Here is a 55,901-nt window from a genome sequence, read left to right on the forward strand (position 1 = left end):
CATCCTTGGGGAAATGACAGCCCTTTAACGAGATCATGCTCAAATAACCTGTTCGGAATTTTTCGACCTGTACAAACCTCAGATCACGCAGGCTCGTCAACTAGACCCCAGAGTTTGCGACACATCCTGCACGTTTCCATCCACATCAACAGAGATCTGACCGGAGATATAGAGATAGTCTCCGTCGATCAGATAGGGGGCAAAATTTCCGAGCGGACTTGGGGTGTCCGGAATGACAATGTCAAGTTCGCTTAGTTTTTCTTCAATGCTGCTCACGGCTTCATCTTCTCTTGGTTTTTACTTGTTCTCTAAACACTTAGCACCAGCTTAGTAAATCGTTGAATGTCTGCTGATCTGACAGGTCGATGCTGAACAATGACGTGCCAGTAGAGCGGTGCGATAAACATATCCAGGATCATTTGCCGGTCCGTGTCTTCTGTCAGTTCACCACGCTCAATAGCTCTGTCCAACATAACCATTGCCTGGGCTCGGCGATCCCGCGTCACACTCTCCAGCAATTCTGCTAATTCATCAGAGCGAGCGTGCTCAGCATATAGGTCCGGCAGGATCCGCCTCACAAGCGGATGACGCAGGGTTGCAGCCATTCTGCGCATAAGCCTGGCAACGTCCTTCTCAAAAGATCCTGTATCCGGAATGGGGGTAAGACCAGTGGCTGCTGACTTCACCGCTTCTGTCACCAGTTCAAACTTGGACTTGCTTCGACGATAAAGCGCAGCCTTACCAACACCAGCTCGCGCCGCAATCCGCTCCATGCGAAGCGCTGAATACCCGGTTTCCGCCCATTCTTCGAACAAGGCGCGTTGAATTGCATCCGTCACGGTGTCTTGCAATACGGCAGCCCCGGCAGGCTTCCGACGCGGCCGTTCAGATTTTTTTTCGCCGGAACCCTTGCGTTCCATCGTGATTCTCCTTTATATAGGACGAAACGGTATCGTTCCAATGCAGTTTGAAGCAAACTTATCGATACTGCAACCTGTTTTTGGCGACTTATGAAAGGGCGCGAAGATGGATCCGAAAATCGCACTTCTGTGGTTTGCACCTCTGCTTTGCGGAGCCTTGATACCCATCCACGCCGGAATGAACGCAGAGCTCAGCCGTGCGGCTGGGCACCCCCTCTGGGCAACCCTGTTGTCGTTTGGAATTTCATTTGTTTGCCTGGTGGGCGGGATCACTTGGCTCCGTCCAACATTGCCAACCTTGTCATCACTTTATGCGGCTCCTTCCTGGGCGTGGGTAGGAGGTGTGATCGGTGTCATTTACGTGATGGCGACCATGGTTCTGATCCCACGCTTTGGGGCCGCTGCTTTTATTGCAGCTGTTGTCGCAGGACAAATGACGATGGCACTCATCCTGGACCAGAACGGGCTTCTTGGGAACGCTCCTCGACCAGCAGACTTCTATCGCATCACTGGTGCTGTGCTGTCGATTGCAGGTGTTCTGATCATGCAGTTTGGAAAAGCATCATGACCCAAGCTGCAACTCATATCGAAACCCTCCCAACAAGGGATAAACACGAAGTTAGGAGATATCATGTCTGACACTAACACCATACCAAGCTTTGGCGCGATGCTACGCGGCGCCCTCGGGGATGCAATCATCGCAGATGCGGGTGAGAACTTCCTGGATATGTGTGACGAGGACATTGTGTTCGAGTTTCCATTTAAGCCGGAAGGTTCTGTGCGAGAGTTACGCGGTCGCGCCGCGATGGAAGCCTATCTACCGAAAGTGGGAGCACTCATTACCTTTGAATCGATGAGCCCCGCAATCACACACCCGTCCAAAGACGGCGAGACCTTTGTTTTGGAATTCTCCTGTAAGGGCAAAGGCGAAGCCGGGCGCTATGACCAAAACTACATCTCGGTTGTCCAAGTCAGGAACGGACGCATCGTGCAGTACCGCGACTACTGGAACCCTCTGGTTCTGCTGAATGCGGTCGGAGGCGTCGAAGTTCTGAAATCTAAACTGGGAGACTTTATCGATGACTAATACCATTCTTGTTACCGGCGGTACCGGAAAAACCGGCAGCCGCGTTGTCGAGCAGTTGAAAGCAAAAGGCGTCTCTCCGCACGTAGGCACACGTAGCCCAAAGGGTGAAAACGATGCACGCTTTGACTGGAAGGACCCATCGACATTTGATGCCGCGTTCGAAGGCGTCAGAGCTGTTTACCTCGTAGCACCCACAGACACCGTGGATTCACTGGGAGCAATGCAGTCCGGCCTTGAGGCGGCGCTTGCCGCAGGCGTCCAGCGTTTCGTTCTGCTCAGTGGTTCTTCACTGGAAGAAGGCGGTCCAATGATGGGCGCAGTTCATGCCTGGCTGCGCTCCAACGCTCCGGAATGGTCGGTGCTGCGCCCGGCATGGTTCATGCAGAACTTCTCGGAACTACATCATCGTAATCCGATCCGCGATGAGGCTGCAATCTACACGGCGACTGATGACGGCCGGATTGGCTTTATCGATGCTGGCGACATCGCTGCCTGTGCCGCCGCTTTGCTGGTTGCAGGTACGGTCGAAAATACCGACTACATCCTCACCGGTCCCGAAGCTATTTCCTATGATGTGGTTGCTGAGACACTGACCTACCAACTCGGGCGCCAGATCAGCCACGACAGATTGACCGTCGATGAACTGGCAGAGCGTCATCAAAGCCTCGGATTGCCGGAAGAGTATGCAAGGGCACTGGCCGCAATGGACGGTGCTATTGCAGCAGGCGCAGAAGACCGTGTCACTGATAACGTCCAGAAGCTGACCGGAAAGGTTCCGGCTTCAATCGTCGAGTTCGTTCAACAGAACATTGAAGCCTGGAAATAACAATCGAGCAGGTAAGTAGCCACCTACTAGCCAAAAGTCCTCAGGCCTGAAAATAGGCCGGCTTGCGTGGCCAAAACGACATCCAAAATTGTCACAGAATATTGCTCCGTTTGTCGGGTTGGTGATCTGGAATAAAGTCGTCGCATTTGCACTTCGCTTATTCTTCGAACGGTTCTGTCAGAGCAAAGTCGCTTGAGCCGGGCAGGGCGTTTTCGTAGCCTCACCGGATGACCAAACCTAACCCATTTCGCTATTTCAAAACGAGCCGAGAGATAATCCGTCTGGCGGTTATGCTGTATGTTCGTTTCCCGCTGTCGCTTCGCAATGTCGAAGGCTTGCTGCACGAACGCGGCATCGATGTCAGCCATGAAGCGGTGAGATACCGGTGGCACCGGTTCGGCCCGATGTTTGCGTCCGAGATCCCAAAGCGACGGATTGAAGGGATGAAATCCAGCCGGTGGCGGTGGCATCTGGACGAGATGTTCGTGAAGATCAACGGTGAGCAACGTTACCTTTGGCGGGCCGTCGATCATGAAGGCGAAGTCTTGGAAAGCTTCGTCACGAAGACCCGTGATAAGAAGGCCGCATTGAAATTCTTAAAGAAGGCAATGCGTAAGCATTGTTGCGCGGAGGTGTTCGTCACGGATCTGCTGCGGTCCTATGGCGCCGCGCTGAAGGAGATCGGCACCGCGCGAAGGCAAGAATCAGGCCGCTGGTTGAACAATAGAGCGGAGAACTCACACCTGCCGTTTCGACGACGAGAACGGGAGATGCTTCGCTTCCGGCGAATGCGAAGTTTGCAGAAATTCGCCGCCGTCCACGCATCCGTTTACAACCACTTTAATCAGGAACGCAGGCTTTCAACTCGAACGAATTTCAAACTCAACCGCGCCGCCGCTCTCGCTGAGTGGCGCGGTTTCGGTGCGGCATAAAGGGCAGTCATATTGTCCTTGCAGAGACGAGTTCGAATTGGTCTGACAGCACCAAAGGCCAGGCTGCCCAGACTTCGGCACTTATGCGCCCTGCTGATCAACGCAATCTGGCATTTGTGGTATGTCCGTTTCGTCAATTCACCGAGCTTGCTATCTGAGCCGGGCAGCGATCGAAATACACAGGCCTGACCCAAATCTTTGCAACGGAACCACTGGCAAAACCACAATGCCACCTTGACACCGCAGGTCTTTCATCACTAAATTTGTCAATAGTTACCGCGCGACATGTTAAAACTTGGTGTGAGGAAAGTTTGCAACGTAAAATCCGAAATATGGAAGAATTTGCGGCTATCAGTGGGATTTCTCGCCCCACCGTCTCGAAGTACTTCAACGACCCCGAGAGCGTGCGCGTTTCCACGAGAAAAAAGATTGAAGCAGCGCTGGAAGAATACGACTACCATCCGAACGTTTTTGCGATGAACCAGAACCGGCGCACCACAAAGAATATCGGCGTTGTGGTACCCAATTTGGCTGACCCTTTCTTTTCCGAGATCGGCAGGCGCGTGGAGCTTGCGTGTATTAAGGCCGGTTACAGTCCGATTTTGCTCAGTTCTCACGGTAATCCGGACATGGAGCGAGACAACCTTAATTCGCTGAAGTCCCTGAAACCTGCCGGTGTCTTGCTGGCACCGTTTGGCAGGCTGTCTGACAAAGACGCCGTTAAGGCATTTGACGCGGATATTCCGGTCGTCTTGTTTGATGCCAACATGCACGATGTTGGAAGGGCATTTGTTGGCACCGATCATTTTCAGAGCGTGGATCTGATGGTTGAGTACCTCTGCCGTAGCGGCGAGCCGCCTTGTTTCTTCGAAATGAAAAATCCTCTGAATCCGAACGCCAACAAGCACAGACAAGCTTACATCGAAAGCATGGAGCGGCACGGCCAAACGCCGAACATTTATCAGGTCAGCGGAAACGGCTGGGATTTCGAAGAAATTGGAAAAGCCGAAGGTGACCGGCTTTTGTCTGAAGGAGCATTCAAAACCAACACGATCCTGTGTAGCAATGATCGTTTTGCCATTGGTCTTCTGTCAGCCGCCTACGGCCTTGGCTTCAACGTAGGTCATGGTCCGGAGTGCAATCTCCGGATTGCGGGTCACGACGATCACCCGTTTTCCCGTTTCACATGCCCTCCTCTGACAACAATCGCGCAGGATTATGAAGCAATCGCGAATCGGTCAGTCTCTACGTTGTTTGCATTGTTCGAAAAGAGAGAAAGCCCTCCAGAAAGGCAAGAAACGCTGTTTGAAGGCCGTCTGATCATGCGGGAATCAGCCTAAGCTCCTAATAATATAACAGAATGACCTTAACTTTACGCGCGTAAATTTATAATTGACTTCGCGTTGAGAATACGACTAGGATCAATGTCACTATCCAACGAGGAGGAGAATTCGGATGTCTTTCAAAAAGGCTCTATGTGCAGCGACGGCAATGACTCTCGTCACTGCGAGTGGTGCATTAGCAGAGAATCTTGTCATTGCCACAGTGAACAATGGCGACATGATCCGCATGCAAGGTCTGACCCAAGACTTTACTGACAAGACGGGTCATACGGTCGAATGGGTCACGCTCGAAGAAAACGTTCTGCGTCAGCGCGTTACCACGGATATCGCCGCGAAGGGCGGTTCTTTCGACATTATGACCATCGGCATGTATGAAACTCCGATCTGGGGCGCCAATGGCTGGCTTGTCCCGCTGGACGATCTGTCTGCCGAATACAACGCAGATGACATCTTGCCAGCCATGCGTGCTGGTCTGAGTCACGACGGCACAATGTATGCAGCACCGTTCTACGGTGAAAGCTCTATGATCATGTATCGCACCGACCTGATGGAAAAGGCCGGTCTGGAAATGCCCGACGCGCCTACTTGGCAGTTCATCCGTGAAGCCGCTGCAGCCATGACCGACCGCGACAACGACATCAACGGAATTTGCCTACGCGGCAAGGCAGGTTGGGGTGAAGGTGGTGCATTTATCACGGTTACTGCAAACTCCTTCGGTGCACGCTGGTTCGATGAAGACTGGAATGCTCAATTCGATCAGCCTGAATGGGCTGACGCGCTAAACTTCTTCGTCGGCATGATGGAAGAATCCGGCCCGACAGGTTATGCGACCAACGGTTTCAACGAGAACCTGAACCTGTTTCAGCAGGGCAAATGCGGCATGTGGATCGATGCGACTGTAGCTGCGTCCTTCGTGACCAATCCAGACGACTCGACTGTTGCTGACAAGGTAGGTTTCGCGCTTGCCCCAAATAGCGAGGGTGTCGATAGGAAAGCAAACTGGCTCTGGGCCTGGGCACTGGCGGTACCAGCCGGTACGCAAAAAGAAGATGCCGCGAAGCAATTCATCGAGTGGGCCACATCGACCGACTATATCGAACTGGTTGCAGAAAACGAAGGTTGGGCCAACGTGCCTCCGGGTGCGCGTACATCGCTGTACGAAAACCCCAACTATCAGGCGGTTCCCTTCGCACAGAAGACGCTGGACTCGATCCTTGCAGCAGATCCAACGAACCCGACCGTCAAGCCCGTACCTTATGTTGGTGTTCAGTTCGTCGCAATCCCGGAATTCGCAGGTATTGCAACCGAAGTGAGCCAGGAATTCTCGGCCGTATATGCGGGTCAGCAGACTGTGGATGAAGCGCTTGCCAAAGCCCAGGCGCTGACAAACGACGCTATGGAAGCAGCTGGCTACCGCTAAGTTTCCATCTTTCTCGGGGAGTGCACCTCTCCCATGTGCTTCCCGAGACTCTGACATTCTTCTACGATCGTAGCACTGTTCCAGATGGCCTTATGGCGATCAACAGAGGAGGTATGCCCGATGGCAACCAAACATTCCCGATCAGCGGCACGGCTTATGATGGCCCCAGCGGTCATCTTGCTCCTCGGCTGGATGCTCGTCCCCCTGATCATGACACTAATGTTTTCATTCAAGAAATACCTGCCATTGCGTGGTGGCGATCTTGGATGGGTCGGCTTCGAAAACTACGTACGCTTCGTGAGTTCAAGCGCTTTTTGGCCTTCGGTTGGAGCTACTCTAACTATCGTCGGCGGCGTCCTGTTGATCACAATTTTCTTTGGTGTTCTCTTGGCAATTCTGTTGAACCAGCCTATGTGGGGACAAGGCGTCGTACGCATTCTGGTCATCGCTCCCTTCTTTGTCATGCCAACCGTGTCAGCGCTGGTATGGAAGAACATGTTCATGGATCCGGTGAATGGCCTGTTCGCCCATCTTTGGCGCTTTTTCGGGGCCGAGCCGATCTCATGGCTGTCTCAGGCATCTTTGCCTTCGATTGTCATGATCGTATCCTGGCAGTGGCTTCCCTTCGCCACACTGATCCTACTAACAGCAATCCAGTCCCTGGATGGAGAACAGCTTGAGGCCGCTGAAATGGATGGGGCGCCCCCGCTGAAGCGGTTCGGATACATCACACTGCCGCACCTCAGCCGGGCGATTACGATCGTGCTTCTTATTCAGACGATTTTCCTTCTTGCAATCTTTGCCGAGATTTTCGTCACCACCGGAGGCGCCTTTGGAACTCGCACACTTACCTACCTGATCTTCCAACGTGTTCTTGAAAGTCAGAACGTCGGCCTCGGCTCCGCCGGTGGTGTCTATGCAATCATTCTCGCCAATATCGTTGCGATCTTCCTGATGCGCATCGTTGGCAAGAATCTGGACGCGTGAGGAGGAAAAAATGGCCCGCGCAGTTACTCAACAACGCAAGATCATCAATACCACCGCAGCATGGGGTATTGGGTTGCTGATCTTTTTTCCAATCCTTTGGACCATCCTTACCAGCTTCAAGACCGAAGCGACGGCAATTGCTGACCCTCCGGTTTTCCTCGCATTCGACTGGACGTTGGAGAACTATTCTGCGGTGATGGAACGGTCGAACTATGCCCGGTTCCTCTGGAACTCGATTATCATCGCGGGCGGCTCGACTATACTGGGTATCATCGTAGCAGTACCCGCAGCATGGTCGATGGCATTCGTGCCCTCCAAGCGCACTAAGGACATTCTACTTTGGATGCTGTCCACCAAGATGCTTCCGGCAGTGGGTGTTCTGTACCCCATCTATCTGATCTGTATCAAACTCGGAGTTTTGGACAGCCGTGGCGCATTGGTCATTATCCTCATGCTGATGAACCTGCCGATTATCGTCTGGATGTTGTACACATACTTCAAGGAAATCCCCGGCGAGATCCTGGAAGCAGCACGTATGGACGGGGCAACACTGAAAGAAGAAATTCTTTACATTCTGACTCCGATGGCCATCCCCGGAATTGCTTCAACTTTGCTACTTAACTTCATCCTGGCGTGGAACGAGGCGTTCTGGACACTGAACCTGACGGCGGCAAAAGCAGCTCCGCTGACAGCTTTCATTGCCAGTTATTCAAGCCCGGAGGGCCTGTTCTTTGCCAAACTCAGTGCGGCATCCACCATGGCCATCGCGCCAATCCTCATTCTTGGCTGGTTCAGCCAGAAACAACTTGTCAGCGGCCTGACCTTCGGCGCAGTCAAATAAGGAACTTGACCAATGGGACAAATCAAACTCAACCAGGTGACCAAAAGCTTCGGCGACGTTCAAGTCATTCCACCACTGGACCTCACGATTGAAGACGGCGAGTTTACGGTATTTGTCGGGCCGTCGGGCTGCGGCAAGTCCACACTGTTGCGCCTGATAGCCGGACTTGAGGACATCACGTCCGGTCACATCGAAATCGACGGAGCCGATGCAACCTATGTGCCTCCAGCCAAGCGTGGTCTGGCGATGGTCTTCCAGTCCTACGCGCTTTATCCACATATGTCGGTACGCAAGAACATCGCGTTTCCGATGAAGATGGCCGGGATCGACGAGGCCGAGCAAAACCGCCGTATCGAAGGGGCGGCCAAGGCGCTCAACCTTACGGACTATCTGGATCGGAAGCCGGGTCAGCTGTCGGGTGGTCAGCGCCAGCGGGTCGCCATCGGACGATCAATCGTGCGAGAGCCGGCAGCATTCCTGTTCGACGAACCACTTTCGAACCTTGACGCCGCCCTGCGTGTCGGCATGCGCTTGGAAATCAGCGAGCTTCACGAGCGTCTCAAAACGACCATGATCTATGTAACCCACGATCAGGTCGAAGCCATGACAATGGCCGACAAAATCGTCGTCCTTCGCGCTGGCTTCATTGAACAGGTCGGCTCGCCGCTCGAGCTGTATCACAAACCGCGCAATGAGTTCGTGGCTGGCTTTATAGGCTCGCCCAAGATGAACCTGATCAAAGGTGCTGAGGCGGAAAAGCACGACGCAGCAACAATCGGCATCCGCCCGGAGCATACAGCTGTCAGCAAGACCGAAGGCATGTGGAAGGGTGTGGTTGGCGTGGCCGAGCATTTGGGCTCCGACACCTTCATCCATGTACATGACACCGGTCTTGCCGACATGGTCACAGTACGGATCACCGGCGACATCCAGGCCAAGCACGGCGACACCATCTACCTGACGCCACAGCTGGATCAGCTGCATAAATTCGACGCCCAGGGTCTGAGGGTCGACTAATGCGTCTGGCTGGAAAAACAGCCCTGATTACTGGTGCTGCCCGAGGGATCGGGCGGGTCTTTGCCGAGGCCTATGTTAACGAGGGCGCGCGGGTTGCAATCGCCGATATCAATGGCGAGGGCGCCCGCGAATGCGCTGCTGCATTGAGCCGCCATGCGATCGGAGTGTCTATGGACGTGACCGACCAGGTCAGTATCGACCGCGCCGTTGCACATACTGCGAAAGAACTCGGTCAGATTGACATTCTCGTTAACAACGCCGCTCTTTTCACCGCCGCTCCAATTGTTGAAATCGAGCGCGACGACTACGAGCGCGCCTTTGACGTCAATGTTGCGGGTACGCTTTTTACGTTGCAGGCCGTGGCCCGGCACATGATTGAGCACGGAAAAGGTGGCAAGATCATCAACATGGCTAGTCAGGCCGGGCGGCGCGGCGAACCGCTCGTCGCGGTCTATTGCGCAACGAAGGCGGCCATTATCAGCCTAACGCAGTCAGCCGGATTGAACCTGATCAAACAAGGTATCAACGTTAACGCCATCTCACCTGGTGTCGTAGACGGTGAACACTGGGACGGCGTAGATGCGTTTTTTGCCAAATACGAAGGCAAAGCACCAGGCCAAAAAAAAGCAGAAGTCGGCACGGCTGTTCCCTTTGGGCGCATGGGCAGAGCAGAGGATTTGACCGGTATGGCAGTGTTTCTGGCGAGCGATGAGGCCAACTACGTCGTTTCACAATGCTTCAATGTGGATGGCGGACAATGGATGAGCTAATTCCACTCTCTAATGCAACGCTGGATCAGCTTCCGATCGAGCATCCGCAGTATGACAGAACCCGTCTGACACCGGGCATTGTGCACATCGGTGTTGGAAACTTTCACCGCGCGCATCAAGCCTGGTACCTTCATCGGCTTATGCAGGCCGGTGAAGCACATGACTGGGCCATTATCGGCGCGGGCGTACGCGCCTATGACGCGGTCATGCGCGAAAAGCTTCTCGCTCAGGACTGCCTGACAACTTTGGTTCAAATTGAGCGGGACAGCACGTTTGCAGAAGTCATTGGTCCGATGATCGACTATCTCCCTATCGAAGAAAGCAATGGCCCATTGATTGCCGCTATGGCGGACCCTGCCATTCGGATCGTGGCCATGACCGTGACAGAAGGTGGGTATTTTATTGACCCTGCAACCAAACAGTTCAGCTCCAACCACCCAGATATCGTGCATGACGTCGAGTATCCTGCCAAGCCACGTACCGCGTTTGGTGCCATGGTTGCGGCATTGCGACTGCGCCGGGAAGCGGGCCATACACCCTTTACGGGGTTAAGCTGCGACAACCTCCAAGGTAACGGAACGGTTCTGAAGCAGACGGTTGTTTCACTTGCGCGACTGACAGACCCAGATCTGGCGGATTGGATACAGAACTACGTTTCCTTTCCAAATTCGATGGTCGATTGCATTGCACCGGCTGTAGGACCAAATGAGCTAAATCTCGTCCACGAGCTGGGAGTGAGCGACGCCGCACCGGTTACGCATGAAGCCTTCCGTCAATGGGTTATCGAAGACGATTTTTGCAATGGCCGTCCTGATTGGGACCATGCCGGGGCGACATTTTCAAACAACGTTCATGCGTACGAGAACATGAAAATCCGAATGCTCAATGCAGGCCATCAGGTCATTGCCAATGCCGGTGAACTGCTGGGCATTTCAACCATCGCGGAATGCATGGCCCAACCCTTGATTGCGGGTTTTTTCAGAAACATTCAGATTACTGAAATCGCACCGACAGTTGCTCCGGTTCCGGAATTGACGGCGCTGGAATACTATGAACTGATCGAGAAACGGTTTTCCAACCCGCGGATTGTCGACACCACACGTCGTGTCGCCTTTGACGGGTCTTCGCGTCATAGCGGTTTTGTGTTGCCAATTGTTTGGGACCAACTGGCTGAGGGCAGATCCGTAAGGGGTCTGGCACTGGTCGAAGCACTATGGGCCAGAATGTGCCTGGGTACCCGGGAAGACGGCTCGGAAATCCTGCCCAACGATCCCTTCTGGGACAAACTGAACGCAACCGCACACAAAGCAACGACACGTCCTGCCGCGTGGCTAGAACAGACAACGTTTTATGGCGGGCTTTGCAGCGAACGAAAATTCGTTGAAGAGTTTGAGTTTTGGATGAACTTCATCCGCGAACAAGGGTGCATTGCAGCACTGACAGAATACCAGAATAATTAGCTCGGTGTCGGCGACCCGCAATTGACCCCCAGTGCGACCGGATGTGAATGCTCGAATAAGGAGGAGTTGGTGAAACCTGAACAGTTAAGAATGGCGCGCCACGTTTTAGGTCATGTTGACAAATGGCGGACCCAGAGGCGGATCGAAGTAATATCTACGAAGCCGAGGAAGCTTTCGGCTGTCTTATCATAGCGGGTAGCCACCCGCCGAGCATTCTTAAGTTTGTTGAAACATCTCTCGACCAGGTTTCTTAGCCGGTAGAGAGGCCAATCCAACCCAACGCGCCTCTTTCGGGACTTTCGCATTGGGATCACCGGTCGAATGCTTCGGCTGTGCAGTTCGGTGCGAATACGGTCGGCATCGTAACCTTTGTCGGCCAGCAGCACGACTGGCTCCGGCAGGTTGTCGTCCATAACCCGATCAAAGCCGAGATAGTCCGATGTCTGGCCGGGTGTGATGTTAGTTCTCATCGGCAGCCCAGCGGCATTTACCCGGAGGTGGATCTTGGTCGTGAAGCCGCCTTTTGAGCGGCCAAAACCCTGTTGCGGTGTCCCCCTTTTGCGCCCGCTGCCTGATGATGGGCACGAACCACGGTACTGTCGACCATTTGAAGAGCGTCAGGAACGATCCTGCTCTCGGTCAAGACTTCCAGAATCTGTTCCCAGAGCCCCGCGAGTGTCCAGCGCCGGAACTGTCGGTAAACACTCGACCACTTCCCAAACTCCTCAGGCAAGTCTCGCCACGGGGCACCTGTACGCGCAATCCAGAAAACACCATCAAGAACAAGGCGATGGTTGGTAGGTTTGCGCCCGTTCGGGGCACGGACCGAAAGGATGAACCGCTCAAAGAACGCCCACTCCTCGTCCGACATTAGGTTTCGTGCCAAGCTGGTCTCCATCGCAGATACCGGCTTGAATCACGATCAGAGGTCGCTGTGAATCCCTTTTGTCAACACGACCTAAGACGAGAGTGCGGCATCACAAAAGCTATTGTTGCCTTCCTTCTTACCTTCCAGATACGCTTTAGTTTCTTGCTTTGTGCTACCATTATGCTCGTCCGTAACATCCAAACAGAGCGCTATTCCGACGCTGATCTCCGCAATATCTTCGAAAAATGCAGCCAATTCATCCACAGGCGGCGGATGGTAAATTCGGGTCAGAATTATGATTCTTGGATCAAGGGGATAGCGAGCTGTTAACCCACAATATTCGAAGGTTTTAGAGTCCCTTTCTGCACTACAACCCAAAGCAAACTGCTTATTGGAAGTTTTAGGGGTCAAGTATAGAAGCCTGAGGCTGTTTTCACTAGACGAGTTCACAGTGTAGCCTGGTAACCTGAGATGCTCAGGTACGGGCTCTGGATGGATATAGGCATCACTTGGGCCTGTCGGTGACCACAGAAATTCCGAGGTTCGATTAAGAAGATCGATATGAATAACAGTGTTTTTAAGTGTGGGCTTGGTGCCCAGAATCTCATTTAGCCAGTCAATCCTATTTAACGGAATAAAATTTGGCTCAACTCCAACCGATGGTATTTCCTCCCCCGTATAAAATACCCTTGACCCAAGTCGGATGACATGCTGCTCATTATCCGCTTGCGACGCACTCGACGCAAACAAGCAAAAAATAAAACACAGTAGAAGCATTGATTTAGAGGTCAAGCTATGATCCTTCTGATTGTATAGAAGTAAGGTTAATCAATCCAAGGGATATTTTCAATGTATTACCTGTCTGAACAGCAAGTCGAACAACTCCGTGCTGCAATCAGCAACGAAGATGCCGCAAATCCTTATGCGGACATGTATGATTTGATATCAGGATTTCTGCAATCTCCCGACGATTTTGAGACAGCGGCAGAGGGTAACGTACAGGCATGGTTCGGCGCGGCAGGGCAAGCAAACAGGGGCACGGGTGGTGCGTCAGATCTCATAAGAACTTACACTCAAACCCAGCTTGAGATACGGACAGGTCAAAGCATCAGTAACGTTGAAGGTGTTCTTCAACAGGCTTCCGACGAAATTGCGCAAGCAGTTCTTCGAGATATTGAACTTTCGGAAACTCCGATCAACGGAAAAAACTACTATGCAATCCCCAGTGTCCAGCGCATAGGCGAACAGGATGCCCTCGCATCGCTGGATGCGCTCTCCTCTTATTCTAACGATCTTGCGGTTTGGTCTGGCAATATCCTGTTTCTAGGATTGGGCGTAGGTGAGTTTTGGTACGATAATATCCTCGAGACTAAAGGCGATACCTACGATCTTTTGGCTGCCATCAAGTCATCGGTAGCGGGTGGACTTGACTCTTTGCTTAGCGGCACAGCAGGCAACTTAATCAGCTTGCAGTGGAAGCAAGGTGTAGATGGAATAGTGGAAGCTGCGCAAGTTACGAATGCGGGTATCTCTGCGGCCAATGATTTTTGGCGCGAGGCGTACGGTGGGCTCGCGGGATCGAGCCTTACAACTCTGGGGAGGCTCACTGCTGAGCTTTTGGTTGGATCCACAGTGGCTGATCTTGACCTAATAGAAAGCACCGAGGGAGACACCATTGTACATGCAGGGGCTGGTAACGATCTAATTTACGGATGGACTGGAAACGATCTCATAGATGGTGGTGTCGGTGACGACGAAGTCTCCTTTGTCCCGCTCACCCACACTGATATTGAGCTCGTCGCAACGATCCAACATGTTAACTCCGAAGCAGATTTCTCTGCGGTTGTTGATACCGGGGACGGTGATCAGACCATCGTATTCAACGTCGAGAGCCTGACGCTTGGACAAAACGACGATACACTGGTCATATCTGATTTAAGTGATGTCGCAACCTCTCTGGACTCAGTTCACGGGTCAGAAGAAGACACACTTGGGGATACCATTGACTTGTCGCCGGCCATAGCAACCGGTGCAGATGTATCCTTAGCGGATGAAACGGTTTCGCTGAAGAATGACGCAAAAGTTCTTGAAGTCATTGATTTCGAGAATGTCATTGGAACCAACCAAGACGATACGATAACCGGTGACGGTCAAAACAACATTCTGAAAGGCAATGGCGGCGCTGACGAGCTTCGCGGAGGCGGGGGCAACGATACCCTGCACATAGACGCCGAAGATACTGTTGTCGATGGCGGTGAAGGTCGGGATATCGCTATCGTTGAGGGAGAAGACGGTGTCACTCTGAACCTCGATGATACTGACATTGAAATCGCGGTCGGTGGTGACGGCGATGACACGTTCTACCTTTCGGATGGTCAAATGGCTGCCGGTGGCAAAGGTATTGATACATTTTATGTTCAAGAGGGCGGTACAGGACCTGCCATTATTTTTGGTGGTGACGAGAAGGATATCATTACTGGCGCCAGCCGTATCGCAACGGTCGAAGTAGAAGGGCTCACTGAAGAGAACTTCTCGACGTTCAATCTTGACCTGATTGACGCTGATATTGATTGGTCACAATTTGATGCAGTCATACTGAACCCCGGCTCAGAAGACAGGTATTTCTGGGGTCAAGGAGATACCGATCCGATAAAAATTCGCGATGAGCAACTTGAGATCGAGGCACGTCAGTACTTCCTGCAGGATGCCTACGATGAAGCCTTATATTTCCTGATTCCGGATAAAATCTTTGATTATTACGACTACAATAGCATAACGCAGACGAACACATCCAACGTGCCGACGAGGCCAGCCAAGGAAGTGTCAACTGTGTCAGCCACATTCTTGGGGACTTCGGTTGAAGAAATCCAGACGTCCCATTCGGTGAATTACAGCTATAGACATTTTGCTCTCGACGACAATGGAGATCCCATAATTCCAGACTTTATTGATCCAAGCGACTTGAATGACGCCGACCTTGTTGCGTCATATGAGTATCGGTTTGGGGATGCAACGCCGGACGAAAGCGTCCCTGCAATAATCTATTTTTGGCTTCCCGGCTCAAGTGCGCGTGAGATCTTCAGCAGCTCGCAAGTGGATTGGTTTGTTGCTGGAGGCGAGTTCATAGGCGAGACTCTCGAATCCAATGGGTCAATCACTGCAATTATGCCAGATGTAGTCCCCCCCGAGCCACCCGAGCAGATCGCCGAGAATACCGAACTTAACATCGAGCCTGGAAGCGGCAGCAAATCCTTTACAGGATTTCAGCCCACATCAAGTGTAATCGTAGTCTCTGGTGTTGTAGTCGATCCAGGCTCTCCGCCTTCAGGGGTGACCATATCACAGCAAAACAGCAGCGTTGTCATCGCCTATGGCAATAACGAGACGATCACCCTTCAGGACGTATCACTTGCCGATTGGCAGACCGCGGCATCAACTCAGGTTTTGGGCACGGATGCAGCCGACACACTCTCTGGAACCGTCGAGGGTGAGATTCTTGCGGGTGGGTCCGGAGACGATGAGATTGAGGCTGGTGGCGGTAACGACACAGTTCTAGGTGGTTCTGGCAACGACGTGATCAGGGCCGAAAGTGGTAACGACACGATTGTCTATAATTCGGGCGACGATGTTGTGCATGGGCATCAGTCCAACCGTGGTCAAGACACGCTAGATCTGAGCAAGTATTCGTCTGATCAGGTCAGCTTGTCTAGCAGCGGCGACTCTGTAATCATCGAGACCCCTGACGGGACGATCACCCTGACGTACCAACACTATCATGACATCGGTTCGGACAAGACGAACGTTGAAACCATCGTGTTCTCAGACGGTACGTTGGATGAAGTCGGCATCCGGGATCGCGCATTGTCGGATCAGTCGACAGATGGTGATGACACGATTGTCGGAACAAAGTACGGCGAGACGATCATCGACGGCTCAGGAAGCGACACGTTCTATGCCAGCCATGGCGATGACACGATCATCTACCATTCAGGTGATGACCGGATCACAAACCGAAATGACGGTTTCGACACTCTGGATCTAAGCAAGTACCAAGCTGATGAAATCCAGTTTGCGTCAGATGGCAGCAACTTGATCATCACCACGCCTGATGGCCAGATCAAAGTGGACAGCCAGTTCTCACGCGAACTGGGCAGTGTGCACCTCAACATTGACAAGGTCGTATTCTCCGACGGGGAGCTGGACGAAGCCGCCATTCTGAACAAGGCGATGACTGACCAATCCACTTCTGGTGATGATACTATCAATGGCACCCGCTTCGATGATGTTTTGACTGACGGAGCGGGCAATGATACCTTTATTCTTAGCTACGGCGATGACACAATTATCTACCATTCGGGCGATGATTTGATCGCAGGCCAGCACAACAGAGGAAACGACACACTCGATCTTTCCAAATACAGCGCGGATCAGGTGACCTTTTCCAAGGACAGCAGATATACACTGATTGATACGCCAGATGGCCAGATTAAGCTGGACTATCAAAACCTCTATGATGTTGGCGACATCAAAACGAACATCGAGAACATTCTGTTTTCAGATGGTTTTCTAGACGAGTTGGGTATCCGCTACCGCGCGATTAATGATACCGCCAGCAGCGGAGGCGAAGTGCTTGTCGGGACGAAATTCGCTGACACGCTTGTTGGTGGGTTTGGTGATGATGTATTGACCGGTGGACACGGGCACGATCAATTTGTGTTCAAAACAGGCGAGGGCGATGACCGAGTTACCGATTTTGAAGACGGCGTTGATTTGCTGAGGCTGGAAGGCACCGGCCTGACCTATGAAGATCTTGTGATAACCGACAGCGCGGACGGAGCGGTCGTGGACATGGCAGGTCAGGGCACAATTACTCTGACAGGTCTAAATCCCGCGCTGCTGTCGGAAAACGATTTCCAATTCGTTTGAAGCGAACACCAAGGCAGCCCGCAATACTTTGCGGGCTGCTCTTTATTATGGAATATTCAACTTCCCACCAATCCGGACATAGAAACCTGTGCAGCGAAAGCCCGTTTTGTCCGCCTCGCCGCCATCTGCGTGCCACTCAGAGAATGTCTGGTTTACGTGCTTCGCGACCTGCTGCATGAGCGAAAGACCGAGGTGTGATCAAGGTCTGGTAAGGGCTCTAAGTTCCGCTTCGGCCCCAAAGGAAAATCCTGCTGCCAAAAAGGAAGAACTATGCGTGGCGGATCACTGTTAGGTTTTGGTGGAGCCTAGGGGAGTCGAACCCCTGACCTCTTGCATGCCATGCAAGCGCTCTCCCAACTGAGCTAAGGCCCCATACAGGTACTGCCGCAGCAGTGGGCGGACGTTTATGAGACGGTGGCTGCAAGTGCAAGTCCAAATAAATGGAAATCGCCAAAAAATCTTCCGCCCCGCGCCCGGGGTGGGCATGAGGCGACGCGAGGGTCGCCTCTGACCGGTCTTAGGTTTCTTCTTCCGACGGCATGTCGGCGATTTCCTCCAGCGAGACGTTGTCTTCACTGTCATCATCATCGTCCAGAAGATCGTCGTCCAGTTCAACGTCAACAGTGTCGTCGTCATCCAGAACGGCTTCGCTATCCGACGCGTTTTCACGCGCTTTGGCCGATGCGGCGTCTTCGGCGTCCGCAGCGATCATCCGGCTTTTGCCGGTTTCAAGCTCCACGATCTCGCCGGTATAGGGGCTAACGATCGGGTTCTTATTCAGGTCATAAAACCGTTTGCCAGTCGTCGGGCAAACGCGCTTTACACCCCATTCTTCCTTGGGCATCTCAAATCCCCTTGATATCAGGTGAGTCGTATCAACGATTCAGGTCACGTGCCACAAGCAGCGGGCACTGTCAAAGCCTTTGCGCAGGAGAAACAGGTATATGGGAGATCATGCACTGCCCGGGAGGCCGCCGGTGCCGTTGACGCTGCGCAGATCGGCGCGGGCACGGCGTATCAGTCTGCGAATATCTCAGCTGGACGGCCGGGTTACGCTGACCTATCCGCATGGTTTGCCCGAGGTCGATGCGTTGAATTTCGCCCGCACCAAGGAAGAGTGGATTCGCAAGCACCTTCAGGACCGCCCCGAGCCTGCAACCGTTCAATTTGGTCAGATCATTCCGGTTGAAGGCGTCGACCGGCGAATCGTCCGCGCGCAGGGCCGTCGCATCCAGTTGCAAGACGATGAGGTCGCGGTTCCCCAAGGGGCCGAAGCGCGACGTCTGGCTCGGTTCCTGAAAGAGCTGGCGCGGGATCGCCTGACCGGGGCCTGCGATGATTATGCGGCGATGCTGGGCCGCCCCTATTCCAGTCTGACGATCCGGGACACTCGGTCGCGCTGGGGATCGTGCAGTTCGGCGGGGGGGCTGATGTTTTCCTGGCGGTTGATCCTGGCCCCCTCCGAGATCCTGCATTACGTGGCCGCGCATGAGGTGGCGCACCTGGCCGAGATGAACCACTCTGCTGCGTTCTGGGCCCAGGTCGAGAGGATATTCGGCGACTACAAAACCCAGCGGCGCTGGTTGCGCGACAACGGGGCGCAGCTGCATCAGTATCGATTTGACGCACCGGTGAGTTGACCCTCGGGCAGTTTGTGATCACATGGGCGGTATGTTAAACGCACGCCCCTCCGACTCTCAGACCGCAACACATGATCGGGTCTATCGCGCCCTGCGATCCCGGATCATGCACGGAGAAATCGCGCCGGGTCAGGCGCTGACCCTGCGCGGGATCGGCAAGGAGTTTGGCGTCTCGATGACACCAGCGCGTGAGGCCGTGCGGCGGCTGGTGGCTGAAGGGGCATTGTTCCTGTCGACTTCAGGGCGGGTATCAACGCCGGAACTGACCAATGACCGGATCGAGGAATTGGCCGCCTTGCGGGCCTTGCTTGAGGTAGAGCTGGCCAGTCGAGCCTTGCCGCGTGCACATATCGCGCTGATTGACCGGTTGCAAAGCATCAACATGACCGTGGCCGAGATGGTCACCAAGCGTGACGCCGTAGGATACATCCGCACTAACCTGGAATTTCACCGCACGCTGTATCTGCGGGCGCAAGCCCCGGCGATGCTGGCGATTGCGGAAACCGTCTGGTTGCAGATGGGGCCGACGATGCGGGCACTTTATGGGCGGCTGCGACGCACTGAGCCGCCCCATTACCACAAGCTGATCATCGCGGCGCTGCAGGCCGGGGATGAACCGGGGTTGCGTCTGGCTGTTCGTTCAGATGTCACGCAGGGTCTGCGGATGCTTGTCAGTTAAGCGGCTTGTTGCCGAACATGCTGGTATGTTCCGGTAGGCTATGGTGGTTCTGGTCTGCGCATTGGGTCTGTTGTATTCTGCACCAAATCACAACAAGAGCAGATTTCAGACATGATCAATCGACGGAATTTTTCACTCGGGCTCGGGTCAACTTTGCTGGCCGCCTGTTCAGGTGGCGCGCCAACGCGTGCGCCTGCGTCGCGGATGCAGGCGGTACCAAATGCGGGCTGGGACGCCTGGGTTTCTGGCTTTAAGGCGCGCGCGGCGGGACAAGGGATATCCCAGACTACGATCAACCGCGCCTTTCAAGGGGCCGGGTATTTGCCCGGAGTGATTGAGCGTGATCGTAATCAGGTGGAATTCAAACGCTCACTCGAGGATTATCTGGCCATTGCGGCCTCGGACGAGCGGATCAGCACCGGAAAACAGATGCTGGTGCGCCACGCCGGAACGCTGTCGCAGATCGAGGCGCAATATGGCGTCGACAAAGAGGTTGTCGTCGCCGTCTGGGGCCTGGAAAGCCGCTATGGGGCCCGCCGGGGTGATGTGCCGGTGGTGTCCGCGCTGTCGACGCTGGCCTATGACGGGCGGCGCGGGCAGTTTTTTGAAAGCCAGCTGATCGCAGCGATGAAAATCCTTCAGAACGGCGACACCACGCCTGCCAATATGACCGGCAGCTGGGCCGGGGCGATGGGGCATACGCAGTTCATTCCGACCTCTTACCTTGCCTATGCGGTAGATTTCACCGGGGACGGGCGGCGTGATATCTGGTCCGAGGACCCGACGGATTCGCTGGCCTCAACTGCGGCCTACCTGTCGCGCGCGGGTTGGGTCCGGGGGCAGACCTGGGGCGGTGAAGTCGGCACCGTATCCGGCACACCCACGGCTGTGTTGCAACCTCAGGTGCCAGGCCCGCGTATTGCCGTGTTCCGCAATTTTCAGGTGATCAAGCGCTATAACAACTCGGACAGCTACGCGATTGGTGTCGGGCACCTGTCTGACCGGATTGCAGGTGGGGCACCGTTTCAGGCCTCGTTCGGGCCAGACGAAACTGGCCTAACACTGGAGGATCGCACAGAGCTACAGCGTCGCCTGACCTCGGCGGGCTATGACACACAAGGTGCGGATGGGGTGATTGGCAACAACTCCAAATCCGCCATCAGCGCCTATCAACGCGCCAACGGGCTGTCTGTGACTGGAGAGCCCTCGGTTGCGTTGTTGCGCCAGTTGGGCGGCTGACGGATTAAGCCGCCAGACCTTTTTGACCGATATCCAGGAATTTCTGACGGCGGTCCTTGATCAGGGCCGCCGCATCTTTGCCGTCCATCTCTGTCAGCATGGCAGCAATTGCGGCACGCACGGAATCGACCGTGGCCCCGCGATCCCGGTGGGCACCACCCTTGGGTTCGGTAATGATCCGGTCGCAGACACCCAGCTTGTACAGGTCTTGCGCAGTCAGACGCAGCGCTTCGGCGGCCTCGCGCATCTTTTCCGCATCCTTCCACAGGATCGAGGCACAGCCTTCGGGTGAGATCACCGAATAGACAGAATGCTCCAGCATCGCGACGCGGTTGGCCGTCGCAAAAGCCACCGCTCCGCCGGATCCGCCTTCGCCGATAATGACCGAGACCAACGGCACGCCGATCTTCAGGCACATCTCAGTTGAGCGTGCGATTGCCTCGGACTGGCCGCGTTCCTCGGCCCCTTTGCCGGGATAGGCGCCTGCGGTGTCGATCAAGGTAATCACCGGCAAGCCGAACCGGCTGGCCATTTCCATCAGGCGCACGGCTTTGCGGTAGCCTTCGGGACGCGCCATGCCAAAGTTCCGTTCAATCCGGGATTTGGTATCCGACCCTTTTTCGTGCCCGATCACCATCACCGGCCGGTCGTCGAACCGCGCCAGACCACCAATCACGGCCAGATCGTCAGCAAAGTTCCGATCCCCGGCAAGTGGGGTGAATTCGGTGAACAGCGCCTCGACATAATCCTTGCAATGGGGGCGTTCGGGATGCCGTGCGACCTGGCATTTGCGCCAGGGGGTCAGATCGGCATAAAGCTCGTCAAGCATCTTGGCGGCTTTGGCGTCCAACGCGGCGGCCTCTTGGGCGATATCCATTTCCTCGTTCGCGCGGGCCAGCGCGCGCAATTCCTCGGCCTTGCCTTCAATCTCGGCCAGTGGTTTTTCGAAATCCAGATACTGGGTCATGACGCCTCTCAACGCAGATGTTCCCCGCTATATGACCTGACGTCGCTCCGGATGCAACTCAGCAAGATTTGCGGATCAGGAATATGCAACCACAGATGGGCAGAGAGAAGGAAGGATGCCGATGGCCAACAGCTATGAAGATCGCGTTTTGCGCGTGCTGGCCTATATCCACGACCATCCCGCAGGGGACCTGTCATTGGATGCATTGGCTGACGTGGCGGCGATGTCGCGGTTCCACTGGCACCGCGTGTTTCGTGCCATTACCGGCGAGACCTGCGCACAGGCCGTGCGCCGGATCAGATTGCACCGCGCCGCCTGTTGGCTGGTGCAAACCGACCGCCCGGTTGCTGGGATCGCTACGGCTGTCGGCTACCCAAATCTGAATTCCTTTGCGCGGGCCTTTTCGCAGGCCTATGGCATCAGCCCCGGCACTTATCGCAGGTCCGGGCGCTGGTTGCTGGTCAATCCACACCTCAAAATCGGAGACTATCCCATGCATCCCGTTACAACCCGCACCGAACCCGCCCGCCGCATTGTGGCCCTGCCACACAAGGGCAACTATGCCGAGATCGGCAAGAGCTTTGAAACCTTTACCGCGATATGCGAATCCCGTGATCTGTGGCCACAACTTGGTCCGGTTGTCGGTGTGTATCTGGACAGTCCGGATGATGTGGCCGTGGACAAGCTGCGCAGCTTTGCCGGCGCGCAATTCCGGGGTGACAACACGCCCGAGGGGATGGAAGACCTGAACATCACGGGCGGCAAAACGGCCGTCCTGACTTACAAGGGGCCATACTCGGGCATCCATGCGGCCTATCACAGCCTGTTTGGCAATTGGTTGCCTGAATCCGGTGAGGAACCAGCGGATCAGCCCTGCTATGAGATCTACCTCAATGATCCGCGCGACACCGCGCCAGATGAGTTGCTGACCGAAATCTGCCTGCCGCTGAAATAGCTCAGCTCGGCCACAAAACCGGGTAAAGCGAGGCCACCAGCAACGCAGCCATGGTCCAGTTAAAGAAGAACAATCGGCGCGGGTTCGTCAGAATCCGTGCCATCTGTTGTCCTAGAATGGTCCAGACGCTGACCGAGGGCAGATTAACCGCCCCAAAGATCAGAGCGACGATCATTATGGCCGTCAGCGTATGGTCCGGCGTATAGGCGGTAGTGGCCGTCAGGGCCATAGCCCAGGCCTTTGGGTTGACCCATTGAAACGCAGCGGCCTGCAAGAAGGTCATGGGGGTGCCAGTCGTCGCATCTTCTTTTGCCGGGGCGGCGTGGGCAATCTTCCAGGCGAGATACAGCAAATAGACGACCGATGCGATTTTCAGCCCTAAATAGCTGACCGGGTAAGTCTCAAAAACCTGTACCAATCCCGCACCCACCAGCAGCACCATGAATGTAAACCCCAGGCCGATCCCCAGCATGTGCGGGATCGTGCGGCGAAATCCGAAATTCGCCCCGGATGCCATCAGCATCAGATTATTCGGCCCCGGCGTGATCGACGAGACGAAAGCAAAAGTGATCAAGGCCAGCAGGATATCGTAGGTCATGGCACGTATAATTGCATTGCAAAGGCCAAATGAAATTGCGTTTTGATGCAAGACTTTCTAGTAACCACAATTAATGACGAAAATTGATCAAATAAACAGCCTAATATTGCGTGAGCTGTCGCGCGATGGCCGTATCAGCAATCTGGATCTGGCGGACCGCGTCGGTCTTTCGCCGTCCGCCTGTCTGCGCCGGGTGCAGGAGTTGGAGCGTACGGGCGTGATCTCGGGCTACCGGGCGGTGCTGAACCCGACCGCGCTGGGCGTCGGGTTTGTCGCCTATGTCGGCGTTGGGCTGGGTGAGCACACAAAAGCTGCGCAGGAAGGGTTCGAACGCGCCCTGCAACACGCGCCAGAGGTGGTCGAGTGTCACAACATCACCGGCACTCTGGAATACCTGCTGCGTGTGGAATGCACCGACCTGCCGTCCTACAAGACCTTTCACACCGAGGTGCTGGGAACGCTGCGACATGTGACGTCGATCACGTCGTATGTGGTGATGGGCTCGCCCAAGGATATGCGGGCCTGAAGGTGGAAATGTGATCTTTAACTGTCTTGCAGGGTGAAAATTCACGTCCTACTGTCACCTGAATGGCCTGACCAAAATGGAGAATAACTCCAAAGGGGCCAAACTCAGGGAGAAGACCATGACATTTGTTCGGACCGGAGCGCTTGCCGCAGCCATGGCGTTGATCGCCGGGGTGGCTATGTCCGCACCGCTAAAACTGCAACCCGCCAGCCCGCAACCTAGCCCCAAGGCGGGTCTGGATGTGAAATATGTTGGAAACGGAACGCAGCGCAAGATCCGGGACCTCGGCCAAGCCAAACAGATGCTGTCCAAGGCAAAGCCCGGGCAACCCTTGCGTGGATTGGACTACAGGGACACGAACAAAGGTGAAAAAGTGCTGACGTTCAGCGACCCCTATAATGTAGCGGCTGAGATTACAGGCTACATGCGGTTCGATTCGCCGGGTGTCTACGAGCTTGAGACTTGGTCGAATGACGGCATCGAAGCATGGGTCGGCGGACAGCAAATCGGCTATGTAAGGGGTATTCAGGGGTGCGAAGCTAATCAACTGACCGAAGTCGAAGTGCCGAAGGCCGGATGGTATCCGCTAAAGATCATCTATTTCCAGAAACTCGGAACGTCCTGCCTGATGATGAAGTCGGGCAAGCAGGGTGAAAGGATCACCTGGACACCAAACGAAGTGTTCGGCCGGTAGCAAAAGGCGCTCTATCGAGCGCCTTTTTCAATGTTCACCCGCGGGCAATCAGCTCGGCTTGCGCCACAATCACTTCGGCCTGTTTGATCGACGCGATATCGACTAGGCGGCCTTTGTAGACAGTTGCGCCTTCGCCATTGGCTTTTGCCTGTTCCATCGCGGCAAGTATCTCGCGCGCTTCGGTCACGGCCTCATCCGATGGCGTAAAGACCTGATTGGCCAGCGCGATCTGCTTGGGGTGGATTGCCCATTTGCCGACCATGCCCAGCGTCGCCGAGCGTTTGGCCTGTGCGATGTACCCGTCATCATCCGAGAAATCGCCAAATGGTCCGTCCACTGGCAATACGCCATGGGTGCGGCAGGCGGCAACGATGGCGGCTTGCGCCCAGTGCCACGGATCGGACCAGTGCTTTTCGCCTTCGCGCAGCATGTAATAGTTTTCCTGCGTACCGCCGATCCCGGTCGTCTGCATCCCCATCGAGGCGGCGAAATCCGCAGCCCCCAGGCTCATGGCCTGCATACGGGGCGACGAGGCCGCGATCGCTTCGACATGGGCGATGCCGGCTGCGGATTCGATGATGACCTCAAACGAAACCGGTTTGGTACGGCCCTTGGCGCGTTCGATAGCGGTGACCAGCGCATCCACGGCATAAACATCCTCGGCGCAGCCCACCTTGGGGATCATGATCTGATCCAGGCGGTCGCCCGCCTGTTCCAGCAGGTCAACAACGTCGCGGTACCAATAGGGCGTATCCAGCCCGTTGATGCGGACCGACATGTATTTGCTGCCCCAATCGACGGTGTTCAGGGCTTCGATCACGTTGGCGCGGGCGGCGTCCTTGTCCGACGGCGCCACCGAATCCTCAAGATCAAGATTGATCACATCGGCGGCGGATGCGGCCATTTTGGGGAACAGCTTGGTGTTTGATCCTGGCCCGAACAGCTGACAACGGTTGGGGCGCGCGGGGGCGGCGGGTTGAATGCGAAAGCTCATCTGGACCTCGTGCGAGAAAGGAAATTGCGATTTTCTTGCCTCATGGGGTATTAAATTGCGCGGGGCTTCGCAAGCACCTTTGTGCAGTCGCGGCAATGCAATCGCAGCATTTGCGACGGCACCCTGTGTGCCCGGTGATTAAAGTTTGGACGGTTTAAAAACTTGGAAGATAATTGCGCCCATCTGCAGGTTGACGCGAAATTTTCCCACAGGTCAGTTTGCCGCCGGGTGAAAACGCGAAACACTCGTCAGGCACGTCCCATAGCCTGCATCAGAATCAAAGGAGTGCACCGCAATGATCGAGACACCATATCTGCTGTTTTTGGGTGATGCGCCCGACCAATTGGCGGCCAAGGTTGCCATCGGTATCCGCGACTGGCGTCCGGAGAATGCCGTGGGTCAATACCGGATGGATGGCTGCAAGGCCGATCTCGGCCTGAAGGACCTGTCGCTTGCCGAGGCAAAAGCTGCCGGGGCAAAGACGCTGGTCATTGGTGTTGCCAACCGTGGCGGCGTCATCAGCGCTGCGTGGAAAGAGGTTCTGATCGAGGCGCTTGAGATGGGCTATGATCTGGCCTCGGGTTTGCACAATCTGCTGCGGGACGAAGGCGATCTGGTCGCTGCCGCGCAAACCCATGGTGGCACCTTGCATGACGTTCGGGTGCCAACCGATGGCTACCCCATCGCCAACGGCAAAAAACGCAGCGGCAAGCGGTGCCTGGCGGTTGGGACCGATTGCTCGGCCGGCAAAATGTATACCGCGATGTCAATGGATGCCGAAATGCGCAAGCGCGGGATGAAATCAACCTTCCGCGCCACAGGCCAGACCGGCATTCTGATCACCGGGCAGGGCGTGCCGCTGGATGCGGTTGTGGCGGATTTCATGGCCGGTTCGGTTGAGTATCTGACACCCGATAACGACGCAGATCACTGGGATCACATCGAAGGGCAGGGCTCGCTGTTTCACATCTCGTATTCCGGTGTGACCATGGCACTGGTCCATGGCGGCCAGCCCGATGCCCTGATCTTGTGTCACGAACCCACCCGCACCCATATGCGCGGCCTGCCAGAATACGCGCTGCCCACGTTGGAACGGTTGCGGGATACGGCGCTGCCGCTGGCGCGGGTTGCGAACCCCGATTGTCAGGTTGCCGGTGTGTCGATCAACACACAGCACCTAAGCGAGGACGAGGCGCGTGCCTATATCGCCAAGGTCGAGGCGGATATGGGCATTCCGGCAACCGACCCCTACCGTTTTGGAGCGGGCAAACTGGTGGAAGGGCTGGCTGCTCTGTGATCTAAGCGGGCTGCTGTTGGCAAACCGAATGTGGCAAATGAAAGGGTGTGCGCGTGCAGATTGAGGTCTCTCGTGATGTGTTCCGGCTGGCTCAGGTCTTTACGATCTCGCGCGGGTCAAGAACCGAGGCAAAGGTTCTGACTGTTCGGATTTCGGACGGGGCGCATCAGGGCTGGGGTGAATGCGTGCCTTACGCCAGATATGATGAAACGCTGGAATCGGTTGAGGCTGAGATTGCCGGTTTGCCCGCCAGTTTTGGCCGCGCTGAGTTGATGACCCTGTTGCCTGCCGGGGCCGCGCGGAACGCAGTCGATTGTGCGTTGTGGGATCTGGAGTGCAAGCGCACTGGCAAGCGGGCCTGGGAGCTGGCCGGGCTACCGACGCCGGGGCCGGAAATCACCGCCTACACCCTGTCATTGGACACGCCTGAGGCGATGCAGACACAGGCAGCTACAAACGCGCACCGCCCGTTGTTGAAGATCAAATTGGGCACACCAGATGATATGCCCCGGCTTGAGGCCGTGCGTGCAGGCGCGCCCAATGCCACGATCATCGTGGACGCAAATGAGGGCTGGTCAGCCGACGTATACGCCGATCTGGCCCCGCATCTGGTGCGGCTGGGTGTGGCGCTGGTCGAACAGCCTTTGCCTGCCGGGGACGATGACGCGCTGATCGGAATGGACCGTCCGGTGCCGGTTTGCGCGGACGAATCCTGCCACGACCGCACCAGCCTGCCCGCGATAAAGGACAAGTATGATGTGGTCAACATCAAGCTCGACAAGACCGGCGGTTTGACCGAAGCGCTGGCGCTGCGCGAACAGGCGCTGACTGACGGCTACAGGGTGATGGTCGGTTGCATGCTCGGCAGCTCTCTGGCAATGGCGCCTGCGACACTGCTGGCGCAGGGTGTAATGGTAACGGACCTTGACGGCCCGCTTCTGTTGGCCGAAGACCGCGACACCCCGCTGATATTTGATGACGCCGGAGTGCACCCGCCTGTGGCGGCACTTTGGGGCTGAGGAGACAAGACATGACCCGCACCGTTTATGTGAATGGCGATTACCTGCCTGAAACCGAGGCCAAGGTTTCGATCTTTGATCGCGGCTTCCTGATGGCGGACGCCGTTTACGAGGTCACCAGTGTTCTGGACGGCAAGCTGATTGATTTCGAAGGCCATGCCGTGCGCCTGAAACGCTCGCTGTCCGAATTGCAGATGGCCGAGCCCTGCAGCAAGGATGAGCTGCTGGAAATTCACCGCAAATTGGTCGAGCTGAACGGAATCGAAGAAGGTCTGATTTATCTACAGGTCTCGCGCGGCAGTGATGGCGACCGGGATTTCGCCTTTCCGTCTGAAGACACCAAGCCGACCATCGTTTTGTTTACCCAGAACAAGCCGGGTCTGGCCGATAGCCCTGCGTCTAAGAAAGGTGCCAAGATCATCTCGATCGACGATATCCGATGGGGGCGTCGCGATATCAAGACAACCCAGTTGCTGTACCCGTCGTTGGGCAAGATGATGGCCAAGGCCGCCGGGTGTGATGACGCCTGGATGGTTGAGGATGGCTATGTCACCGAAGGCACCAGCAATAATGCCTATTTCGTCAAAGGCGGCAAGATCGTCACGCGCCCGCTGTCCACCGACATCCTGCACGGGATCACCCGCAAGGCAGTTCTGCGCATGGCAGCCGAGGCGCAGATGGTGGTGGAAGAACGCCTGTTCACAGTTGATGAGGCCAAGGAAGCGGACGAAGCCTTTACCACCTCGGCCAGTGCTTTCGTGATGCCCGTGGTTGAGATTGACGGGGTCACTCTGGGTGATGGCACGCCGGGCCCGATCGCCAAGCGCCTGCGCGAGATTTATCTGGACGAAAGCCGCAAAGCCGCGGTCTGAACCAAAAGGCCCGCCGAATGAGCGGGCCTTTTTACTGTCCGGGCTTCAGCCTTTTTTGCCGACGTTTTCTTCGAAGGCGACCTCGAACGCGGCTTGTTTGGCAGGGCTGGCCTCTGTCTGGTAGTTGGCTTTCCACTCATCCATGGTCATGCCGTAAAACACCTGACGGGCCTCATCCTTGCCCATCTCGATTCCCTTTTCACTGGCCGCTTCCTGATACCAGCGCGACAGGCAGTTGCGGCAGAATCCGGCCAGATTCATCATGTCGATGTTCTGAACGTCCGTCCGATCCTCCATCAGGTGCTTTTGCAACCGACGGAACGCGGCGGCCTGAAGTTCGATTTCGGTGTGTTTGTCCATGATCGGGCTCCGGATGGGTTTGTGGCGTGCTGTGTCTGACCTAGCAAGCCAACGCCCGCGTTACAATAAACTGGTCATGGTCGAAGCCCGCAATTACATCAGTTTCAGCGCCAACCAAGGTATGATGCAGAATATGAGCGTCAGGATTTTGTAGTTGGCAAGATAGCGAAAATACGCGCGCCTCACTTCGGGCGGCTCCATCTGAAACATCCGCCCGTGAACAGTTACGGCCCACTCCTGTAACAGGACAATCATCAATGTGCTGAACAGTAAAACCGCGATGTTCAGCACGGCCATCCAGCCAAAAAGGGTTGTCAGAAGCTCTTGTGTCATGGTCGCCTCCTTACCCCTTAAATATGGGTATCAAAGCGTGGCCTCACAATGACGTGAGGTCGAAATGTCGCGCGGCATTCTGGCGGTTACGTTACAGCGCGCTGTTGGACAGGGCATCGCGCAGGATAACCGCCAAACGTTCCGCCCAGTCACGCTGTCCTGCGTGATCCGCGATCAGGTCGTTGCGCAATTCGATCAGTGCATTGGGGCGGCCATGCGCGGTACAGTGCCGGTCAATCGCATCGCCGGGCAGGACGCCCGTGTAAGGCTGGTTCACGCCAACGCAGAGATCCTCCTCTGCCTGTAGGCGGTCAATCAGCGGGTCTGAGAAGCGTTCATCCGGGGTGTGCAGAACGCCCACATGCCACGGGCGCGGCTCCCGGCCGCGCAATTGGCGGGTGAAGGAGTGCATCGACACGATCACCGCGTGGGGCAGGCCGGCCATACGCTCCAGCGCCTGATGATAGGGCCGATAGCACATGTTCAGACGCCGTTCGCGTTCAACCGCGTCAGCGTGGCGATTGCCGGGAATGATCGAGCCGTCATAGAGTTTCATCAGCAGGGTCGGGTCGTCCTCGCCCCGGTTCGGGTCGATCACAAGCCGCGAGAAATTGGCAGCGATCACAGGCGCATCCAGAATCTCACCCAGATGCTTGGAGACTTCATAGGCCCCAACATCATAGGCGATGTGACGTTCCATATCCTCACGCGGCAGACCAAGATCGCCCCCATTGATATCCGGTGGCACCGTATTGGTCGCGTGGTCACATGTGATCAGCCAGCGGGACGGGCGATCCGCGCCGTGGATAAAAAACGGAGAATACGTCATGAGCCTGTCATCTTGTTTGTCGCAGGTGTAGGGCAGTTGCTTCGGAAAGGGAATTGCGCAATAAGCGGCCTAACGCAGTGTTTGCGGTAACATCTGGGACGTTAGGAGAGTAAAACCAATGCGGCGCCTGAGAAATGTAAAAATCGTGGCGACGCTGGGACCGGCGTCCAATGACTATGACACCATCCGCGCGCTGCATGAGGCCGGGGCCGACGTGTTTCGCCTGAACATGAGCCATGGCAGCCATGAGGAAATTCGTGAACGACACCGGATCATCCGGCAGGTGGAAAAGGACCTGGACAGCCCGATTGCGATTCTGGCCGACCTTCAGGGCCCGAAGTTGCGCGTTGGTGTATTCGCCAATGACGCGGAAGAGCTGGAAGAGGGCGCTGTGTTTCGGCTGGACCTTGATCCCGCACCGGGGGATGCGGGTCGCGTGTGCCTGCCGCACCCTGAGATTTTTGCAGCGCTGGAACCCGGTGCACGCCTGTTGGTCAACGACGGCAAGATCCGCCTGACCGTTCAGGATTGCGGACAGAATTATGCCAATTGCACCGTCGAAGTGGGCGGTGTGATATCGAACCGCAAAGGCGTGAACGTTCCGGACGTGCTGCTGCCGCTGGCTGCGCTGTCAGAAAAGGATCGGAACGATCTGGAATTTGTGTGTCAATTGGGCGTCGATTGGCTGGCGCTCAGCTTTGTGCAGCGGGCCAAGGACGTGTATGAGGCCCGCGCGCTGGCTGACGGCCGTGCCTCGATCCTGTCCAAGATCGAAAAACCGGCTGCAGTTGAGGCATTTGACGATATCCTTGATGCGTCTGACGGGGTCATGGTCGCCCGCGGTGATCTGGGTGTTGAATTGCCTGTTTCAGCTGTGCCGCCGATCCAGAAACGACTGGTCCGCAAATGCCGTGGGGCCGCCAAACCGGTGATCGTGGCGACGCAGATGCTGGAAAGCATGATCGAAAGCCCGATGCCCACGCGGGCCGAAGTCTCGGACGTGGCCACCGCGATCTATGAGGGAACGGACGCCATCATGCTCAGCGCCGAGTCGGCGGCCGGTTCGTATCCGATCGAAGCGGTGCAGACCATGAACAAGGTCGCCATCGAGGTTGAAGCCGACCCGACGTATACGCAAATCATTGCCGCGTCTCGCAGCGCCAAAGGTACAACCGTGGCTGACGGCATCGTGGCCGCCGCCCGCGAAATTGCCGAAAAAACCGAGATCAAGGCGATTTGTTGTTTCACGCAAAGCGGCACAACAGCCGCTTTGACGGCTCGTGAACGGCCCGGCGTGCCAATCATCGCGATGACGTCTCAGATGGGCACCGCGCGCCGCTTGTGTCTGAGCTGGGGATGCAACTGCGTCATGACACCCGAACTGGAGCGGTTCAAAAGCGCCGTTGTCAACGCCGCCCGCGCTGCACGGGCAGGGGGTTTTGCCACCGAAGTCGACCAGATTGTCGTGACCGCAGGTGTGCCTTTCAACGTTCCCGGGACAACGAATATTCTGCGTGTCGCGCCCTGTGACGAACGGCTGATCTACAGCACTGATCCCGAATAATCAGTCGCGCCTTGTTTTCATTCCGACCGGTTCCTTCACGGTTTCCATCACGGTAAAGGAACTGGTCTGGTGGATCCCGGGCAGTCTGTTGATCTTTTCGCCCAGTACCATCCTGAAATGCGCTATGTCCCGGGTGCGGACCGTCAGCAGATAATCAAACGATCCGGCCACCATCAAACAGTTTTCGATTTCAGGGACGTCTCGCACGGCCTCGTTGAATCTGTCCAACGATTGTTCCGCCGTTGCGGTCAGTGACACCTGTACAACCGTCAAATGACCCAGACCCAACCGCTCTTTGTTCAGAACCGCGCTATAGCCGATGATATGTCCGCTTTTTTCAAGGCGTTTTACACGCTCGGAACAGGGTGTGTTGGTCAGGTTTACGCGCGCGGCAAGCTCTACAATGGGCAGGCGGCCATTGGCCTCAAGCTCTTGCAGGATGCGTTGATCGATCTTGTCCAAATCTCTGCCCATTAGGTAATTTACCTGCATTTCTGGTGTAGAACGAGATATTTAACTGAATATAGACCAAAAAAATCCCCATTTCCTAGTGATTATTCCTAATACTGACTTTGGGGCAGTCTTTAATTCAAGTTCCAGGTTCCGGCTGCCCTGCCGGGGGCACGGGCCCCGGTCAAATGTAAAAAAAATGGAGGAACGAGATGACAACGAAAATTGTCATAGGACTGGACGGGACAGCAACCGGAGAACGCGCAATCGCCTTTGCCAAAGACCTGGCAGAGCGGATCGGAACTTGCGAGTTGTTGGTGGCTTACGTCATTGAATGGTCCCCTTATACTTTTCAAACGCCAGAAGAAAATGCGGCGCGGCACAAGCGGCGCGAAGAAGAGATCGAGCTTGCGACAACGCGGGTCGTTTCTCCTGCGGTTGATGCGCTTAAGGCGGCTGGGTTCAACGCAACTGGCATAGTGCGGCATGGTGATGTGGCTGAAACGCTGAACTCGGTCACGGTTGAAAACGGCGGCGCGCAGATTGTGGTTGGCCGCTCATCCGCGGACGGCCTGAAAAAGCGTATTTTCGGCAGCGCAACGCAGAACCTTGTGATGCACGCCGATGTGCCGGTCACGGTTGTGAATTGATGGGAGGCAGTAGAATGAAATCACTATCTAAACTGGGCCTGGCTGGCACAGCCGCAGCCCTGCTTGCCAACCCTGTCGCAGCACAAGAGGCGCCCGGGCTGGACGAAAAAATCAATCAGGCCTTTGCCGATCTGACCGGGCCGTTTGTCAGCTTTATCTTTGCGCCGCTTCCGGGAACGAGTTTTCCCTGGATCGTGATGTGGCTGGTGATCGCCGCGTCGGTCTTTACCCTGTATTTCGCCTTTGTGCAGATGCGGTTTTTCAGCCATGCGATCAGCCTGGTCAAAGGCGATTATTCTGACCCCAATGACGCGGGTGAGGTTAGCCACTTTCAGGCGTTGGCCACGGCGCTTTCGGGCACCGTTGGTCTGGGCAACATTGCTGGTGTGGCGGTGGCCGTCGGTATCGGTGGGCCGGGCGCGACATTCTGGATGATCCTTGCCGGGTTACTTGGGATGGCGTCGAAATTCACCGAATGTACGTTGGGTGTTAAGTATCGAAACGAATACGAAGACGGCACGGTTTCGGGCGGTCCGATGTATTACATGTCCAAGGGGTTCAGCGAACTGGGCTTGCCGGGCGGCAAGATCCTGGCGGTCCTGTTCTCGATCTTTTGTATTCTGGGTGCGCTGGGCGGGGGCAATATGTTCCAGGCCAATCAGGCGCATCAGCAGATTGCGGGCATCGTTGGCGACTTTCCGGGCTGGATCACCGGGCTGGTGTTTGCGGTTGTGGTGTTCATGGTCATTGTCGGTGGCCTGAAATCCATCGCACGTGTGACGGAAAAGGTCGTGCCTTTCATGGGTATCCTTTATGTTCTGGCGGCGCTGGTCATCATCATCATGAACGCGGACATGATCGGCTGGGCCTTTGGTCAGATCTTTGCCGGTGCCTTCACCGGTCTGGGTGTCGCAGGCGGCATGGTCGGAGCCCTGATCCAGGGCTTCAAACGGGCGGCGTTCTCGAATGAGGCCGGCGTTGGTTCTGCGGCAATTGCCCACTCGGCAGTGCGCACCAAAGAGCCGATCACAGAAGGGTTTGTATCCCTGCTGGAACCGTTCATCGACACGGTGGTGATCTGTACCATGACCGCACTGGTCATTATTATCACCCAGCAGCTGATCATCGACCCGGATACCGGAAACTACATGCTGAACGAGGCTGGCAGTGCCATCGCCACCGTTGATGGCAACTCGGGCGTCAGCCTGACTTCTGCGGCCTTTGGCAGCGCCTTCAGCTGGTTCCCGTATGTTCTTGCGATCGCGGTGATCCTGTTTGCCTTCTCAACCATGATCAGCTGGTCCTACTATGGCCTCAAGGCCTGGACCTATCTGTTTGGGGAAGGTCACACCAAGGAACTGGTGTTCAAGATCATCTTCTGCATTTTCGTGGTTATCGGTGCTGCGGCCAATCTTGGTCCGGTCATCGACTTCTCGGATGCGGCGATCTTTGCGATGGCGGTTGTGAACGTCTTTGCGCTCTACTTCCTGATGAAGGTGGTTCGGCAAGAGCTTGCATCTTATAGCGAGCGTCTGAAAAGCGGTGAAATCCGCAAATTCGGCCACTAAATGACATCACCGGGGCGGCGCAGGTCGCCCCGGTGCCTGACCATCCTGCGAAATGCGCAGATTCTGGTCAAAACCCCCTTGCCAGCATGACCGAACTTGCGTAAACGGCGCTTCTAATCGCGTGACCGGCCAATGTGGCATGCCGAGTCGCGTTTAGTACCGAACCCCGAAAGGAGACGGAAATGCCTAAGATGAAGACAAAGTCGAGCGCCAAAAAGCGCTTTAAGGTGACTGCGACCGGTAAGGTCCTTGCTGGTCAGGCCGGCAAACGTCACGGCATGATCAAGCGGACCAAAAAGTTCATCCGCGACGCCCGTGGCAACACCACCCTGTCCGCCCCCGACGCCAAGATCGTCAAGGGCTATATGCCCTACGACCGATAAGAGGAGATTAAGATATGTCCCGCGTTAAAGGTGGAACCGTAACTCACGCCCGTCACAAGAAGGTCATCAAGGCCGCCAAAGGTTACTATGGCCGCCGCAAGAGCACCTTCAAGGTTGCCCGTCAGGCCGTCGATAAGGCCAACCAATACGCAACCCGCGACCGCAAGAACCGCAAGCGCAACTTCCGCGCGCTGTGGATCCAGCGGATCAATGCGGCTGTGCGTTCGCATGACGAGGCTCTGACATATTCTCGCTTCATCAACGGCCTGACATTGGCTGGTATCGAAGTGGACCGCAAAGTTCTGGCCGATCTGGCCGTGCACGAACCGGAAGCGTTCGGCGCGATCGTCGCCCAGGCTCAGGCTGCTCTGACTGCCTGATCCTCTGCAAAGAGACAGTGAATGAAGGGCCGTTCCGGAAGGAGCGGCCTTTTTCGTTGCTGACGTTCTTTCTAGGGGGTGGGAACAGTCTTGGTGCTTTGGACTGCTTTTGCCAATGCACGTGAAAACATGTCCTCGACCAGCGCGGACTGTCGCAGGTGGACATCCCCGCCACCCACACAATACTCGGGTTTCGAGAGGCCGGGATTGTCCTCTGATCCCGTCACATCGCGCAGATCAAAATAGGGCAACCCAAGCGCCCGTGATTTTTCTTTCAGACCAGAGGAGAGTTCGGCATTGATATCCCAATGCCTCTGGATCGTGATGCCCAGTTCATCTGCTCTGCGCGTGAACTGGCCGCGGGGTGCCTGCAGACGCGTGCGTATCCGACGGTGCAGCATTTTTCGCAAGTCTTTGGGGTCTTGTATCGTGGCGGTGTTCAGCCCCTTGATCACGATGGCCCGGTTTCCCGCAACTTCTTTGCACGCCTCAAGATATCGCTTTTGCGCTTCCAACTTTGCTGTGATGGCGTCCGCAAGCCGGATGTTGTCCCGAAACGCCACGAAATAGCAGCTGAGTTCTGCATCAACCTGTCCAAATCCGAAACAGATCGCGGCCGGGTCAAGACGCTTGATCGCCCGTGCCGCGCGGGAATAAGAGGATTTCCGGTCGTTCTTGGGATAAAACCCGGCGGCGGTAGCGCCTTTGATGCTAATGACATTTGCCGTGTCGAACCCGTTCACTGCAGTGACGCTAACCCGCGCATACCGGAAATCCCCCCCATCCGGTTTCTGGCCGATCAGTCGGGCATGCGAGTCACCAACACACAGAAGCGTTTTCATTTCTTGTCCCGTTACGAATGCTTGAACACGGTTATATTTCTTCGTTCGCCCGTCAAGTTCGAAGGGTGCAACTTCAGTTGTTGCCCATCAAAATGACAACCCAGTTTATAATGATCTTCCCGGCTGTGTCAGAAAACAACACCGTTTGCCTGCGACGACGAACGGGGATGGTATCGCAGGGCTTTCTTGCTAATAGTCACGTCACCAAAACCGGGTACAAAAAGGTCTTATGGTGTCTTGGCAACTTTATCTGCCCAAGCATCTGAGCTGGGCGAAGAAGTCTGAACACGTTTGAGCAGGTGAAACATGGTTGCCATCAGCAACAAGTACAAATTTGTTTTTCTAAAGTCCCGGAAGACCGCTGGAACAAGTATCGAGCGCGCCTTGTTTCCGTTTTGCACGAAACTGGATGACGATCTTCCCCTTGAGCTTTCAGACAGCCATTACGGGGAAGGGGTCGCTCGGGGTCCGGCCCCTGAAGGTTGGAGGCCACACATCCCCGCCGCACGTGTCCGCCGGCGGTTAGGGCAGGAAAAATGGGATTCGTATTTTCGGTTCACAGCGGTTCGAAACCCGTTTGATCGTGTTGTGTCACATTTTTTCTGGCTGCGCCGAGAGGATGAGATCATCCAATCGGACAGTTTTGACGACGTCCGGACCGCGTTCCGGCGATTTTGTGTGCGGCCCCGTTATGCAACTGACGCGGACATTGTCATGATTGACGATAAATTCGTTGCGCAGGATGCCATCAGGTATGAATGCCTTGCCGACGACCTTGCGCGAATGGCCCAGAAACTAGGCTTTGAAAAAGCTATGGATCCCTTGCCTGAATTCAACAAGGGCATACGCAAATGGGGTGATATCCCGGTCGCTGAATTCTATGACGACGCGTCCATTGAGGCGGTAAAACGCGCGATGGGTTGGGTGTTCGACAATTTTGACTATTCCGAAGATCCCCGAGACACACGTATTCCGGAGTTAAAAACCTAAAGCCGACCTGTGTTTGCACCACGATCCGTTTGCGAGAAACCGTAAAGGAAGGGCATTCGAAAAGAGCGGTCTTAATTGTCATTGGTCGCCAGACGTGGATTTGGAAAGCAATGATCACAAATCGACGGCTTCTGCGATGCGGGTAAATGATGGGTTCCGATTTCATCACAAAGTCAGCAGCCGCTGACTTTGACTTCACCCCGGAAATACGCATCATCACGAAATGATGCCAACTAACCTTTCTACGCGCTCGCGCGACGAACATCCCGTACACTACCTGGTTGTGGCACTTCATAAGCTCGGGGTATCGGAGGGTGATATTTGCGAGCGGCTGCAGCTCGACAAGACGCGGCTGTTTGATCCTGATGCGGTGTCTTCTGCAGAAAACTATCTGAATTTGTTTGAATGGGCGGCGCGGCAGCTCGGCGATGCGTCACTCGGCCTGCATATAACAGAAGTTGCCGAGCCGCGGCAGTTCGGGCTCTTGGGCTATCTGGTCGACAATGCGGCGACAGTGCGGGACATGTGTTTGTTTCTGGATCACTATTACCAAACATTCACTGGCTATTTTGACCTCACATTCTCGATGAATGGCGGGATGTGTTCATTTCGGTATTTGGCCGATTCCTTTCCCGGCAATGAAACCCGCCAGGACGTGGACTTGACGCTTGGCACGCTCGTTCGGGCTTTCCGCAAGAAATTGGGGCCAGACTGGCGACCAAAGTCCTGCAGCTTCACCTTTCCAAAGCCCCAAGATCTGACGGCATATAGACGGATTTTCGGTGCCGATATCAGGTTCGATCAGACAGAGAACCGATTGACCTTTGCTGCAAGCACTCTCAGGCAAGAAATTCATGGATCGGACCCCGGACTTCTCGTTATTTTGCGCAATCAGGCGGATGCTATCTTGGCGCAGCCTTGGTGCGACCAGAGTTTGGCGCGCAAAGTGCGTTTGATCCTGTCATCACGGATTGGCCAGGCCGAAATGCGCGCGGAGCTGATGGCGGAACATTTAAATATGTCCGCCACAAACCTCCGGCGGCGGTTGAACGACGAAGAAACCTCTTTCCGACGCCTGCGCCTGGACGTTCTTCAAGCGGCGGCACGCGAGGCGCTGGAACTAACGGATAAATCCGTGTCAGAAATTTCCGAGGACCTTGGGTATGCGGAAATCAGTGCCTTCAACCGTGCCTTCAAGCGAGAGGAAGGGATCAGTCCGCTCCAGTTCCGAAAACGTGCGATAAGCTGATATTTTCACTTTCGGTCCTGGAAGCTAAGCTTTTTATGCAGGCACACTGATCGAAAATGTCAAAAACGCGAACGCAACTGGCAAGGCGGGTGCCTCCGTTGCGTGTCATTGTCCAGCCATAGATGAGCTGGTGGGAAACGCGCTGTCTGCCCCAGCAAACATCACAATCAGGATCGCGCCCAAGGTGGGAGGCACTTCACGCGCTGTGCGCGTAGGTGAAGCCGTGGGCGCGCATCGAAGCGGTGCAGAGATTGCGGCAGATCAGTTCAAACCGATGGTGCGACACGAAACGTGGAGGAATTCTAATGACTGACAAGAGAAACGCAGCGGCTGAAATGTCCGGTGATAACACCAGGTCACATGTTCTTGACCTCAACTACAAACATCTCATTCCGCATCGTCTCGATACGTTCCGCAAGGCTGGCGTAGATATCCTGATCGGTGAGCGAGAGGGCTATGGATTCAAGGACGTCAACGGCAAGGAATACCTCGATTTTCACCTAAATGGCGGCACCTATAACTTCGGCCACCGCCATCCGGAATTCATCGCCGCGCTGCAGCAGGGTCTGGAAAAATATGACCTGGGGAATCACCATTTCCCCAGCGGTCCCCGTGCCGAGCTTGCCGAGGCACTAGTCGCCGCGGCACCAGGCGACATGCCGTACGTATCCTACGCTTCGGGCGGATCTGAGGCTGTGGACCTTGCCATCAAAGTGGCGCGGCAGACGACCGGTCGACGCGCCATCGTGGCCTTTGACTGCGCTTATCATGGGCGCTCGGGCCTGTCCGGTGCCGCTGGTGATGCAAGCACTGCAGAATACTTCCTTAGCGATAATCCGGAAGTTTTCCTAAAGGTTCCGTTCAACGATCTCGACGCGTTAGAGCGGGTGCAATCCACCGGCCAAGTCGCGGCGGCACTGATTGAAACCATCCCCGCCACTGCCGGTTTCATGCCGCCCGATCCCGGCTATCTGCCAGGCGTGGCCGAGCTGTGCCGGAAATACGGTACACTTTACATTGCCGACGAAGTGCAGACCGGCTTGATGCGCACAGGTAAGCTGTGGGGCAGCCAGACCTTTGGGATCGAACCGGATCTGCTGGTCACTGGCAAAGGTCTGAGCGGCGGCATTTACCCCTCGGCTGCGCTGCTGATGGCGGATCGCTGCAGCACCTACCTTAAGGAATTTGGTTGGGGCCATCTTTCGACCTTTGGCGGGTCCGAACTGGGCTGTTTGGTCGGCCAAAAGGTTATCGAGATGGCCCAACGCCCCGAGGTGTCCGAAAACGTGGCTAATTTGTCGGCCTATTTCGAAACCTCTCTGGCCGAGTTGCAGTCGCGCCATCCGCATCTGGAAACTGTGCATCAGACCGGGTTGGTGATCGGGCTCAAGACCTCTTATGCCGATGGCGGCGTCATTTTGATGAAAGAGCTTGTTGAACGCGGCGTTTGGGCGATTTTTGCAGGTTTCGACATGTCGGCGCTGCAGTTCAAACCCGGTGTGCTGCTGGATATGGAGACCGCGAAGAAGGGCATGGAACGTCTGGACGATGCCCTTTCCGCTATGAAGGACCTGCCGGTGCCAAAAGCCGAAGCGCGTCCCAAAACGGCAATTGCAGCTTCGGTTCCCAAGATCGACGTCTCGGATGAAGTGACCAAAGACATGGAGCGGGCAGTTGACGCCCATCTGCGCGACCAGGAGTTTCATCCGCTCAAAACCCTTGGTCAGGGCGAAATCTGCGTCACGGTGGCGTTCCCCGATGATAACCCCGTTGCGGCATTCAAACGCCTACCGCCGTTTCCGAGCCGCGCGCATGCCGAAGCGTACCTAGAAACGGTCAACGACTATATCTCTAAACTGAGAGAGGCAGGGTGTCCGGTCGTGCCCACCGAGGGCCGCATCACCGAGACCGCTCAGGGCGGCGTCGCGCTCTACCTTTGCCAGCCGATGGCAAAAAAGGAGCAATTGGTTTCGAATGTCCTGCACGCGGCCACGCCGGACGCCGACCACCCGGTGCTGAATGCCGTTCTGGAAACCACAAAGAACGCGATCAATCCACAGCTTGGTATTGATGCTCAGGTGTCGAATTGGGTCTGGCTCGACGGGAAAGTCATGCAAATTGATGTTTCAACACCGATGATGCGCACGGCGGCTGGGAAGGAATTGTTGGACCTTGATATCGTTTTGCAACCCTATCCGGCAATAATGCGCCCCTTTTTACGCCGGTTCGTGGCCCCCGAGTTGTTGAAATCTTACTACGATCTGCGTGAAAACTGCATCGATTTGCTCGGCAATTTGAACCGTGAGGGCATGCCACAGTGGATTGAACCTGCGCTGATTGCGTCGAACCGTTTGCTGCCGGCCGACGCACAGATCACCCGGGAAGAGGTGGACGAGGCCTATAAAAAGGACGCGGGGTCCTATGAGTTCATCTATCGGCTGAAACTGGTCAACGCGTGGTGGATGCGGAATGTCCGCAGAACGGTCTATCCGTTCATCCTGTCAAAGCCTGAAAAGCGTTGACCTAGCCTTGAGAACACCCGTCGCCAGTTCAGCCCCAACAGAAGGGCTGCTTCGGCGGTGTTGAGGAAAATGCAGCAATGCTGCCGTTCACCCTGTTACCATGAACGGCAGTTATTGCCCGCCGACCGGACGTAAGACAAAGTATCTTAATCAATCACCAGAGAAAACCCGGGTGCGCTTGGTGTCGGCCCTCGTTACGCGCGAAACGCGCTTGCTGGCCTATTTGTTCTTGTCCTTTTTTACCAACTGCGCCGCAAAGGCAACGCCGGTGCCTGGACCGGCATAGGTGACCATAAGCACGTCATCCACATAGACCCCGTTGAATATCCCCGAAGAGACGTCGTCACCGGATATCCCAGCCTCGGCCAGAACAAAACGGGTTGGGTCGTCCAGTGAGAATGTGCCCATTGCCTCTTCGACGATCCAGTCCTTGTCGCCAATCCGACGCCAGCGGTTGGTGGCGGTGATCAGGTTGCCGTCCAGCTTGGTGATCTCCAGCTCCATTTCGGTCTGCAGCAGGCCCTTGTCGTGGTTTGGGTTCGATTTCGCGAAAGCCACCAGATAGGTGCCGGTCCAGGTGCCGACGATCTGAGGGAAACCGCTGCCGTCCTCGGCGCTGACGGGGGTCGCAAAGGCAATAACAATTGCAGCGGCGAGGCTGCGCGCAAATTTGAATAGCATGAACCAATCTCCTGCGTGGGGTAATTGCAGGCTATCCGAGTTCACAGATTTGGCAAACCGATGTGTGACCGAAAAAAACCGGCGCAGGACGCGCCGGTTTTTGATGTCTCGATTGGCATAAGGCGTCGTGCGGTGTCAGCCGAACACACGTCCCAGCGCGCCGTCGACCGCATCGGTGATCTGGTCGATATCGTCTGCGGTAGCGATCAATGCAGGCGAGAAACACAGCGTGTTGTTCCGACCAGGGACCGAGCGGTTGGTGACGCCGATGATCACGCCCTGCGCCATACAGTCGGCCACAACAGCCTGCGCCAGCTTCTCGTCAACGGGCTCGCGAGAGGATCGATCCGCGACCAGTTCCGCCCCCAGGAAAAGACCCTTGCCGCGGACATCGCCGACGACTTTGTGCTTTTCCATCAGCGCCTGAAGGTTGCCGGTCATCCGTTCGCCCATGTCGACGCAATTACCCAGCAGGTTTTCGTCCTCGATGATGCGCATATTCTCGATCGCCGCCGCCGGACCAGCCGTGCAGCCACCAAAGGTCGAGATATCGCGGAAATAGCTCATCGGATCCGCCGCATCATCCTTGAAGTTGTCAAAGATTTCCTCGGTGGTGACTAGGCAGGCAATTGCCGCATAGCCCGAAGCCACACCTTTGGCCATAGTGACGAAATCAGGTTTTACGCCGTATTGCTGATAACCAAACCAGGTGCCTGTACGACCAACGCCGCAGACAACCTCATCGATATGCAGCAGGATGTCGTAATTCTTGCAGATCTCTTGTACGCGCTGCCAATACCCCTCAGGGGCTTCGATCACGCCACCTCCCGCCGTCACCGGCTCAAGGCACAGGGCACCGACGGTGTCAGGGCCTTCGCGCAGAATGACCTCTTCAATCTGATCTGCAGCCCATTCGCCAAAGTTCTCTTCTGGCGCGCCATCCAACTCGTGCTTGCGGTATTCCATGCAATGGGGAACGCGCACGAAATCGGGGGCGAAGGGACCATATTGGGCGTTGCGTTCATCCTGGCCGCCAGCCGACATCGCCGCCAGGGTGGATCCATGATAGTCGCGGTCGCGGTACAGGATCTTGGTTTTCTTGCCGCCGTATTTCTTATGGGCGATCTGGCGGACCATCTTGAACGCCTTCTCGTTCGCCTCAGACCCCGAATTGGTGTAATAGACCCGGCTCATCCCCGGCATTTTGCTGATCAGCTTTTCAGCAAAAATGGACCCGGGGATCGAACCCGCAGAGTTGGCGAAGTAGCACAGTTTCATCAGCTGATCGTAGACCGCCTTGCAGATCGATTCGCGGCCATAGCCCACGTTCACCGTCCAGACACCGCCAGAAACGGCGTCCAGATGCTCTTTGCCGTTCTGGTCCCAGACACGCATGCCCTTGCCTTCGACAATGATCCGCGGATCGTTTGTTTCAAAGGGTTTATGCTGGATCAGGTGGTGCCAGATATGAGCGCGGTCGGCTTCGACCACACGGGAAAGATCGTTTTCATTGAACGTGCCGTCCATGACATGTCCTTTCAGAAGAAATGGGTGCGCAAATTACGGGAACGAAGCTGCCCCGGCTTTGTATTTCGATGGTTCAGATCACCGCGAAAGGCCATCGGTGGATAGGGCCAGACTGCACTATCGCGTAACGCCAGTCCATGCCCGCCGTATTTCTACGGGTTTGTCAGACGCGCATCTTTGTGGTCAAGTCGCGCAACAAGCGAACTGGAAGGGTCAACCGATGACAGAGGCCAACATCTATGAAAGGCATTTGGACAAATGCCGGGCAAACTACACACCGCTGTCACCGCTGAGTTTTATCGAGCGCACCGCACTGATCTATCCGGACTACCCCTCGGTGGTTTATGGCGCGCGTCGTTATGAATGGGCCGAAACCTACGCCCGGTGCCGCCGTCTGGCCGGTGCATTGACCGCGCGGGGCATCGGCGCAGGCGATACGGTGTCGATCATTGCCGCAAACATTCCCGAGATGTACGAGGCGCATTTTGGTGTGCCCATGGCTGGCGCGGTTCTGAACGCAATCAACACACGTCTGGACGCGCCGATCATCGCCTTCATCCTGAACCACGCGGAATCCAAGGTTCTGCTGGTCGATCCCGAGTTTTCAGGCACGGTGAAAGAGGCGCTGAGTCAGGTTGATCACGACATTCTGGTCATTGATATCGAAGACCCCAGTTTTGACGGCGGCGAAAGGCTGGGCAGCCTGACTTATGACGCGCTGTTGGGGGAAGGTGATCCAGAGTTTGAATGGGTACTGCCCAAGGATGAGTGGGATGCGATCACGCTGAATTATACCTCGGGCACCACGGGCAACCCCAAAGGTGTTGTGTATCACCACCGTGGGGCCGCGCTGAACGCGCAATCGGATTTGCTGGATTGGGATATGCCGAAACACTCGGTCTATCTGTGGACCCTGCCGATGTTCCACTGCAACGGCTGGTGTTTTCCCTGGGCGATGGCCGCGAACGCAGGGGTTTCAGTCTGTTTGCGCGCCGTGCGAGACGAGCCTATCTATGCCGCCTTCCGGGAAGAAAAGGTCACACATTTCTGCGGCGCGCCGATTGTTCTGAACATGCTGGCCAATGCGCCTGATCACCTCAAGGATTTCGATCACGAGATCAAAGTGATGACAGCAGGGGCGCCACCGCCGGCGGCTGTCATCGAGAATATGGAAGGTATGGGCATCGAAGTGACCCATGTTTACGGTCTGACCGAAACCTACGGACCTTCGGTGGTCTGTGCCTGGAAAGACGAATGGAACAGCAAAAGCGCCGAGGAACGTGCCGCGCTCAAAGTGCGCCAGGGCGTGCGCTATACCGCCTTGTCGGGGTTGATGGTTGCCGATCCAGAAACGCTGGAACCTGTTCCGGCGGACGGTGAGACCATGGGTGAGATCTTCATGCAGGGCAATGTTGTCATGAAAGGCTATCTGAAGAACGCTGAGGCCACGGACCAGGCCTTTAACGGTGGCTGGTTCGCTTCGGGCGATCTTGGGGTGATGCACACAGACGGCTATATCGCGCTGAAAGACCGGTCCAAAGATATCATCATCTCGGGGGGTGAGAATATCTCATCGGTTGAGGTCGAAGATGTCCTCTACAAACACCCGGCCGTGATGGAGGCCGCCGTTGTTGCGCGCCCGGATGTCAAATGGGGTGAGACACCTTGCGCCTTTGTCGAGCTTAAGCCGGATGTGCAGGTGTCTGACGCGGATATAATCACCTTTTGCCGGGATAACATGGCCCATTTCAAAGCGCCCAGAACGGTTGTGTTCGGACCGCTGCCCAAAACATCGACCGGAAAAATCCAGAAGTTCAAGCTGCGGGATCAAGCAAGGGCGCTGGATTAAGCGCCCATTTTGTCAAAGATCGACAGATCCAACGCAAGCATCTCGCCCATCCAGATGGCTCGGTCCCGGTGATCGGTCAGATGATCGCCGGTTTCGGGATGGGTAAAAATCGTCAGGCCTTGCCGGTTCAGCATCAGCCATGGAATGACCTGTTCAAATACCTTGGGGGCAAAGGCCAACTGGCAGCTCCAACGTGGATGCGGACCGACATTCCGGGCGTGCATCCGGCCGACCTGAACCGGGAACAACCGCGCAGCCTCATCGCATAGCTGTTGCGCCGTCCCTTGTGTGGTGGCATCGAAATAGATGTGCGCGTGGTAACCAGTAATTTCGGGCATTGCGGTCTCCTTCAGACGTTTCAGGGAAGGTAAGACCGATGGCAGGCTGATCCTATCCCCACCCGTACACAGACCCTGTGCGGCGGCTCAGGTCGGCGCGTGTGCGTCCGGGTGGGCCGCAATGAACGCCGGGTGATCGGCGCAGTTAGCCTCGATCTGAAGAATGCGGGGCAGGTTGGTCAGATCCACATCCCACCGGCGGGCGTTATACATCTGCGGGATCAGGCACAGATCCGCCAGACCAGGGCGAATACCGGTGCAAAAGGGGGTCTGTTCAAAACCGCGCAGCAGCGCCTCGAATGCCAGCAGACCGGGGCGGATGAAATGGCGCATCCAGTCGCCGGGCATCCCTTCGGCCCCACCGCTGAGCGAGGTGGCGTGCTGCGCGACGGACAGGTTGCACACCGGATGCACGTCCACGGCGATGGAGTGCGCCAGCGCCGTCGCGCGCGCGCGTTCTACCGGGTCAGAGGGCAATAGCCCCACGCCGCGTGTCTGATCCAAATAGTCGATGATCGCCAAAGACTGAGTCAGCCGAAAGCCATCAATTTCTAGCACCGGCACAAAGCCTTGCGGATTGCGCTCCAGATGAGCGTCCGAGCTGTGCTCGCCGGCCCTCAGATCGACCGTGACGGCCCGATACGCGATCCCTGCCAGATTCAGCCCGATGCGCACCCGGTAGCTGGCGGATGAGCGCCAGTAATCGTAGAGGACCACGTCACCCATGTCGTCAGCGGCCTTTGAGCGCGGCGGCATCCAGCGCTTGCGCCAGGACTTCGGAATTGCCGATATGGTTCGCCAGCACCAGCACCAGGCGCGCGTTCAGCGCATCGCTTTGTGCAGGGTCCAGCCCCTCATGCACCGACAGCAACCCGGCATAGAAATCATCGGCATTGTCGATATTCGGGGTGAGTATCAGATCGGTCATCGTTTCTACTCCTTACCGGTTGCGCGTCGGATCGCCTGCCGGAACGCGTTTTCTTCGTAATTGTCCCGCCGCGCAGCGACGTGCTGATCCGGGCGGATCAAATAGACCGCACTGGTCGCACCCCCCAGATAGCGGCGTTTCAGTTCCAGCGTCAGGTCATCCTTGACCGACAGCGCCAGACGGGTGGCTTCAATCCCGCCTTCTTCAATTCGGTCAGGCGCGTCCGCGTCGATGGTCAACAAAGTGAACTTGCCTGCCAGTTTCGGCAATAGAAATTCATCCCCCAAAGGCGCGTCCGGACATGCCGCGCCCGGCCGGGTCACTTCCGGCCCGTTCAGCGCGTCTGCCGAGTTCAAAGAACTGCCCGTATAGGTGCAGGGTGTGCTGAGCCGTCCGGAGTTAACCAGCGGGCGGGCAAAGTCGTAATGTTCGCTGAGGTCCAGAACCGCATCGCGCAACAGACGCGACATCTCGGATTTCGGGGTGATGAAATCGGTTGAGCGGGTTGAGTTTGTGATGTTCTCATCGGCTGCCTGCACACGTTCGTGGCTATAGCTGTCCAGCAGCAACTCAGGTGCCTGGCCGTCAATGACCAGCTTCAACTTCCAGCACAGGTTATCTGTATCCTGGACGCCGGAATTGGCCCCGCGAGCCCCAAACGGGCTGACCTGATGGGCGCTGTCGCCCGCAAACAACACCCGACCATGGCGGAAACGATCCATCCGGCGGCACTGGAACGTGTAAATTGAAACCCATTCCAGATCGAACTCGACATCTTCGCCCAGCATGGCCTTGAGGCGTGGTATGACGTTTTCGGGCCGCTTTTCGTGTTCCTTGTCGATATCCCAGCCCAGCTGCAGGTCGATGCGCCAGACATTGTCCGGCTGTTTGTGCAGTAGGGCGGATTGGCCGCGGTTGAACGGCGGGTCAAACCAGAACCAACGTTCCGAAGGGAAGTCGGCCTCCATCACCACATCTGCGATCAGGAAATTGTCTTCGAACACGCGACCTTCGAAATCCAATCCCAGCATCCGCCGGGTGGGTGAGCTGGCCCCGTCGCAGGCGATCAGCCATTCGGCTTCGACGTTATAAGGCCCTTCAGGGGTGTCGACCTCAAGCGCGACATGGGTGTCATGAGTGCCGATGGCGTCGACCTTGTTGTGCCCGCGAATCTCGATCGGTGCGCCCGCGGCCTGCAATTCCCGAACTCGGGCCACCAGCGCATCTTCGAAATAGTATTGCTGAAGGTTGATGAAGGCAGGGTTGGCGTAACCGGTGTCGGGTTGCAGGTTAAATTCGTACACTTGGCGATCATCAAAATAGACCTTGCCAGCATCCCAAAGCACGCCCTTGTCCACCATCTGTCGCCCCGTACCCAGACGGTCGGCAATCTCGAGCGTTCGCTGCGAAAAGCATATGGCGCGGCTGCCAAAGCTGACCTTGTCGTTTTCGTCCAGCACAACAACTGCGATCCCCTGTTGGGCAAGGTCGATCGCGGCGGCCAATCCAACCGGCCCCGCCCCTACAACGATTGCTTTGTGCCGCACCGGCGTCGCTGCATCCTGATCCGGGCTGCGCTGATAAGCATAGAGCGGAGTTTCAAAAATCTTGTTCATGGGTTCTCCCCTGATACTCTGGCGCCGGTGGCGCAAAAGATTTCGTTCCCCGGCAGGCATATGCCACGGGCCTTACAGCGATGGTTTCACCAATTCCCCACGGGTAAAACGATCTGGATCAAATGCGACGGAATGTCCTTAACCTTGCAAAGCCTCCCACATGTCCAGGTCGCGTTGCGCGGTCCAGATGCGTGGCGTGTCGATACCGCGCGCTTCGTCATAGGCGCGGGCAACATTGAAGGGCAGGCAATGTTCGTAGATCGCATAGTCAGCGAACTTCGGATCACATTCGGCGCGTACCGCATCCCAGGCTTCTTTAAGTGATCCACCACGGGCTGCCACTTTGGCCGCCGGGCGATAGGTGCTTTCGACAAAATCACGGGTATTCTCAATTGCAGCGTTCACCATATCCTTGCCGATCAGAGCGTTCCCCCGTCCTGGCGCGATGGCGTCCACATCGAACCATTTGATTTGGTCCAGAGTATCACCCCAATCGCTGAAATGACCGTCGCCGCAATAACAAGCCGAGTGGTATTCGACGATATCGCCGGTGAACATCACGTTCTGATCGGGTACATGGATGACAATGTCACCTGCCGTGTGCGCGCGGCCCAGATGCATCAGGTCGATCCGGCGATTGCCCAGATACACAGTCATCGTATCGCTGAACGTCGTGGTGGGCCAGGTCAGGCCGGGGATGCTTTCATGCCCTTCGAACAGTCGGGGAAAACGTTGAAACTCGCTGTCCCAGTCTTCTTGACCGCGCTCAACCACCATGGCGCGGGCCATATCGGACATAAGGATTTGCTGCGCACCAAATGCACTGGCCCCCAGAACGCGCACCGCGTGGTAATGCGTCAGCGCCACGTGGGTGATTGGTTTGTCGGTCACGGATCGCACACATTCGATCACCTTGCCCGCCAGGCGCGGAGTTGCCTGAGCCTCGACAATCATCACGCTGTCGTCGCCAATGATAACGCCCGAATTTGGGTCGCCCTCGGCAGTGAAGGCATAGAGACCTTCACCCACTTCGGTGAAGGTGATTTTCTTTTCCGACATATCCCCTTGGGACGCGAATGCCTTGGCCATGCTGGATTCCTTATCGTGCGTATGGGTTTTCAAGAGCAGGCAACACGGAGCCAACACAATCGCCGAACCCGATTGTGTAGCCCTTGCCTTTGGCTGCGCCCGTCAGGGTCAGGACGTCGCCGTCTTCGATGAAACTGCGTGTTTCACCGCTGTCCAGCGTCAGGGGCTCTTTGCCGCCCCAGCTGAGTTCCAGCAGTGAGCCCCGTTCGGGTTTGGTCGGGCCTGAAATCGTGCCTGATCCCAGCAGGTCGCCTGTGTTCATCGGACAACCCGATGTGGAATGATGCGCCAGTTGCTGGGCGGCAGAGTAATACATCTGGTTGTAGTTGGTGCGCGCGATGGTGGTGGCGTCTTTTCCCTCAGGTGCCATCGTCACGGACAGGTTGATGTCATACAGCATCGGGCCGCAGTCTTTCAGATGGTCCAACAGCTCGAATTCGCGCGCGGGCGTGTCACAGCGAAACGGCTCAAGCGCCGCCTTAGTGACGATCCACGGGCTGATTGAGGTCGCCGTCGCTTTGGCCTGAAACGGGCCAAGCGGCTGGTATTCCCAGGCCTGAATGTCACGGGCCGACCAGTCGTTCAGCAGCACATAGCCAAAGATGTTGTCGTCGGCCTCTTGTACCGTGACTGGCCCGTCCGACGGGGTGCCGACAATTGCGCCCATCTCAAGCTCGATATCAAAGCGGCGACTGGGCAGGAACGCAGGATGATCCTGATCCGGGGCCTTCAACTGCCCCCAGGGGCGGCGGATATTCGTGCCCGAGACCACGACCGAAGATGCCCGGCCATTATACCCGATCGGAATGTGCAGCCAGTTAGGCGGCAGCGCGTTTTCCGCGCCGCGAAACATGGTGCCCACGTTCTGGGCATGGTTCCGACCGGCGTAGAAATCGGTGTATTCGCTGACGGCAAACGGCATGTGCATTTCCGCGTCGTCTTGAGCGACCAGCATAGGTTCAATGTCACCACGTGCCTCGCTGCTTTCAGCCAGCAGGTCGGTCAACCGGTTGCGCAAGGCGGCCCAGACGGCTGGGCCTTCCTCCATCAGCGGGTTCCAGAAGGGCAGGTCGAACAGGGGCTCGTCTGACAGCGTAATCAGACCTTCAACCTCAGCTGAGGTGACGTCCAGGATCATGTCACCGATCGCTACACCACAGCGCGGGTCAGAACCTTCGGTTGAAAACACGCCATAGGGCAGGTTGTTCAGAGGGAACGGGTGATCGGCATCATTGGCCGAGACCACCCAGGATTTCTTCAATGGCATTGTGTCTCCAAACCTTTACTAGGTGTCATTTCTTGCCCGGTGTGCCGTCAAACTTTTTCTCAAGTGACGTCCAGCAGTCAATGTAATCATCCTGAAGCGGCGCCTTGTCGGCGGCAAACCCGGTCAAATGTTGTGGGAAGCGGGTTTCGATCATGAAGGACATTGTATTGTCCAACTTGTCCGGCCCGAGGTTGGAATTTGACGCTTTCTCAAAGGCCTCCTTGTCAGGCCCATGCGGCAGCATCATGTTATGCAGGCTCATGCCACCGGGAACAAAGCCCTGCGGCTTGGCATCATACTGGCCGTAAATGTTGCCCATCAGTTCAGACATGATGTTCTTGTGATACCAGGGCGGGCGGAACGTGTCCTCGGCCACCATCCAGCGCTCGCGGAACAGGACAAAGTCGATATTGGCCGTGCCGGGTTGGCCTGAGGGCGCAGTCAGGACGGTAAAGATCGACGGATCCGGGTGGTCAAACAGAATGGCACCGACCGGGCAATAAGTGCGCAAGTCATATTTGTAGGGCGCGTAATTGCCATGCCAGGCCACCACGTCCAGTGGGCTTTGGCCAATCTTGGTGCTGTGGAACTGCCCGCACCATTTCACGGTTACGGTTGAGGGCACTTCGCGATCCTCGAAAGCGGCTACAGGCGCCTTGAAATCCCGTGGGTTGGCCATGCAGTTGGCACCAATGGGCCCTCGTCCCGGCAATTCGAATTTCTGGCCATAATTCTCGCAGACAAACCCGCGTGCGGGACCTTCCAGTACCTCAACTCGGTACACCAAACCGCGCGGAAGGATGGCGATCTCCTTGGGCTCCAGATCGATGACACCCAGCTCGGTTGCAAAACGCAGGCGGCCTTCTTGTGGTACCACCAGCAATTCGGAATCGGCCGAAAAGAAATACTCATCCACCATGGATTCGGTGACCAGATAGATATGGCTGGCCATACCGACCTGCGTGTTCACGTCACCCGCGGTGGTCATCGTGCGCATGCCGGTCAACCAGGTCAGTCCCTCGTCGGTATGCGGCACTGCATCCCAGCGGTATTGACCCAGGCTAATTACATCAGGATCAACGCATGGTGCGGATTTCCAATTGGGCAGGTCGATCTTTTCATAACGGTGCGAATGCTTGACCGACGGCCGGATGCGATAGCACCATGTCCGTTCCGGAGGGTTTGCGGTAAAGGCGGTCCCGCTAAGCTGTTCGCCGTACAGGCCGTAATTGCATTTCTGAGGGCTGTTCATCCCCTGTGGCAACGCGCCGGGCAGGGCCTCGGATTCAAAGTCATTTCCAAACCCGGGCATATAGCCGGCATGGGTGCCAACTGGGGTGCTGGCCTGGGTCAGTGTGTGCGGATCAGTCGGATGGTTCATCCTGTGTTCCTCCATTTGCTGCTTGTCGGATAATAGTTGATTTTGTAACTAACAAGCATGTCACAGCACGATACCGCAAAAAATGATGACTTTGATCTGCAGGATTTCCTGCCCTACCTGCTGAATCGCGCGGCCGAGGAAAGCTCTTTAGAGTTTCAGCAGGTTTACAAGAACCGTTATGGCATGCTGCGCACGGAATGGCGGGTGCTGTTCCATTTGGGCAATTACGGCAAATTGACAGCAAAAGAGATCGGCACCAGAGCCCGGATACACAAGACCAAGATCAGTCGCGCCGTGCATCGACTGGAAACACGCCGCTATCTAAAGCGCTCGCGCAGCGAGGCAGATCGCAGGGTCGAGGAATTGACCCTGACGCCTGCCGGGCAAGCCGCCTACCGCGATTTATGTAGTATTGCCGCGCAATACGATGCGAAGCTGGCCGGGCTGTTTAGTGCCGAGGAAACCGACCTGTTGCGCAAAATGCTGCGCCGTCTGGGACATATTGGCTAAGCACTGGTAATCACGAACCAGCGTCACCAGATCGGGGGCATAATGATAACAGGATTAACACATGATCGCCTTGGACAGTGAGACAACAAAATCCAGTGACCTGATCAATTGGCTGGTCACGCGCGGTCTGGAAGGCGCCGACAAGAACGAGCTGCTGGACGGGTATTGTGAAAAACTGGTGGAGCTGGGCGTTCCACTGATGCGCTTTCACGCCGCGCAATCGGCGCTGCACCCGGTATATGGCGGCACCGGCTTTAGCTGGTATCAAGGCCAGGGTGGGGATTTTGAGACTTTTGAGTATTCAGAAGAACCCAGCGAAATGTGGAAGCAAAGCCCGCTTTTTGCCATCCTGAATGATGAGGTCGAGGTGATTCACGAACGCCTTGTCGATCAAAATGAAGCCAGTCGCTTTCCCTTGCTGAACGACCTGCGTGAAATTGGCGCCACCGATTACTATGCGACCGGTGTGACCTTTGATGTTCCGACCCATAATGGGCCAAAAGATGCCAAAAAGGCTGTGGACGGTGTGCTGATGTCTTGGACGTCTGACGCGCCCGAAGGGTTTCGTGACGGCGATTTGTCGTTGATCAATACCGCTTTGCCGCATCTGGGGTTGGCGTTGAAATCAGCTTCCAACGCGCGGGTATCCAAAGACCTGATGCGAGTTTACCTGGGACGAGACGCGGGACGGCGTGTGTTGTCAGGCGAGATCCGGCGCGGGTCGTTGCAGCAGATTGATGCGGTGATCTGGAACTTTGATCTTGAAGGCTTCACCAGCCTGTCCGAAGAACTGCCGGGTGCCGAAATCATTGACATGCTGAACGACTATTTGGCGGTGGCTGTGGGCGTCGTGCATGACAACCGCGGCAATATCCTCAAGTTCATGGGCGACGGGCTGATGGCTATGTTCGATGTCGGCGAGATTGACGAAGACGCCCGCGCCGCGCTGAAGGCAGTGCCGGTGGTGCAGGAACGGATCGCAAAGCTGAACGCCAGTCGTGTGGCCGCTGGCCTGCCCGTCGCCAATTTCACTCTGGCGCTCCATGCGGGTGAGATTCTGTATGGCAATATCGGATCAGAAACCCGGCTGGACTTCACGGTCATCGGCCCGGCTGTGAATCAGACTGCCCGGATAGCCGGGATGCATCGGTCTTTGGGGCAGAGGATATTGATCTCGGATGACGTCGCACGCGCGGCACAACCCTGCGGTCAGGACCTGATTTCCGTCGGGCGCTACATGCTGCGCGGAGTAGCCGAGCCGAAGGAGCTGTTTACCGTGTACAATGCGAAGGGATCGTAGCGATAGGTTTCACTTGCTGGCTGAACCCAATGGGTTTGTTGCGATGGCTTGCGACCAAATCGCTATGACAGGGCTTACAAAAAATGAATGAATTTGGATTGGTTCCAGTTCTCGAAACAGAGCGATTGCTTCTCCGTGGCCACCAAACAAGCGACTTTCCCGAAAGCGCGTCGATGTGGGCTGATCCTAAGGTGGTCGCCCACATCTCTGGAGTACCTTCAAGTTATGAGCAGTCGTGGTCACGGTTGCTTCGATACACTGGGCATTGGCACCATCTTGGGTTTGGCTATTGGGCCGTAATCTCTAAAGAGGATGGTTCGTTCTTGGGCGAAGTCGGTTTTGCCGACTATCACCGCGATACCGAGCCTTCTTTGAAAGGCAAGCCCGAGGCTGGATGGGCATTGAATGTTCGTTCACAGGGAAAAGGTGTTGCGACCGAAGCGGTTGCTGCAATGTTGGTTTGGGCTGATGCAAATCTCAAACAAACTCACACGTCTTCAATGTTTGATCCCTCACACGTCGCGTCAATCAACGTTGCCAAGAAGGTCGGATACAAAAAAAAGGTGCTGGGTCGATACGGGGATCAGGAAACTCTTTTCATGGAAAGAGAACGGCAGACGCCGGGTTCTTGAAAACAGGTTTCAAAACTGATGTTTAATAGGTCCGCGTAGTCGATGTCCGAGGCCTCTTAGAAATCGATCTCGACGCCCGGCAGGTTCAGCTCTTTCATCATGTCGCGCAGTTCCTGCCGCGCGGCAATGTTTGAAATGTTCAGCTGTTTGACGCCGATATCCTTGAGGTCTAGCAGGGTCAGCCCCCGGGGGAACAGCTCACGAAACACGACGCGTTCGGAAAAGCCCGCAGCGACCCGAAATCCGATGCGCTGCGACAGCATCTCGATCGCGCGCTGCATTTTTTCCTTGTTGACCATGCGCTGCGTGCCCACACGGTTGCGTACAACGACCCAGTCGATCGGTTTCAACCCCGCCTGTGCCCGCAATTGTCGCGCGTTCCACACCATCTCGGAGTAAACGGACGGCCCGAGGATTTTTTCACCTTTCGAGTCGATCCGTGCCAGCAGGTCAAAGTCGATGAAACTGTCGTTCAGCGGCGTGACCAGCGTATCGGCCAGTGAATGCGCCACCTGGCTGAGACGGGTATGCGATCCGGGGCAGTCGATCAGGATAAAGTCGCTGTCACTTTCCAGCTCGGCCACAGCAGCCGACAGGCGGTGATCATAGATGTTTTCGCCGGGCTTCAGTTTGCTCGCGTCGATCTCGGGTAGATCATGGTGGCGGGGGCTGGGCAGGCTCAGATCTGCGTTATTCAGAAAGTTGATGCGGTTTTCGAAATAGCGCCCCAGGCTGCGCTGCCGCAAGTCCAGATCAAGCGTGCTGACCTTGTGCCCCAATCGCGCCAGCGCGGTCGCCACATGCATCGACACGGTCGATTTGCCTGCGCCGCCCTTCTCATTCCCCACTACGATGATATGTGCCATGCCTGTATTCCCGTGTCCCGCCGTGCTTACCCACACGTTGTTGTAGGTCACTATATGTTGTGGAAGGCTGGAAGGGAAGAACCCCAAGCATTGTTGCGTTGCGATATCAGGTGCAAAATTGGAAAACCAAGCCACCTGTGTGGGTTATCCTGCGTGCTTGTCAAACTCAGAGCCCTGATTCACTGTCCAGATCAGGGATTTGCATTAGAGGCCGCCGTTGGATCATCTGTTTCTAAACGTTCTGAATGTGGTGTTGCCGGTGCTAATTTGTGCTGGAATCGGCTATTGTCTGGCTCTGATCAAGGCGCCTTTTGACAACGCGGTGATTGGGGGGATCGTGTCGCGGGTGGGCTATCCGACCTTGATCATTTCGCACCTGTCCACCACTCAGATCGCCGTGGGTACGTTTCTGGACGTGATGGCCGCCGCCGTCCTTGCGATTGCGGGGTTCGGGGTGCTTGGTTTCGTGGCGCTCAAAGCCATGCGTCTGCCGGTGCGTGCGTTTCTGACACCCTTGATGCACGGCAATGTCGGCAATATCGGCCTTCCGATCACTCTGTTGGCGCTGGGCGATGCGGGGATGGCCTATACAATGGGGTTTGTCGTCGTAGTGCTGATCAGCATTTTTACTGTGGGCATGTGGATCCCTGCCGGAGAGTTCTCGCCCAAAAAACTGGCGACCTCGCCTATCATCTATGCGGTGGCGCTTTCGCTGATCCTGATGGCCACCGGATATAGCCTACCACAACCGGTGGCAAAATCCTTCGATATCCTTGGCGGTCTTTCGATCCCGCTGATGCTGCTGACGCTGGGCCATACGTTGGCGAGCCTTCGGGTCAAGAGCCTGGGTCGGGCCGTCGCGTTGACAGGCCTGCATCTGGTGATGGCTGTTGTAATTGCGTCAACGCTCGTATGGGCGT

56 protein-coding genes, 1 tRNA gene and 1 pseudogene (1 of these 58 running past the window's edge) are annotated in these 55,901 nt (G+C 56.0%); 34 read left to right on the forward strand and 24 right to left on the reverse strand.

From position 1 onward, the window contains the following. Positions 1–96: 96 nt before the first annotated feature. A complete protein-coding gene (locus RUM8411_RS19220) occupies positions 97–276 on the reverse strand; it encodes a RidA family protein (RefSeq protein ID WP_085824348.1) in 180 nt (59 codons plus the stop codon). 32 nt (positions 277–308) lie between these two features. Further along, positions 309–920: a TetR/AcrR family transcriptional regulator gene (locus RUM8411_RS19225; RefSeq protein ID WP_085824349.1), complete on the reverse strand. Its 612-nt coding sequence runs from the start codon at positions 918–920 to the stop codon at positions 309–311. 106 nt (positions 921–1,026) lie between these two features. On the opposite strand from RUM8411_RS19225, the gene RUM8411_RS19230 reads away from it, so the two are divergent. The 11 genes from RUM8411_RS19230 (at position 1,027) to RUM8411_RS19280 (ending at position 11,603) form a co-directional block, all read left to right on the forward strand. Next, complete coding sequence (locus tag RUM8411_RS19230) at positions 1,027–1,488, forward strand: DMT family transporter (RefSeq protein ID WP_085824350.1); 462 nt, start codon at positions 1,027–1,029, stop codon at positions 1,486–1,488. A 63-nt stretch (positions 1,489–1,551) separates the two neighbouring features. Next, on the forward strand, positions 1,552–2,007 hold the full coding sequence (locus RUM8411_RS19235; protein ID WP_085824351.1) for a nuclear transport factor 2 family protein: 456 nt from the start codon (positions 1,552–1,554) through the stop codon (positions 2,005–2,007). Further along, on the forward strand, positions 2,000–2,833 hold the full coding sequence (locus tag RUM8411_RS19240; protein WP_085824352.1) for an ergot alkaloid biosynthesis protein: 834 nt from the start codon (positions 2,000–2,002) through the stop codon (positions 2,831–2,833). The genes RUM8411_RS19235 and RUM8411_RS19240 overlap by 8 nt, the downstream gene beginning before the upstream one ends. A gap of 227 nt (positions 2,834–3,060) precedes the next feature. Beyond that, positions 3,061–3,765: an IS6 family transposase gene (locus tag RUM8411_RS19245; RefSeq protein WP_085824353.1), complete on the forward strand. Its 705-nt coding sequence runs from the start codon at positions 3,061–3,063 to the stop codon at positions 3,763–3,765. 332 nt (positions 3,766–4,097) lie between these two features. Continuing rightward, positions 4,098–5,105: a LacI family DNA-binding transcriptional regulator gene (locus tag RUM8411_RS19250; RefSeq protein ID WP_085824354.1), complete on the forward strand. Its 1,008-nt coding sequence runs from the start codon at positions 4,098–4,100 to the stop codon at positions 5,103–5,105. A 115-nt stretch (positions 5,106–5,220) separates the two neighbouring features. Beyond that, complete coding sequence (locus RUM8411_RS19255; RefSeq protein WP_085824355.1) at positions 5,221–6,528, forward strand: ABC transporter substrate-binding protein; 1,308 nt, start codon at positions 5,221–5,223, stop codon at positions 6,526–6,528. A gap of 120 nt (positions 6,529–6,648) precedes the next feature. Further along, a complete protein-coding gene (locus tag RUM8411_RS19260) occupies positions 6,649–7,515 on the forward strand; it encodes a carbohydrate ABC transporter permease (RefSeq protein WP_085824356.1) in 867 nt (288 codons plus the stop codon). Positions 7,516–7,525: 10 nt separating this feature from the next. Further along, positions 7,526–8,356 (forward strand): carbohydrate ABC transporter permease, encoded by an 831-nt coding sequence (locus RUM8411_RS19265; protein ID WP_085824357.1) that lies wholly within the window; start codon positions 7,526–7,528, stop codon positions 8,354–8,356. A 12-nt stretch (positions 8,357–8,368) separates the two neighbouring features. Next, the gene (locus tag RUM8411_RS19270; RefSeq protein ID WP_085824358.1) at positions 8,369–9,373 is read left to right on the forward strand and encodes an ABC transporter ATP-binding protein; all 1,005 of its coding nucleotides are present in this window, start codon (positions 8,369–8,371) and stop codon (positions 9,371–9,373) included. Continuing rightward, the gene (locus tag RUM8411_RS19275; RefSeq protein ID WP_085824359.1) at positions 9,373–10,143 is read left to right on the forward strand and encodes an L-iditol 2-dehydrogenase; all 771 of its coding nucleotides are present in this window, start codon (positions 9,373–9,375) and stop codon (positions 10,141–10,143) included. Before RUM8411_RS19270 ends, RUM8411_RS19275 begins: the two co-directional genes overlap by 1 nt. Next, the gene (locus RUM8411_RS19280; protein WP_085824360.1) at positions 10,131–11,603 is read left to right on the forward strand and encodes a mannitol dehydrogenase family protein; all 1,473 of its coding nucleotides are present in this window, start codon (positions 10,131–10,133) and stop codon (positions 11,601–11,603) included. The genes RUM8411_RS19275 and RUM8411_RS19280 overlap by 13 nt, the downstream gene beginning before the upstream one ends. 110 nt (positions 11,604–11,713) lie before the next feature. Here RUM8411_RS19280 and RUM8411_RS19285 read toward each other — a convergent pair. Together RUM8411_RS19285 and RUM8411_RS19290 are read right to left on the reverse strand one after the other, a co-directional pair. Continuing rightward, positions 11,714–12,501, reverse strand: a pseudogene (locus RUM8411_RS19285) (IS5 family transposase). Positions 12,502–12,561: 60 nt separating this feature from the next. Beyond that, on the reverse strand, positions 12,562–13,263 hold the full coding sequence (locus RUM8411_RS19290; RefSeq protein WP_143534942.1) for a hypothetical protein: 702 nt from the start codon (positions 13,261–13,263) through the stop codon (positions 12,562–12,564). A 57-nt stretch (positions 13,264–13,320) separates the two neighbouring features. Here RUM8411_RS19290 and RUM8411_RS19295 point away from each other — a divergent pair, with 57 nt between their 5' ends. Next, the gene (locus RUM8411_RS19295; RefSeq protein WP_085824362.1) at positions 13,321–17,397 is read left to right on the forward strand and encodes a calcium-binding protein; all 4,077 of its coding nucleotides are present in this window, start codon (positions 13,321–13,323) and stop codon (positions 17,395–17,397) included. A gap of 296 nt (positions 17,398–17,693) precedes the next feature. On the opposite strand, the gene RUM8411_RS19300 is transcribed toward RUM8411_RS19295, so the two are convergent. Further along, positions 17,694–17,769, reverse strand: a tRNA-Ala gene (locus RUM8411_RS19300). A gap of 145 nt (positions 17,770–17,914) precedes the next feature. Continuing rightward, positions 17,915–18,241 (reverse strand): TIGR02300 family protein, encoded by a 327-nt coding sequence (locus RUM8411_RS19305; protein WP_085824363.1) that lies wholly within the window; start codon positions 18,239–18,241, stop codon positions 17,915–17,917. 100 nt (positions 18,242–18,341) lie between these two features. Between RUM8411_RS19305 and RUM8411_RS19310 the strand changes: the two genes are divergently transcribed. From RUM8411_RS19310 to RUM8411_RS19320, 3 genes are all read left to right on the forward strand, one after another. Then, positions 18,342–19,037, forward strand: a complete 696-nt coding sequence (locus tag RUM8411_RS19310; RefSeq protein WP_085824364.1) for a M48 family metallopeptidase — start codon at positions 18,342–18,344, stop codon at positions 19,035–19,037. Positions 19,038–19,068: 31 nt separating this feature from the next. Beyond that, complete coding sequence (locus tag RUM8411_RS19315; RefSeq protein WP_200818614.1) at positions 19,069–19,716, forward strand: GntR family transcriptional regulator; 648 nt, start codon at positions 19,069–19,071, stop codon at positions 19,714–19,716. Positions 19,717–19,827: 111 nt separating this feature from the next. After that, complete coding sequence (locus RUM8411_RS19320) at positions 19,828–20,955, forward strand: lytic murein transglycosylase (protein WP_085824366.1); 1,128 nt, start codon at positions 19,828–19,830, stop codon at positions 20,953–20,955. A gap of 4 nt (positions 20,956–20,959) precedes the next feature. Here the strand turns inward: RUM8411_RS19320 and RUM8411_RS19325 are convergent, their stop codons facing one another. After that, entirely contained in the window at positions 20,960–21,922 is a 963-nt protein-coding gene (locus tag RUM8411_RS19325) for an acetyl-CoA carboxylase carboxyltransferase subunit alpha (RefSeq protein ID WP_085824367.1), read from the reverse strand. A gap of 121 nt (positions 21,923–22,043) precedes the next feature. Here RUM8411_RS19325 and RUM8411_RS19330 point away from each other — a divergent pair, with 121 nt between their 5' ends. Further along, positions 22,044–22,877, forward strand: a complete 834-nt coding sequence (locus tag RUM8411_RS19330; protein WP_085824368.1) for an AraC family transcriptional regulator — start codon at positions 22,044–22,046, stop codon at positions 22,875–22,877. 1 nt (position 22,878) lies between these two features. Here the strand turns inward: RUM8411_RS19330 and RUM8411_RS19335 are convergent, their stop codons facing one another. Continuing rightward, positions 22,879–23,475 (reverse strand): LysE family translocator, encoded by a 597-nt coding sequence (locus RUM8411_RS19335; RefSeq protein ID WP_085824369.1) that lies wholly within the window; start codon positions 23,473–23,475, stop codon positions 22,879–22,881. A 73-nt stretch (positions 23,476–23,548) separates the two neighbouring features. Between RUM8411_RS19335 and RUM8411_RS19340 the strand changes: the two genes are divergently transcribed. Both RUM8411_RS19340 and RUM8411_RS19345 read left to right on the forward strand, forming a co-directional pair. Further along, complete coding sequence (locus tag RUM8411_RS19340) at positions 23,549–24,001, forward strand: Lrp/AsnC family transcriptional regulator (protein WP_085824370.1); 453 nt, start codon at positions 23,549–23,551, stop codon at positions 23,999–24,001. 118 nt (positions 24,002–24,119) lie between these two features. Then, the gene (locus tag RUM8411_RS19345; RefSeq protein WP_085824371.1) at positions 24,120–24,695 is read left to right on the forward strand and encodes a PA14 domain-containing protein; all 576 of its coding nucleotides are present in this window, start codon (positions 24,120–24,122) and stop codon (positions 24,693–24,695) included. Between the two features lie 34 nt (positions 24,696–24,729). On the opposite strand, the gene RUM8411_RS19350 is transcribed toward RUM8411_RS19345, so the two are convergent. Continuing rightward, on the reverse strand, positions 24,730–25,689 hold the full coding sequence (locus tag RUM8411_RS19350; RefSeq protein ID WP_085824372.1) for an L-malyl-CoA/beta-methylmalyl-CoA lyase: 960 nt from the start codon (positions 25,687–25,689) through the stop codon (positions 24,730–24,732). 295 nt (positions 25,690–25,984) lie between these two features. Between RUM8411_RS19350 and dgcN the strand changes: the two genes are divergently transcribed. From dgcN to RUM8411_RS19365, 3 genes are read left to right on the forward strand one after another with little or no spacing between them, the layout of a single operon-like run. After that, positions 25,985–26,986, forward strand: a complete 1,002-nt coding sequence (gene dgcN / locus RUM8411_RS19355; protein ID WP_085824373.1) for an N-acetyltransferase DgcN — start codon at positions 25,985–25,987, stop codon at positions 26,984–26,986. Between the two features lie 53 nt (positions 26,987–27,039). Further along, positions 27,040–28,005, forward strand: coding sequence for an N-acetyl-D-Glu racemase DgcA (dgcA, locus tag RUM8411_RS19360; protein ID WP_085824495.1), 966 nt, complete (start codon positions 27,040–27,042; stop codon positions 28,003–28,005). Positions 28,006–28,016: 11 nt separating this feature from the next. Beyond that, entirely contained in the window at positions 28,017–28,877 is an 861-nt protein-coding gene (locus tag RUM8411_RS19365; RefSeq protein ID WP_085824374.1) for a D-amino-acid transaminase, read from the forward strand. A gap of 45 nt (positions 28,878–28,922) precedes the next feature. Here the strand turns inward: RUM8411_RS19365 and RUM8411_RS19370 are convergent, their stop codons facing one another. The 3 genes from RUM8411_RS19370 to RUM8411_RS19380 form a co-directional block, all read right to left on the reverse strand. Next, complete coding sequence (locus RUM8411_RS19370; RefSeq protein ID WP_085824375.1) at positions 28,923–29,237, reverse strand: DUF1244 domain-containing protein; 315 nt, start codon at positions 29,235–29,237, stop codon at positions 28,923–28,925. A 93-nt stretch (positions 29,238–29,330) separates the two neighbouring features. Beyond that, the gene (locus tag RUM8411_RS19375) at positions 29,331–29,570 is read right to left on the reverse strand and encodes a DUF6868 family protein (RefSeq protein ID WP_085824376.1); all 240 of its coding nucleotides are present in this window, start codon (positions 29,568–29,570) and stop codon (positions 29,331–29,333) included. A 91-nt stretch (positions 29,571–29,661) separates the two neighbouring features. Next, positions 29,662–30,399 carry an N-formylglutamate amidohydrolase gene (locus RUM8411_RS19380; RefSeq protein ID WP_085824377.1) on the reverse strand — a complete coding sequence of 246 codons (738 nt, stop codon included), beginning with the start codon at positions 30,397–30,399 and terminating at the stop codon, positions 29,662–29,664. 118 nt (positions 30,400–30,517) lie between these two features. Between RUM8411_RS19380 and pyk the strand changes: the two genes are divergently transcribed. After that, positions 30,518–31,963, forward strand: a complete 1,446-nt coding sequence (pyk, locus tag RUM8411_RS19385; protein WP_085824378.1) for a pyruvate kinase — start codon at positions 30,518–30,520, stop codon at positions 31,961–31,963. Here pyk and RUM8411_RS19390 read toward each other — a convergent pair whose 3' ends face one another. Beyond that, entirely contained in the window at positions 31,964–32,437 is a 474-nt protein-coding gene (locus RUM8411_RS19390; RefSeq protein ID WP_085824379.1) for an Lrp/AsnC ligand binding domain-containing protein, read from the reverse strand. It lies immediately after the preceding gene. A gap of 188 nt (positions 32,438–32,625) precedes the next feature. On the opposite strand from RUM8411_RS19390, the gene RUM8411_RS19395 reads away from it, so the two are divergent. The 4 genes from RUM8411_RS19395 to rplT all read left to right on the forward strand — a co-directional run bounded on the left by RUM8411_RS19395 (position 32,626) and on the right by rplT (position 35,394). Further along, positions 32,626–33,063 (forward strand): universal stress protein, encoded by a 438-nt coding sequence (locus RUM8411_RS19395; protein ID WP_085824380.1) that lies wholly within the window; start codon positions 32,626–32,628, stop codon positions 33,061–33,063. Positions 33,064–33,077: 14 nt separating this feature from the next. Then, a complete protein-coding gene (locus RUM8411_RS19400) occupies positions 33,078–34,631 on the forward strand; it encodes an alanine/glycine:cation symporter family protein (RefSeq protein ID WP_085824381.1) in 1,554 nt (517 codons plus the stop codon). A gap of 182 nt (positions 34,632–34,813) precedes the next feature. Then, positions 34,814–35,014: a 50S ribosomal protein L35 gene (rpmI, locus tag RUM8411_RS19405; RefSeq protein WP_010443552.1), complete on the forward strand. Its 201-nt coding sequence runs from the start codon at positions 34,814–34,816 to the stop codon at positions 35,012–35,014. Positions 35,015–35,028: 14 nt separating this feature from the next. After that, positions 35,029–35,394: a 50S ribosomal protein L20 gene (rplT, locus tag RUM8411_RS19410; RefSeq protein WP_074737047.1), complete on the forward strand. Its 366-nt coding sequence runs from the start codon at positions 35,029–35,031 to the stop codon at positions 35,392–35,394. A gap of 71 nt (positions 35,395–35,465) precedes the next feature. On the opposite strand, the gene RUM8411_RS19415 is transcribed toward rplT, so the two are convergent. Further along, positions 35,466–36,236, reverse strand: coding sequence for a hypothetical protein (locus RUM8411_RS19415; RefSeq protein ID WP_085824382.1), 771 nt, complete (start codon positions 36,234–36,236; stop codon positions 35,466–35,468). A 306-nt stretch (positions 36,237–36,542) separates the two neighbouring features. On the opposite strand from RUM8411_RS19415, the gene RUM8411_RS23320 reads away from it, so the two are divergent. From RUM8411_RS23320 to RUM8411_RS19430, 3 genes are all read left to right on the forward strand, one after another. Beyond that, on the forward strand, positions 36,543–37,226 hold the full coding sequence (locus RUM8411_RS23320) for a sulfotransferase family 2 domain-containing protein (RefSeq protein WP_085824383.1): 684 nt from the start codon (positions 36,543–36,545) through the stop codon (positions 37,224–37,226). Positions 37,227–37,449: 223 nt separating this feature from the next. After that, entirely contained in the window at positions 37,450–38,475 is a 1,026-nt protein-coding gene (locus tag RUM8411_RS19425) for an AraC family transcriptional regulator (RefSeq protein WP_085824384.1), read from the forward strand. A gap of 305 nt (positions 38,476–38,780) precedes the next feature. Then, a complete protein-coding gene (locus RUM8411_RS19430) occupies positions 38,781–40,997 on the forward strand; it encodes an aminotransferase class III-fold pyridoxal phosphate-dependent enzyme (protein WP_200818611.1) in 2,217 nt (738 codons plus the stop codon). A 219-nt stretch (positions 40,998–41,216) separates the two neighbouring features. Here RUM8411_RS19430 and RUM8411_RS19435 read toward each other — a convergent pair whose 3' ends face one another. Together RUM8411_RS19435 and RUM8411_RS19440 are read right to left on the reverse strand one after the other, a co-directional pair. Then, positions 41,217–41,678 carry a hypothetical protein gene (locus tag RUM8411_RS19435; protein ID WP_085824385.1) on the reverse strand — a complete coding sequence of 154 codons (462 nt, stop codon included), beginning with the start codon at positions 41,676–41,678 and terminating at the stop codon, positions 41,217–41,219. A 135-nt stretch (positions 41,679–41,813) separates the two neighbouring features. Beyond that, the gene (locus RUM8411_RS19440) at positions 41,814–43,205 is read right to left on the reverse strand and encodes an aminotransferase family protein (protein ID WP_085824386.1); all 1,392 of its coding nucleotides are present in this window, start codon (positions 43,203–43,205) and stop codon (positions 41,814–41,816) included. Between the two features lie 220 nt (positions 43,206–43,425). On the opposite strand from RUM8411_RS19440, the gene RUM8411_RS19445 reads away from it, so the two are divergent. Then, positions 43,426–45,054 carry an acyl-CoA synthetase gene (locus RUM8411_RS19445; RefSeq protein WP_085824387.1) on the forward strand — a complete coding sequence of 543 codons (1,629 nt, stop codon included), beginning with the start codon at positions 43,426–43,428 and terminating at the stop codon, positions 45,052–45,054. Here the strand turns inward: RUM8411_RS19445 and RUM8411_RS19450 are convergent. From RUM8411_RS19450 to hmgA, 7 genes are all read right to left on the reverse strand, one after another. Next, positions 45,051–45,392: a DOPA 4,5-dioxygenase family protein gene (locus RUM8411_RS19450; protein ID WP_085824388.1), complete on the reverse strand. Its 342-nt coding sequence runs from the start codon at positions 45,390–45,392 to the stop codon at positions 45,051–45,053. The genes RUM8411_RS19445 and RUM8411_RS19450 overlap by 4 nt on opposite strands. 87 nt (positions 45,393–45,479) lie before the next feature. Beyond that, a complete protein-coding gene (maiA, locus tag RUM8411_RS19455) occupies positions 45,480–46,118 on the reverse strand; it encodes a maleylacetoacetate isomerase (protein WP_085824497.1) in 639 nt (212 codons plus the stop codon). A 4-nt stretch (positions 46,119–46,122) separates the two neighbouring features. Further along, positions 46,123–46,320, reverse strand: a complete 198-nt coding sequence (locus tag RUM8411_RS19460; protein ID WP_085824389.1) for a DUF2783 domain-containing protein — start codon at positions 46,318–46,320, stop codon at positions 46,123–46,125. A 5-nt stretch (positions 46,321–46,325) separates the two neighbouring features. Continuing rightward, entirely contained in the window at positions 46,326–47,936 is a 1,611-nt protein-coding gene (locus tag RUM8411_RS19465; RefSeq protein WP_085824390.1) for an FAD-dependent oxidoreductase, read from the reverse strand. A 138-nt stretch (positions 47,937–48,074) separates the two neighbouring features. Next, positions 48,075–49,025 (reverse strand): MBL fold metallo-hydrolase, encoded by a 951-nt coding sequence (locus RUM8411_RS19470; protein ID WP_085824391.1) that lies wholly within the window; start codon positions 49,023–49,025, stop codon positions 48,075–48,077. Positions 49,026–49,035: 10 nt separating this feature from the next. Next, positions 49,036–50,292 (reverse strand): fumarylacetoacetase, encoded by a 1,257-nt coding sequence (gene fahA, locus RUM8411_RS19475; protein ID WP_085824392.1) that lies wholly within the window; start codon positions 50,290–50,292, stop codon positions 49,036–49,038. A 25-nt stretch (positions 50,293–50,317) separates the two neighbouring features. Then, positions 50,318–51,673, reverse strand: coding sequence for a homogentisate 1,2-dioxygenase (hmgA, locus tag RUM8411_RS19480; RefSeq protein WP_085824393.1), 1,356 nt, complete (start codon positions 51,671–51,673; stop codon positions 50,318–50,320). 57 nt (positions 51,674–51,730) lie between these two features. On the opposite strand from hmgA, the gene RUM8411_RS19485 reads away from it, so the two are divergent. From RUM8411_RS19485 to RUM8411_RS19495, 3 genes are all read left to right on the forward strand, one after another. Then, positions 51,731–52,183 carry a MarR family winged helix-turn-helix transcriptional regulator gene (locus tag RUM8411_RS19485; protein ID WP_085824394.1) on the forward strand — a complete coding sequence of 151 codons (453 nt, stop codon included), beginning with the start codon at positions 51,731–51,733 and terminating at the stop codon, positions 52,181–52,183. A 61-nt stretch (positions 52,184–52,244) separates the two neighbouring features. Beyond that, positions 52,245–53,483, forward strand: coding sequence for an adenylate/guanylate cyclase domain-containing protein (locus RUM8411_RS19490; protein WP_085824395.1), 1,239 nt, complete (start codon positions 52,245–52,247; stop codon positions 53,481–53,483). An 83-nt stretch (positions 53,484–53,566) separates the two neighbouring features. Beyond that, the gene (locus RUM8411_RS19495; RefSeq protein WP_085824396.1) at positions 53,567–54,115 is read left to right on the forward strand and encodes a GNAT family N-acetyltransferase; all 549 of its coding nucleotides are present in this window, start codon (positions 53,567–53,569) and stop codon (positions 54,113–54,115) included. A 56-nt stretch (positions 54,116–54,171) separates the two neighbouring features. Here the strand turns inward: RUM8411_RS19495 and RUM8411_RS19500 are convergent, their stop codons facing one another. Beyond that, complete coding sequence (locus RUM8411_RS19500) at positions 54,172–54,981, reverse strand: division plane positioning ATPase MipZ (protein WP_085824397.1); 810 nt, start codon at positions 54,979–54,981, stop codon at positions 54,172–54,174. 217 nt (positions 54,982–55,198) lie between these two features. Here RUM8411_RS19500 and RUM8411_RS19505 point away from each other — a divergent pair, with 217 nt between their 5' ends. Continuing rightward, positions 55,199–55,901, forward strand: the 5' portion of a protein-coding gene (locus tag RUM8411_RS19505) for an AEC family transporter (RefSeq protein WP_085824398.1). Its footprint extends 185 nt past the window's final position; 703 of the gene's 888 nt are visible here — the first part of the coding sequence; its start codon is at positions 55,199–55,201; its stop codon lies beyond the right edge, outside the window.

The sequence above is a fragment of the Ruegeria meonggei genome, assembly GCF_900172215.1.
Classification (GTDB): Bacteria; Pseudomonadota; Alphaproteobacteria; order Rhodobacterales; family Rhodobacteraceae; genus Ruegeria; species Ruegeria meonggei.

Bases quoted from the DNA above. Each gene is read 5' to 3' on its own strand.
- RUM8411_RS19225 (WP_085824349.1), bottom strand. From the start codon at position 920: ATGGAACGCAAGGGTTCCGGCGAAAAAAAATCTGAACGGCCGCGTCGG.
- RUM8411_RS19230 (WP_085824350.1), top strand. From the start codon at position 1,027: ATGGATCCGAAAATCGCACTTCTGTGGTTTGCACCTCTGCTTTGCGGA.
- RUM8411_RS19235 (WP_085824351.1), top strand. From the start codon at position 1,552: ATGTCTGACACTAACACCATACCAAGCTTTGGCGCGATGCTACGCGGC.
- RUM8411_RS19240 (WP_085824352.1), top strand. From the start codon at position 2,000: ATGACTAATACCATTCTTGTTACCGGCGGTACCGGAAAAACCGGCAGC.
- RUM8411_RS19245 (WP_085824353.1), top strand. From the start codon at position 3,061: ATGACCAAACCTAACCCATTTCGCTATTTCAAAACGAGCCGAGAGATA.
- RUM8411_RS19250 (WP_085824354.1), top strand. From the start codon at position 4,098: ATGGAAGAATTTGCGGCTATCAGTGGGATTTCTCGCCCCACCGTCTCG.
- RUM8411_RS19255 (WP_085824355.1), top strand. From the start codon at position 5,221: ATGTCTTTCAAAAAGGCTCTATGTGCAGCGACGGCAATGACTCTCGTC.
- RUM8411_RS19260 (WP_085824356.1), top strand. From the start codon at position 6,649: ATGGCAACCAAACATTCCCGATCAGCGGCACGGCTTATGATGGCCCCA.
- RUM8411_RS19265 (WP_085824357.1), top strand. From the start codon at position 7,526: ATGGCCCGCGCAGTTACTCAACAACGCAAGATCATCAATACCACCGCA.
- RUM8411_RS19270 (WP_085824358.1), top strand. From the start codon at position 8,369: ATGGGACAAATCAAACTCAACCAGGTGACCAAAAGCTTCGGCGACGTT.
- RUM8411_RS19275 (WP_085824359.1), top strand. From the start codon at position 9,373: ATGCGTCTGGCTGGAAAAACAGCCCTGATTACTGGTGCTGCCCGAGGG.
- RUM8411_RS19280 (WP_085824360.1), top strand. From the start codon at position 10,131: ATGGATGAGCTAATTCCACTCTCTAATGCAACGCTGGATCAGCTTCCG.
- RUM8411_RS19295 (WP_085824362.1), top strand. From the start codon at position 13,321: ATGTATTACCTGTCTGAACAGCAAGTCGAACAACTCCGTGCTGCAATC.
- RUM8411_RS19305 (WP_085824363.1), bottom strand. From the start codon at position 18,241: ATGCCCAAGGAAGAATGGGGTGTAAAGCGCGTTTGCCCGACGACTGGC.
- RUM8411_RS19310 (WP_085824364.1), top strand. From the start codon at position 18,342: ATGGGAGATCATGCACTGCCCGGGAGGCCGCCGGTGCCGTTGACGCTG.
- RUM8411_RS19315 (WP_200818614.1), top strand. From the start codon at position 19,069: ATGTTAAACGCACGCCCCTCCGACTCTCAGACCGCAACACATGATCGG.
- RUM8411_RS19320 (WP_085824366.1), top strand. From the start codon at position 19,828: ATGATCAATCGACGGAATTTTTCACTCGGGCTCGGGTCAACTTTGCTG.
- RUM8411_RS19325 (WP_085824367.1), bottom strand. From the start codon at position 21,922: ATGACCCAGTATCTGGATTTCGAAAAACCACTGGCCGAGATTGAAGGC.
- RUM8411_RS19330 (WP_085824368.1), top strand. From the start codon at position 22,044: ATGGCCAACAGCTATGAAGATCGCGTTTTGCGCGTGCTGGCCTATATC.
- RUM8411_RS19335 (WP_085824369.1), bottom strand. From the start codon at position 23,475: ATGACCTACGATATCCTGCTGGCCTTGATCACTTTTGCTTTCGTCTCG.
- RUM8411_RS19340 (WP_085824370.1), top strand. From the start codon at position 23,549: ATGACGAAAATTGATCAAATAAACAGCCTAATATTGCGTGAGCTGTCG.
- RUM8411_RS19345 (WP_085824371.1), top strand. From the start codon at position 24,120: ATGACATTTGTTCGGACCGGAGCGCTTGCCGCAGCCATGGCGTTGATC.
- RUM8411_RS19350 (WP_085824372.1), bottom strand. From the start codon at position 25,689: ATGAGCTTTCGCATTCAACCCGCCGCCCCCGCGCGCCCCAACCGTTGT.
- dgcN (WP_085824373.1), top strand. From the start codon at position 25,985: ATGATCGAGACACCATATCTGCTGTTTTTGGGTGATGCGCCCGACCAA.
- RUM8411_RS19365 (WP_085824374.1), top strand. From the start codon at position 28,017: ATGACCCGCACCGTTTATGTGAATGGCGATTACCTGCCTGAAACCGAG.
- RUM8411_RS19370 (WP_085824375.1), bottom strand. From the start codon at position 29,237: ATGGACAAACACACCGAAATCGAACTTCAGGCCGCCGCGTTCCGTCGG.
- RUM8411_RS19375 (WP_085824376.1), bottom strand. From the start codon at position 29,570: ATGACACAAGAGCTTCTGACAACCCTTTTTGGCTGGATGGCCGTGCTG.
- RUM8411_RS19380 (WP_085824377.1), bottom strand. From the start codon at position 30,399: ATGACGTATTCTCCGTTTTTTATCCACGGCGCGGATCGCCCGTCCCGC.
- pyk (WP_085824378.1), top strand. From the start codon at position 30,518: ATGCGGCGCCTGAGAAATGTAAAAATCGTGGCGACGCTGGGACCGGCG.
- RUM8411_RS19390 (WP_085824379.1), bottom strand. From the start codon at position 32,437: ATGGGCAGAGATTTGGACAAGATCGATCAACGCATCCTGCAAGAGCTT.
- RUM8411_RS19395 (WP_085824380.1), top strand. From the start codon at position 32,626: ATGACAACGAAAATTGTCATAGGACTGGACGGGACAGCAACCGGAGAA.
- RUM8411_RS19400 (WP_085824381.1), top strand. From the start codon at position 33,078: ATGAAATCACTATCTAAACTGGGCCTGGCTGGCACAGCCGCAGCCCTG.
- rpmI (WP_010443552.1), top strand. From the start codon at position 34,814: ATGCCTAAGATGAAGACAAAGTCGAGCGCCAAAAAGCGCTTTAAGGTG.
- rplT (WP_074737047.1), top strand. From the start codon at position 35,029: ATGTCCCGCGTTAAAGGTGGAACCGTAACTCACGCCCGTCACAAGAAG.
- RUM8411_RS19415 (WP_085824382.1), bottom strand. From the start codon at position 36,236: ATGAAAACGCTTCTGTGTGTTGGTGACTCGCATGCCCGACTGATCGGC.
- RUM8411_RS23320 (WP_085824383.1), top strand. From the start codon at position 36,543: ATGGTTGCCATCAGCAACAAGTACAAATTTGTTTTTCTAAAGTCCCGG.
- RUM8411_RS19425 (WP_085824384.1), top strand. From the start codon at position 37,450: ATGATGCCAACTAACCTTTCTACGCGCTCGCGCGACGAACATCCCGTA.
- RUM8411_RS19430 (WP_200818611.1), top strand. From the start codon at position 38,781: ATGACTGACAAGAGAAACGCAGCGGCTGAAATGTCCGGTGATAACACC.
- RUM8411_RS19435 (WP_085824385.1), bottom strand. From the start codon at position 41,678: ATGCTATTCAAATTTGCGCGCAGCCTCGCCGCTGCAATTGTTATTGCC.
- RUM8411_RS19440 (WP_085824386.1), bottom strand. From the start codon at position 43,205: ATGGACGGCACGTTCAATGAAAACGATCTTTCCCGTGTGGTCGAAGCC.
- RUM8411_RS19445 (WP_085824387.1), top strand. From the start codon at position 43,426: ATGACAGAGGCCAACATCTATGAAAGGCATTTGGACAAATGCCGGGCA.
- RUM8411_RS19450 (WP_085824388.1), bottom strand. From the start codon at position 45,392: ATGCCCGAAATTACTGGTTACCACGCGCACATCTATTTCGATGCCACC.
- maiA (WP_085824497.1), bottom strand. From the start codon at position 46,118: ATGGGTGACGTGGTCCTCTACGATTACTGGCGCTCATCCGCCAGCTAC.
- RUM8411_RS19460 (WP_085824389.1), bottom strand. From the start codon at position 46,320: ATGACCGATCTGATACTCACCCCGAATATCGACAATGCCGATGATTTC.
- RUM8411_RS19465 (WP_085824390.1), bottom strand. From the start codon at position 47,936: ATGAACAAGATTTTTGAAACTCCGCTCTATGCTTATCAGCGCAGCCCG.
- RUM8411_RS19470 (WP_085824391.1), bottom strand. From the start codon at position 49,025: ATGGCCAAGGCATTCGCGTCCCAAGGGGATATGTCGGAAAAGAAAATC.
- fahA (WP_085824392.1), bottom strand. From the start codon at position 50,292: ATGCCATTGAAGAAATCCTGGGTGGTCTCGGCCAATGATGCCGATCAC.
- hmgA (WP_085824393.1), bottom strand. From the start codon at position 51,673: ATGAACCATCCGACTGATCCGCACACACTGACCCAGGCCAGCACCCCA.
- RUM8411_RS19485 (WP_085824394.1), top strand. From the start codon at position 51,731: ATGTCACAGCACGATACCGCAAAAAATGATGACTTTGATCTGCAGGAT.
- RUM8411_RS19490 (WP_085824395.1), top strand. From the start codon at position 52,245: ATGATCGCCTTGGACAGTGAGACAACAAAATCCAGTGACCTGATCAAT.
- RUM8411_RS19495 (WP_085824396.1), top strand. From the start codon at position 53,567: ATGAATGAATTTGGATTGGTTCCAGTTCTCGAAACAGAGCGATTGCTT.
- RUM8411_RS19500 (WP_085824397.1), bottom strand. From the start codon at position 54,981: ATGGCACATATCATCGTAGTGGGGAATGAGAAGGGCGGCGCAGGCAAA.